Raw genomic sequence first — 55,012 nt, forward strand, 5'->3', positions numbered from 1 at the left:
TGATGTTGTAATTCAGATCCTGCGACAGATTCTCGTAAAGTTTCAGCGCCTTGTCATAGATCGCCGCCGAAGGATCCTGCAAATAGTTGCTGCGGATGATGGTGGTGTTGCGGCCGGTATTGCCGCCGCCCAGCCAGCCCTTCTCGATGATGGCGACATCGGTGACGCCGAAATTCTTGCCCAGGTAATAGGCGGTGGCAAGGCCGTGGCCGCCGGCCCCGACGATGACCACCTGGTATTTCTTCTTCGGCGCGGGGCTGGTCCAGGCGCGTTTCCAGCCGGTATGCAGCCGCATCGCCTCTCGGGCGATGGCAAAGACCGAATAGCGGCCGGTGCTGGAACTTGCAGATGCGGGCATGGCGGAACCTCTTGCGACTCGACCCGTGCAGAGTGAAGCCGGGGCGGTTTTCGAGCAAGCCTGCTTGCGACGGCGTGATCGTCGAATTGCGTCAGAGGCGGGCGCAGATGTCCCGAACTTCCGGCCGCGCATTTGTCGCATGGCTTTGACTTTTTCACCGCGCCGAAACCGGCTATCACCGACGGCAGCCAAAAGGGGAAGCCGATGTTCTGGATGATCTGCGCCGCACTGGCGGGGGTGGTGGCCATCGCCATCGCCGCGCCGCTTCTGCGCCGGCAGGGCGCGGGGGCCGAGCCCGCCGCCGCCTATGACCTGCGGGTCTATCGCGACCAACTGCGCGAGGTCGGGCGCGATCTGGAACGCGGCGTGATCGACCAGGCCGATGCCGAGCGGTTGCGGATCGAGATCGGCCGCAAGGTTCTGGCCGCCGACCGGGCTCTGGAGCGCGCCGGCGGCGCCTGCCGGGCGCCGGGCGGCTGGGCGGCGCTGGTGGTGCTGGCGCTGCTGCTGGCCGGGGCCTTCCTGCTTTATCAGCGCGTCGGCCAGCCCGAACGCCCGGACGCGCCCATCGCCCGGCGTATCGCCGAGTCCCAGGCGCTTTACGAGGACCGCCCCAGCCAGGCCGAGGCCGAGGCCAAGGCGCCGAAGCCGCAACGCCCCGCGCCGGACGCCGACTATGTCGCGCTGATCGAGCGGCTGCGCGAGGCGGTGGCCAAGAACCCCGACGATCCGCGCGGCCTGGAGCTGCTGGCCGAGCACGAGGAAAAGCTGGGCAATGTCGTCGCCGCCAAGGAGGCGCAGCGCCGTCTGGTGGCGCTGAAGGGCGACACGGCCGGCGCCGAAGACCTGGCCCGGCTGGCCGGCCTGACCATCGAAGCCGCCGGCGGCCTCATCACCAGCGAGGCCGAGCAGGCGGTGGCCGGCGCGCTGCAGCGCGACCCGCACAATCCGCAGGCGCGGTTCATGGCCGGGCTGCTACACCTGCAGAACGGCCGGCCCGACCGGGCCTTCCCGATCTGGGCCGGGTTGCTGGCCGAGGGGCCGGAAAGCGCGCCCTGGATCGCGCCGATCCGCGCCGCCATCCCCGATCTGGCCTGGTTCGCCGGCCGGCCGGACTATACCCCGCCCGAACCGGCAAGCGCCGCGCCGGCGTTGCCCGGACCCGATGCCGACGCCATGGCCGCAGCCGGGGACATGACGCCCGAGCAGCGCCAGCAGATGATCGAGGGCATGGTGAAGGGGCTGGAAACCCGGCTGGCCGCCCAGGGCGGCACGCCCGAGGAATGGGCGCGGCTGATTTCCTCGCTGGTGGTGATCGGACAGAAAGACCATGCTGCCGACATCCTGGACGAGGCGCGGCAGCGTTTCTCGGCCGACCCGACCGCCCGTGCGGCGATCGAGGCGGCGGCGCAAAAGGCGGGGCTGGAATGATCTGCAACGACATCGAGGCCTTCGCCGCCGCCCTGCCCCGCACCGGCGCCCTGGCCGGGCTGGATCTGGGGACCAAGACCATCGGCGTCGCGGTCAGCGACGGGCTGCGCGGCGTCGCCTCGCCCCTGACGGTGATCCGGCGCGAGAAGTTCACCCTAGACGCGCAGGCGCTGCTGAAGATCGCCGCCGACCGGGCGCTGGTCGGGTTGGTTCTGGGCCTGCCGCGCAACATGGACGGCAGCGAGGGGCCGCGGGCGCAATCCACCCGCGCCTTCGCCCGCAACCTGGAACGGCTGACGCCGCTGCCCATCGCCTTCTGGGACGAGCGGCTGTCCACGGTCGCCGCCGAACGGGCGCTGCTGGAAGGCGACACCTCGCGCAAGCGCCGGGCCGAGGTCATCGACCAGGTGGCGGCCGGCTATATCCTGCAGGGCGCGCTGGACCGGCTGCGGCATCTGGGGTCATGACCGTCTCGACCCCCTGCATCAAGATCTGCCGCATCGACGCGGAAAGCCGGCTCTGCACCGGCTGCTGGCGCTTTCTGGACGAGATCGCGGCCTGGGGCGGGATGACGGAGGCGGAAAGGCTGGCCGTCATGGCCAGCCTGCCCGAGCGCAAGGCGCGCTTCACTTCGCCGCCGTCTGCGTCCCCAGCGTGAAGGACCACAGGAAGGTCTCGCCCGAGGCATCGTCCACGCCATCATTGTCGGTCACGGTCCAGACCGTGCCGTCCGGCGCGATCGCCATGCCCTCGACCTTGTCCTGCACATAGCCGTTCCACTGCTGCAGGTCGGGGATCAGGTCGCGCTCGACCCGCTTCTCGACCAGCGGCAGCGCACCGCCAAGCGGCGCGGGCTTCAGGCCCTGCAGCGCCACCGAAGTCACCTGCTTCAGCTTCGCCGCCGGGCCGATCAGGTTGTCGCGCTCGATCAGGTAGAGGCGCTCGTCATGGATCGCCAGTTCCGACAAGCCGACCCAGCCCTCGCCCGATTCCAGCGGATAGCGGACGCCGGACCACTCGCCGGTGGCGGGGTCGAAAGACAGCAGCTTGGTCTGGCCCTTGGGATCGTCCTTCCATTCGCGCTGCACCGCCATCCACAGCATGCCATCGCCGGCCATGGCGATGCCTTCTAGCCCGAACCGGGTCGAGCCGGCGGTCAGATCCTCGGGCAGCGCCACCTGTTGCTGCACGGCACCCTTGCCGTCGACATGCAGGATCTGGTGCGGGATCTCTTTCTCGGGATTGCCTTCCGAGGCCAGCCAGAACCCGCCCTTGCCGTCCGCGGCAATGCCTTCCAGGTCGATTGTCTCGGCCGGTTTTCCGTCCTTGCTGATCACGATCTTGTCGGTGATCGTCGCCGGGCTGCCGGCCTGGATGCGATAGATCGCCGGCTGGTTCTTGTAGGCGCTGTCGCTGACCGCGAACAGCACCGAGGAATCGGCCGGATCGAGCGTCAGACCCGACAGCGCGCCCCAGCCCAGCAGATCCTGCGACGCGATGGTCGGATAGGCCGGGGTGCCCTCGGCCCGCTCATAGATCATCACATGGGCGCGGGCGCCGCCATCCTCGCCCAGGTCGGTCTCGTTGGCGCTGGCGAACAGGTTGCGGCCGGGGATCGCCACCAGCCCCTCGGGACCGATGCCCGAGGGCAGGATCTGCCGCAGCACCGGGGCGGACGGGTCGGCCACGTCATAGACGCCGATGGCGCTGCCGCGCTCGGAACCGACGAACAGCAGCCGCGCGCCGTCGAATTCGGCATATTTCACCGCCTCGGGTTCGGCGCCCTTCTTGCCGGAACGCCCCTCGGGATAATGGCCGATGCGGACCAGCGCATGTTCGAAGGCCGGGCCGGATTCGTGGACCACCGAACCGTCGCGGTTCCAAATGGTGAAGCCGCGCGAGCCGCCCTGCCAGTCGCCCTCGTTCGCGGTGGCGAAATGGTCATTGTCCAGCCAGGCGACGGTGTCCGGCTCGCGCGGAACCGCCTTCAGGCTGCCGGTAAAGTCCAGCTTGCCGTCCTTGTCGGTGTCGATGCCGTCCAGGTCGACGCTGCCGGCGCTGAAATGCGACGCAACGGCGCCATCGGCGCCGATCACCACGATGTGGTTGTTTTCCTGCATGGTGACGACCAGGTCGCCCTGGGCGTTGAAATCGACATATTCCGGCTCGGGATCATCGGGCGCGATGCCGGCCAGGCCGGTCAGTTCGATGACCTGCTTTCCGGCGCAATCGACCTGGCCGTCCTTGACCGGCAGGCGCAGCACGAAGCCGGCGGGCAGCTGCGGGATGGCGCCGTCATTCACCTCCTCGTCGCGCTCGTTCTCGATGGCGACGGCGATCATGTCCCCCTTCGGCGACAGCGCGACCGAATCGGGCTGGCCGCCCAGGTCGCAATTCGCCACCACCTGCCCGCCGGCCAGATCGACCGAGCGCAGCACGCCCGAGGGCTTGGCATAGCTTTCCGAGGTGTTCACGCCCACAAAGGCGGTGTCACCCAGTACCACCGTGGTCGTCGGCTCGCCGTCCATGGCGATGTTGCCCAGCGGCTTCGGCGCGCGCGGGTCGGCAATGTCGATCAGGCCGATCGCACCCAGCGGGCTGTCGGAATAGATCAGCCGCTTGCCATCGGGCGTCGCGGTCATGATCTCGGCCGAGGTGGCGCGCGTCCGGTCCTCGTCCCCGGCCATGTTGTCCAGGGTGGCGAAGCTGGCGATACGGTTGAAGACCGGCTCGGCCAGGGCGGGCGAGGCCGCGGCCAGCGCGATCAACGAACAGAAGGTCAGGCGGAATGTCATGGTTCCCTCGGGGGTTGGCTTCCCCGGGGATTTGGCGGCCTTGCGTGACAGGGCCTTGTCAGGCCGGTGACGATTTGGTGACGATCAATCCCGCGTCACCACCCGCACCTCGCGGATCGCGGCCTTGAGCCGCACCCGCGTCTCGACCGGCTCGCGCGCCACGGCGTCCAGCATCGCCCGCATGTCGCCACGCAGCCCGTGCAGCTGGTCGACCAGCGACAGCACCATGGCCAACGCTTCCTCGTCCAGGTGATAGCCCTCGGCCAGGTCCACCACCAGGTTCAGCCGCGCCAGGTCCAGTTCGCGAAACAGCGGCCCGTGCTCGGACTGCACCGGGATCACCACGCCGGCGCGGATGTAGCGGTCGAGCTGTTCGGCGCTCAGCTCGCCGACCGCCTGCAGCGCCTCGGCCAGGGTGTAATGGCGCTGGGTCATTTGCCCCTCCTCGGATCATAGGCGTGGCTCTGGCGCCATTGCTCCATGAAATGCGCCAGCTCGTCATCGACCTTGGGCGGCATGACGATCTTCAGCGCGACATGCTGATCGCCGCGCCGGCCGTCGGCGCCCTTGATGCCGCGCCCCTTCAGCCGCAGCTTCTGGCCGGAACTGGCGCCACGCGGAACGGTCAGCATGACCGGACCGTCGATGGTCTGCGCCTCGACCTTGCCGCCCAGAACCGCCTGGTCGATGGTGATCGGCAGCGTGGTTTCGACATCGTCGCCGTCGCGCTTCCAGTCGGGGTCCTCGGCGACGATCAGGGTCAGCAGCGCATCGCCGGGCTCGCCCTCGCCCATGCCGGGGCCGCCCTTGCCGCGCAGGCGGATGACCTGGCCGTCATGCGCGCCCTCGGGGATCCTGACCTCCAGCACGCTGCCGTCGGGCATGGTGATCCGGGTCGAGCCGCCGCGGGCGGCGGTCATGAAGTCGATCTCCAGCGTGAAGCGCTGGTCGGGGCCGCGCATGTCGAAACTCCTCGCGCCGCCGCCGCCGCGCCGGGCCTGCGCGCGCTGGCCGAACAGGTCCGAGAACACGTCCGAGAAATCCTCGAACCCGTGGCTCTGGCGATAGGGATTGTCGCCCTGCTCGGCATATTCGCGGTAGTAATGCCGCTGCGGCCGCTCCTGCCCCGAGGCGTCGATCTCGCCCCGGTCGAAACGGGCGCGCTGCTCGGGCTCCTTGAGCAGGTCATAGGCCGAGGACGCCGCCTTGAAGCGCTCATGTGCCGCCGGGTCGGGGTTCAGGTCCGGGTGGTCGGTCTTGGCGATCCGGCGATAGGCCTTCTTGATCTCGTCCTGGCTGGCATTCCTGTTCAGCCCCAGCGCCTTGTATGGATCGTCGGCCATGGCCGCGGCTTCCTTTCTTCACCTGTCGTCCCGGAAACGCGCGGACGCGTCCGGGGTTTCCTGCCCGTTCCGTCCCGGTCGCGGGGCGGTGAAACTGCCGCCCGGCATGAAACCGGCGCTGAGCGGCAGCGCCGCCGCCCCCAGCGTGCGGGCCCGGCGGCCCAGGGTTCCGGCGCGCACCTCGGGCAAGGTGACGCCGTGATGGCGCATCGCCGCCAGCCCGGCGGCCGTCGCCTGCACCAGCGCCTCGCGCAGCGCCGCCGGCATGGCGCCGTCGATCACCACCAGCGGCAGGTCCAGCACCGCGACCGCCCCCAGCGCCGCATGGGACAGCACCCGCGCCGATTCGTCCAGCCATTGCCGGGCGATGGCCGGCGGCAGCCGCCAGTCGGCATCGTCCAGCGGCAGGTCGCATCCCAGCGCCGTCTCCAACACCGAGACCGAGGCCAGGTCCAGCACCTGCCGGCCGCCCGGCACCGGATATGAGCCCATCGCCCCGGCATTGCGCGACGGCCCCAGCCGCAGCCTGCCGTCCAGCACCACGCCGCCGCCGGCGAAATGCGCCAGGTAGAAATACAGGAAATCCTCGGGCAATTCGTCGGTGCCGAACATCATCTCGGCCCCGCAGGCGCAGGAGCCGTCGTTTTCCAGCCAGACCGGCAGGTCCAGCGCCTGCGCCAGTTCGGCGCGCAGGTCGCGGCCGCGCCAGGGCGCCATCTCCTCGGCCCAGTCCCACAGGTAGAAGGGGCTGGCGATGCCCATGCCCGACAGCCGCGCCCGCTGCGTCTCGGTCAGCTCGGCCAGGATCGCGGCGGTGCCGGCGACGGCGAAATCCCGGATCGCGTCGGGATGCGGATAGGCATGGGGCAGCACCCGGATCTGCCGGGTCCGGCCGGCGAAATCGACCAGCACCAGTTCGGCCACCCGCCGCCCGACCTTGAGGCCCAGGAACAGCGCCCCGTCCGGCGCCAGCGCCAGCGGCAGCAGCGGCTGGCCGACCTTGCCGCGCCGCCGCTCGCCCCCGGCATCCAGCAGGCCGGCGGCGATCAGCTCGCGGGTGATGTTGGTCACGGCCTGCGCCGACAGGCCGGTGGCCTGCGCCAGCGCGGCGCGCGGCATCGGCCCGTTGCGGCGAATCAGCCACAGGATCAGGCGCTCGTTCTGGCTGCGGACCCCCTGCGGCGTCACCGCCGCCGGCATGGTGTTCGACATGGCTGCATCCTCCCTCCTCCTATAAATCAACGAAATTGATTTATTGACAAGCCCCCATTTCTTCGGCAGCCTTTTGGCGGAGGCGGCGGTCAGACCCGCCCAGAGGAGGAAGGACATCATGACCAAGACGACACTGCTGCGCACAGCGCTGGCGGGCACGGCCCTGACCCTGATCGCCGGCATGGCGCAGGCCGACAGCGCCTGTCTGATCACCAAGACCGACACCAACCCCTTCTTCGTGAAGATGAAGGAAGGCGCCGAGGCCAAGGCCGCCGAGCTGGGGCTGGAGCTGAAATCCTATGCCGGCCGCATCGACGGCGACCACGAAAGCCAGGTCTCGGCCATCGAGGCCTGCATCGCCGACGGCGCCAAGGGCATCCTGATCACCGCCTCGGACACCAAGGCCATCGTCGATTCCGTCCAGGCGGCGCGGGACGCCGGGCTGCTGGTCATCGCGCTGGACACGCCGCTGGACCCGATCGACGCGGCGGACGCGACCTTCGCCACCGACAATTTCAAGGCCGGCGAGCTGATCGGCCAATGGGCCAAGGCCACCATGGGCGACAAGGCGGCCGAGGCCAAGATCGCGCTGCTGGACCTGGCGATCTCGCAGCCCTCGGTGGACGTGCTGCGCGACCAGGGCTTCCTGCAGGGCTTCGGCGTCGAGCTGGGCGATCCGCAGAAATGGGGCGACGAGACCGACCCGCGCATCGTCGGCCACGAAGTCACCTCGGGCAACGAGGAAGGCGGGCTGAAAGCCATGGAGACGCTGCTGGCCCAGGATCCCGACATCAACCTGGTCTACACGATCAACGAGCCCGCCGCCGCCGGCGCCTATGAGGCGCTGAAGGCCGTCGGACGCGAAAAGGACGTGCTGATCGTCTCGGTCGATGGCGGCTGCCCGGGCGTGCAGAACGTCAAGGACGGCGTGATCGGCGCCACCTCGCAGCAATATCCGCTGGACATGGCGTCGAAAGGCATCGAGGCCATCGCCGCCTTCGCCAAGGACGGCACCAAGCCCGCCGCGACCGAGGGCAAGGACTTTACCGATACCGGCGTGCAACTGGTCACCGACAAGCCGGTCGAGGGCGTCGAATCCATCGACAGCGCCAAGGGCGCCGAGCTTTGCTGGGGCTGAGCCGCGACTGAACCGCGGGGCGGGGCTGCGGCCTCGCCCTGGCCACAGGCAGCGACGCCCGGAAGCGGCGTCGTGCAAAAGGGGGGAGACCGTCCATGTCATCCGACACCAAGACGGCCGCCGGCTACGAGGAGGGCCTGCAGGGCGCCTCGGACAAGGTGGCCGAGTTCCAGGAACAGAAAACCGCCCTGAAGCGCCTGCAGCACTGGCTGCACATGACGCCCTCGGCGGTGCCGATGATCGTGCTGGTCGCGGCGATCATCGTCTTCGGCCTGCTGTCGCCGAACTTCTTCAAGGCGGTGACGCTGTCCACCATCCTGCAGCAGATCGCCATCGTCGGCATCCTGGGCTGCGCGCAGTCGCTGGTGGTGCTGACCGCGGGGATCGACCTGTCAGTCGGAGCCATCGCGGTGTTCTCCTCGGTGCTGATGGGGCAGTTCACCTTCCGCTATGGCATCCCGGCGCCGCTTTCCATCGCGCTGGGGCTGGCGGCGGGCACGGCCATGGGCTTTGCCAATGGCTGGCTGGTCGCGCGCATCAGGCTGCCGCCGTTCATCGTGACGCTGGGCACCTGGCAGATCATCCTGGCCGCGAACTACATCTATTCCGCGAATGAGACCATCCGTTCCTCGGCCATCGGGGAAAGCGCCCCCGCGCTGCAGTTCTGGGGCAATTCCATCCAGCCCGGCGGGGTCAAGGTGCTTTACGCGGTGTTCCTGCTGATCGCGCTGGTCGCGCTTCTGGCCTATGTGCTGCGCCATACCGCCTGGGGCCGGCATGTCTATGCCGTGGGCGACGACCCGGAGGCGGCGGAACTGGCCGGCGTGCGCACCAGGCGGGTGCTGATCCAGGTCTATGCCCTGGCGGGCCTGTTCTGCGCCGTGGCCGGCTGGGTGATGATCGGCCGCTTCGGCTCGGTCTCGCCCTCGGCCTCGACCGGGCAACTGGGCAATATCCAGTCCATCACGGCGGTGGTGATCGGCGGGATCAGCCTGTTCGGCGGCCGGGGCTCGATCGTCGGCATGTTCTTCGGGGCGCTGATCGTCGGCGTGTTCGAAATGGGGCTGAAAATGGTCGGCACCGATCCGCAATGGACCTTCTTCCTCATCGGCCTGCTCATCATCCTCGCCGTGGCGGTGGACCAATGGATCAGAAAGGCATCGGCATGAACGCCAACATTTCCGCAGAACCGCTTCTGAAGGCGCGCGGTCTGGTCAAGCGCTATGGCAAGGTCACGGCGCTGGACCATTGCGACTTCGAGCTGATGCCGGGCGAGATCCTGGCGGTCATCGGCGACAACGGCGCGGGCAAGTCCTCGCTGATCAAGGCGCTGTCCGGCGCGGTCCAGCCCGACGAGGGCGAGATCACGCTGGAGGGCAAGCCGGTGAACTTCGCCAGCCCGCTGGACGCGCGCGGCTGTGGCATCGAATGCGTCTATCAGACGCTGGCCATGTCGCCGGCGCTGTCGATCGCCGACAACATGTTCATGGGCCGCGAGCTGCGCAAGCCCGGCATCATGGGCAGCCTGTTCCGCCAGCTCGACCGCCCGGCGATGGAGAAATTCGCCCGCGAGAAGCTGACCGAGCTGGGGCTGATGACGATCCAGAACATCAATCAGGCGGTCGAGACGCTGTCGGGCGGCCAGCGCCAGGGCGTGGCCGTGGCGCGCGCCGCCGCCTTCGGCTCGAAGGTGGTGATCCTGGACGAGCCGACGGCGGCGCTTGGCGTCAAGGAAAGCCGCCGGGTGCTGGAGCTGATCCGCGACGTGCGCTCGCGAGGCATCCCGATCATCCTGATTTCCCACAATATGCCGCATGTCTTCGAGGTGGCGGACCGCATCCATATCCATCGGCTGGGCCGGCGGCTTTGCGTGATCCGGCCGCAGGACTATTCCATGTCGGACGCGGTGGCCTTCATGACCGGGGCCAAGCTGCCGGACGAGGCGGCGACGGCGGCTTGAACCGCAGCCCCCGCCGCCGCTATTCTTCCCTCGGGATGGTCTGCATGGATGAGATACTGGACCGGATTGCGCGGCTGGGGCCCGGACGGCGGATCGTCGCCATCGTCGGGGCGCCGGGATCGGGAAAATCCACCCTGGCCGCACGGCTGGTGGCCGGGCTGGAGGATGCGGTTCTGGTGCCGATGGACGGGTTCCACCTGGACAACCGGCTGCTGGAGGCGGACGGGCTGCGCGGCTGCAAGGGCGCGCCGCAGACCTTCGACGCCGCCGGTTTCGTGGCGCTGATGCAGCGGCTGAAGGCCGGCGGCGAGTTGGTCTATCCGATCTTCGACCGCGCGCTGGACCTCTCTGTCGCCGGCGCCGGCCGGGTCGAGGCCGGCCACCGGCTGGTGGTGGTCGAGGGCAATTACCTGCTGCTGGATCGGACGCCCTGGCGCAAACTGGCCGGACTCTGGGACTTGTCGATCATGCTGGATGTGCCGATGGAGGAGCTGCACCGCCGCCTGACCGCGCGCTGGCAGGGCCTCGGCCGCTCGCCGGCCGAGGTGATGGCGCATCTGGAGAACGATCTCGGCAATGCCGAACTGGTGCTGCGCGAATCGCTGCCGGCCGATCTTCTGGTTCGGCCCGCGCCTACGGCTTCGGCCGGAACGCCTTGATGCGGGCGGGGTCGGTTTCCACATAGGCCGCGCCGATCAGGTCGAGGCAATAGGGCACCGCCGCAAAGACCGCATCGAGGCAGGTGGCGATGGCCGAGGGCTTGCCGGGGATGGTGATCATCAGCGTGGCGCCGCGGATGCCCGCACTTTGCCGCGACAGGATGGCGGTCGGCACCTCGCGCAGGCTGGCGCGGCGCATTTCCTCGCCAAAACCCGGCAGTTCCTTTTCGATCACATCCGCCATGGCCTCGGGCGTCTGGTCGCGCGGCGCCGGCCCGGTGCCGCCGGTGATCAGGATCAGGTCGGCGCCCTGGTCGTCGGCCAGGTCGCGCAGACAATCCGCGACCATCTCGCGCCCGTCCGGGATGATGCGGCGGGTGATGTCCATGGGCGAGGTGATGGTGGCGCGCAGCCAGTCCTCGGCCCCCGGCCCGCCCTTGTCCTGATATTCGCCGCGGGCGGCGCGGTCCGAGACGGTGACGATGGCGATATGGGCGGGGCGGTCGGGGTTCTGGGTCATGCCCGCATCCTGCCGCAGGCGGCGCGGGAAGGGAAGCGCGGCTCAGCCGCGCCGCGCCGCCTCGATGGCCGCAACGTCGATCCTGGTCATCTGCATCATCGCCTCGAAAGCGCGTTGCGCCTCGTCGCCGCCGGCGGCCAGCGCATCGGTCAGCACGCGCGGCGTGATCTGCCAGGAAATCCCCCACCTGTCCTTGCACCAGCCGCAGGCGCTTTCTTGGCCGCCATTGCCGACGATCGCATCCCAGTAGCGGTCGGTTTCCTTCTGGTCGTCGGTGGCGATCTGGAACGAGAAGGCCTCGTTGTGCCGAAAGGTCGGGCCGCCGTTCAGGCCGACGCAGGGAATGCCCGCGACGGTGAATTCGACCAGCAGCACATCGCCCGCCTTGCCCGACGGAAAGTCGCTGGGCGCGTGGCGCACCGCAGTGACCGCGCTGTCGGGAAAGGTCTCGGCATAGAAACGGGCGGCCGCCTCGGCATCCTTGTCGTACCAGAGGCAGATGGTGTTCTTGGCCATGGTCATTTCCGGTTCCTCCCTGGGCCGTTGCCTGCGGGCGAACGCGCCATGGCGGCCACGGTTCCCCGGTTCCGCCGAACGGGGGGTATTTGGAAAACGGTGAATGAGAGGCGCCGGGCCGCCTCCGGCGAGAGCATTTGCGGAAACGAAGGAAGCCGGGCCGGCGCGTCGATTGCGCGCGCGAGCCGGTGCGGCCAGAAAAAAGGCCGCGGAACCTGTCCGCGGCCTTTGGCCTGCGCTGCCGGTGCGGTTACTTGAACCGGGCGTTGCGGTTCGCCACCAGCTTCAGCCGCAGCGCGTTCAGGCGGATGAAGCCCGCCGCGTCCTTCTGGTCATAGGCGCCGGCATCGTCCTCGAAGGTGACGTGCTTTTCGCTGTAGAGCGAATGGTCCGACCAGCGGCCGACCGTATGGGCGCTGCCCTTGTAGAGCTTCAGCCGCACGGTGCCGGTCACATGCTCCTGGCTCTTGTCGATCAGGGCCTGCAGCATCTCGCGCTCGGGCGAATACCAGAAGCCGTTATAGATCAGCTCGGCATAGCGCGGCATGATCGAATCCTTGAGATGGCCGGCGCCGCTGTCGAGCGTGATCTGCTCGATGCCGCGATGCGCCTCCAGCAGGATGGTGCCGCCGGGGGTCTCGTAGATGCCGCGCGACTTCATGCCGACGAAGCGGTTTTCCACGAAGTCCAGCCGGCCGATGCCGTGCTTGCGGCCGTATTCGTTCAGCCGGGTCAGGATGGTGGCGGGCGACAGCGCCTCGCCGTTGATCGACACCGCATCGCCGCGCTCGAAGCCGATCTCGAGATATTCGGGCTGGTCGGGCGCCTCTTCGGGGCTGACGGTGCGCTGATAGACGTAGTCGGGCGCTTCCTCGGCCGGGTTTTCCAGCGCCTTGCCCTCGCTGCTGGTGTGCAGCAGGTTGGCATCGACCGAGAACGGCGCCTCGCCGCGCTTGTCCTTGGCGATCGGGATCTGGTTCTGTTCGGCGAATTCGATCAGCCGGGTACGCGAGGTCAGATCCCATTCCCGCCAGGGCGCGATCACCCTGATCGACGGATCGAGCGCATAGGCCGACAGCTCGAAGCGGACCTGGTCGTTGCCCTTGCCGGTCGCGCCATGGGCCACGGCATCGGCGCCGTGCTGATGCGCGATCTCGACCAGGTGCTTGGAGATCAGCGGCCGGGCGATCGAGGTGCCGAGCAGATAGAGCCCCTCGTAGAGCGCGTTGGCGCGGAACATCGGAAACACGAAATCGCGCACGAATTCCTCGCGCACATCGACGATATGGATGTTTTCCGGCGTGATGCCGAGCAGCTCGGCCTTCTGGCGCGCCGGCTCCAGCTCCTCACCCTGGCCGAGGTCGGCGGTGAAGGTGATGACCTCGCAGCCGTATTCGGTCTGCAGCCATTTCAGGATGATCGAGGTGTCGAGCCCGCCCGAATAGGCAAGGACGACTTTCTTCGGCGCGTCGGACATGCGGATGACCCCCAGTGAAATTTCGGCAGGGAATAGGCGCATTCGCCGCGCGTCACAAGGGGCTGGTCCATCATCGCCCAGCGGCCCGGGCTGGCCAATGTCCCGCGGGACTGGCAAAACCCCGCATATCGCCGCAATCGCAGCAAGAGAGGCACCGTGTTCGCCAAGGCCACCGCTATCCTTCGCCATTCCTGGCGCCAGGTCACCGGCAATCTGGCCGCAAGCGCGCGGATCGCCCTGCCGCGCCTGCTGGTGTCGGCGCTGGCGATCCTGTGCTCGGCCATCGCCATGGTCGCCCGGCCGGACGCCTTTCCGCTGGGTTTCCTGGGCATGGTTCTGGCCATCGCCCTGCTCCTCTCGGTCGCTGTCAGCTGGCACCGCTACGTGCTGCTGAACGAGACCGGGCCGGAGCGGCTATGGGACCGGGTCGCCGCCTATTTCGGCTGGTGGGTGGCGATCTCCTTCCTGGGAGGGCTGGCGGCCCTTCCCCTGCAGCTGATGCTGCTGGGTTTGCCTGCGGCGCATGAAGGCTGGATCGGGCTTCTGGCCGGCATCCTTGCCCTTTGGGTCGGCTTGCGCCTGTCGCCCAAGCTGGTCGCCGCGGCGCTTGGCCGGCAGCTTGACCTGCGCGCGGCCTGGCGCGCGACGGGACAAGAGAAAGGCGTCGTCGAGGTGGTGACCGCAATGATCGGCGGGCTTTTCGTCATCCTGGGCGGGCTCGCCGCCGCGGCGGGCGGCTTGCGGGCCGAGGGCGTGCTGCAATATGCCGTGCCGGCCGCCCTGGTCCTGGCCAATCTGATGCTGGCGCTGTTCAACCTGTCGATCATCACGACCCTTTACGGCCATTACATCGAAGGCCGCCCCCTGCGCTGAGAGCGTGAAAACCCTTGCGAATCCGCCCGTTTCGCGCCATGGCCGGGGCATGGAAAACTTTGCCGCCTCTGTCCGCCAGGCAGAGATCGCGCTGCGCGACCTCTTCGAGCCGACGCCCCTGCAGAAGAACGACCACCTCTCGGCGAAATACGGCGCCGAGATCTGGCTGAAACGCGAAGACCTGACGCCGGTGCGCAGCTACAAGCTGCGCGGCGCCTTCAATGCCATGCGCAAGATCGGCGCCGGCTCGCTGGGACATTTCGTCTGCGCCAGCGCCGGCAACCACGCCCAGGGCATGGCCTTCGCCTGCCGGCATTTCGGCACCAAGGGCACGATCTTCATGCCGGTCACCACGCCGCGGCAGAAGATCGACAAGACCCGCATCTTCGGCAATGGCGCCATCGAGATCGTGCTGACCGGCGACTATTTCGACCAGACCCTGGCGGCGGCGCAGGAATTCGCCAAGGCGCAGGGCGCGACCTTCCTGTCGCCCTTCGACGACCCGGACATCATCGAGGGCCAGGCCACGGTCGGGCTGGAACTGCTCGACCAGCTGGGCGGGGCGCCGGACGTGGTGGTGCTGCCGGTCGGCGGCGGCGGTCTGGCCGCCGGCGTCACCCGGCTGCTTTCCGAACTGGCCCCCGGCACACGCGCCGAATTCGCCGAGCCCGAGGGCGGCGCCAGCCTGCGCGAGGCGCTGCTGGCGGGCGCGCCGGTGACGCTGCCGGCGGTGGACAATTTCGTCGATGGCGCCGCGGTGGCGCGGATCGGCGACCTGCCGTTTCGCGCGCTGGCCGGCTTCGGCGCCGACCGGGTCCATACCGCGCCCGAAGACCGCATCTGCGCCACCATGCTGGAGATGCTGAACATCGAGGGCATCGTGCTGGAACCCGCCGGAGCGCTGGCGGTGGACGTGCTGCGCGACATGACCGACCTGGCCGGCAAACGCGTGGTCTGCATCTGTTCGGGCGGCAATTTCGACTTCGAGCGCCTGCCCGAGGTCAAGGAGCGCGCCCAGCGCTTCTCGGGCCTCAAGCGCTATTTCATCCTGCGCCTTCCGCAACGGCCCGGCGCCCTGCGCGATTTCCTGCAACTTCTCGGCCCCGAAGACGATATCGCCCGCTTCGAATACCTGAAGAAATCGGCGCGCAATTTCGGTTCGGTCCTGATCGGCATCGAGACCACCACCCCCGGCAACCTGGAACGGATCTGCGAAAGGCTGGAAGCGGCGGGGATGGGCTATCGCGACATCACCCGCGACCCGGTTCTGGCCGAGTTCCTGATCTGACGGCCCATGATCCGTCGGCCAAGGGCGATCCGGCTCAGGCACGGCGCGCGGACCGGGGCGGATGCAGCTCTGCTTCCAGGCGGTGCATCAATGCCTGTTTCGATTCGGAATAGGCCCGCAGCAACCGCTCGACGCAGACATCGCGCGGCTTGCCGGCCGAGGCATGCCGCTCTCCCTCGTCGCAGAGATGGCCGAAATCCGCAAAACCCAGGTTCCAGGCACAGCCCTTGAGGAAATGCAGGTCGGTTTCCAGCCGCAGCGCATCCTGGCGCGACAGGCGCATCATCACCCCTTCGACCTCGTCCAGGAACAGTTCCAGAATGGTCTGGAACTCGTCGTCGCCGACTTCGCCGCGCAGTTCGTTGATCCGGTTCCAATCCAGCATGGACAACCCTTGGGAGAATCACGCCCTGACGATAGCAGGAAATTCATCTACCGCGTGTTAATCGCGAAAATTGTCATGATTAACGGAGTTTTCAGACCCGACGGTTTAGATGCTCGGCATGATGATCCTCGACAGCCAGGCCGTGAGTTCGATCCCGCACAGTTCGCGGCTGGTGCTGCTTGTCGACGACAGCCGGGCGCAGCGGCGCACGCTTGCCGTGCAGCTGATCCGCGCCGGCTATCACGTGGTCGAGGCCTCGGGCGGCGAGGAGGCGATGCGCATCTGCCTGGAGCGCCGGCCGGACATCGTGATCTCGGACTGGATGATGCCGGGCCAGAGCGGGCTGGAATTCTGCCGGCGGTTCCGCGACATGCAGTCGGACCGCTACGGCTATTTCATCCTGCTGACCACCCGCAACGACAAGAAGGACATCGCCGAAGGGCTGCGGGCCGGCGCCGACGAATTCATGACCAAGCCGGTCTCAGGGGCGGAACTGCTGGCGCGGCTGTCCGCCAGCGAGCGCATCCTGCGGATGGAGGAGAACCTGCGCAGCGCCAATGCGCAACTCAGCACCACCCTGGCCCGCCTGCGCGAAACCCAGGCCGCGATCGACCGCGACCTGCGCGAGGCGCAACGCCTGCAGCAGGGGCTGGTGCGCGAGCGTCACGGGCGATTCGGCGATTTCGACCTGTCGCTGCTGATGCGGCCGGCAGGCCATATGGGCGGCGACCTGGTGGGCTTCTTCCCGATCAACGGCCGGCGGATCGGGCTTTTCGCGCTGGACGTGGCCGGCCATGGCGTGGCGGCGGCGCTGCTCAGCGCCCGGCTGGCGGCGCTGCTGTCCAGTGCCGCCGACCACAATATCGCGCTGCGCATCACCGAGCTGGGCCTTTACGATTCCCGCCCGCCGGCCGAGGTGCTGCGCCACCTCAACATCCTGATGCTCGAGGAATTGCGGACCGATTCCTATTTCACCATGGTCTATGCCGACCTGGATTTTCTCAGCGGCCGGCTGCGACTGGTGCAGGCGGGCCATCCCCACCCGGTTCTGCAGCGCGCCGATGGCCGGATCGAGCGGATCGGACGCGGCGGCCTGCCGGTCGGGGTGTTTCCGCGCGCCGATTACGAGGAAGTGCAGCTTGTTCTGAAGCCGGGCGACCGGCTGTTCATCACCTCGGACGGCCTGACGGAAAGCGAGAATGCCCGCGGCGAGCCTCTGGGCGAGGAGGGGCTGCAGGCCATCCTGCGCACCAATGCCCTGCTGCGCGGCGACGCGCTGCTGGAATCGATCTGCTGGTCGGCGGCGCATTATGCCGGCGGACAGCGCAACGACGACATCTCGGCCGTACTGATCGAGCGCAGAAAGGAGGCCGATCCGCCCTGGGACTAGCCTGGCCGCGACGACCGCCCTATTCCGCCAGCCGGCGCAGCGCGGCGCGGACGAAGGCGCGCGAGCCGGGGTCGGGCAGCAGCGCCTCGACCCGCGGCAACGGCAGCCAATGCGCCTCGTGCCCCGGCTCGCCGGGCAGCCCCAGCCGGGCGATCGGCCGGGCGATCCAGACCGAACACAGTTTCTCGGCCCAGAATTCATAGTCCGGCATATAGCAGAACCGCCGATAGGCCCCGAGCCGTCGCGCCGAGCCGATGGTCCAGCCGGTTTCCTCGCGCACCTCGCGATGCAGGGCGGCCAGGGCCGATTCGCCGGGATCGATGCCGCCGCCCGGCAGCTGGAACTCGGGTTCGGGGGCCTGTTGGAAGGTCAGCAGCGCCGATCCGTCGCGGATCAGCAGCGCATAGGCGCCCGGGCGCAGGCGATAGGCCCGCCGCCCCGGCGGCGGTCCGAAACGCGGTATCATCCAGCCCCCTTCCCTTCCTTGCCCGATGCCGCCCACGCCGCGGCGCAGGCGTCCTGCCGCTGCCCCGGCATCAAGGCCGGCGATTTCGTGGTTTCGCCAATATCCAGACGGCCGCGCCACCGGCGGCCCGTCCGGCCGAGGATGCAAAAGCCGCGCAAACCCAAGGGCTTGCGCGGCTTTTGTCTTATGGTGCCCAGGAGAGGACTCGAACCTCCACGCCTTGCGGCACACGGACCTGAACCGTGCGCGTCTACCAATTCCGCCACCTGGGCAGGTCGCGTGAGCCGGGTGATTAAGGCCAGTCGCGGGGGGTGTCAACGGGGGATCTGCAAAAAACCTTCACAGGCCGCAAAACTTTTCCCGGCGTCCTGAGAACCGCCCCGCGCCGGCACGCCGGCGGCCGGAAATCGCCCTGCGCCGCCGCGCCCGGAATTGCCTTGTCCTTTGATTCAGCTTGCCGTGCGAAGCCGCGCGGGACTAGAACATTTCGTCGACCAGTGTCTTTGTCATCAGTTCAAAACCAGACGGATCCTCCATGGATGACCTCAGAACCCGCGAATGGGATGCCATCGTGATCGGAACGGGTATCGGCGGGGGCACCGCAGGGCGGCGTCTGGCCGAAGCGGGCCTTTCGGTCCTCTACCTGGAGAAGGGCCGGGATCTGGGCGACGCGGACCTGCCCGCGCTGGGCCTGGACAGCCGCGACCCCGAGACCCGGCTTGCCAATGGCGCCTGGCCGCGGCTGCTGGAAGCACAGCTCGACGGGGCGTGGTGCGAACTCGACGGCATGATCGGCGCCGGGGTCGGCGGAACCTCGGCCTTCTATGCCGCCACGCTGGAACGGCCCGAGCGCCACGATCTGGAATCGGTCGAGGGGCATCCGCATCCGACCGGCGGCTGGCCGATCTCCTATGACGGGATGCGGCCCTGGTTCCAGTTGGCCGAGAATTATTTCTACATCAACGGCGAGGTCGATCCGCTGGCCCCGAACGGCGCGCAGCTGTTGCCGCCGGTCCTGCCGCTGCCCGCCTCGGATGCGGCGTTGATATCCGCGCTGCAGCGCACCGGGATGCACCCCTATCGCACGCATATCGCAGCGCGCTTCCTGCCGGGTTGCGAAAGCTGCTTCGGGCGGCGCTGCCCGCGGCGCTGCAAGATGGACGGCCGCTCGGCCGGGGTGCTGCCGGCACTGGAGACCGGCCGCGCGGCCCTGATCGACCGCTGCCCGGTGACGCGGATCGAGGCCGACGGCGCCCGCGTCACCGGCGTGACCTGCCGCCGCGACGGGCAGGAATTCACCCTGCGCGCCAAGCGTTACGTGCTGGCGGCGGGCGGGCTGGCCTCGCCTTCGCTGCTGCTGCAGTCGCGCAGCGAGACCTGGCCCGACGGGCTGGGCAACGGCAACGACCTGGTCGGCCGCAACCTGATGTTCCACCTGAGCGAGATCATCGCGATCTGGGCCGGCCGGAGCCGGGGCGAGACCGGCGCCTCGCGCTCGATCAGCATGCGCGATCTGTATTTCATGGACGGGCAGCGCTTCGGCACCGTGCAATCCATGGGCCTTTCCGCCGGATTCGGCGAGATCCTGCACGCGCTGAACGGCCGGTTCGAGCGCTCGCCGCTGCGCCGGCTGCGGCCGCTGCGGCACGGGTTGCGCATCCCGGCCATGGTCGCGGCGCGGCTGCTGGGCAATGCCAAGCTGTTCGTGGGCGTGCTCGAGGATCTGCCCTATGCCGACAACCGCGTGCTGTCCGACCCGACCGACCCGGACCGGCTGCGCTTCCATTACGACATCTCGGACGAACTGCGCAGCCGCCGCGCCGCCTTCCGCAAGGCAATGCGCCAGGCCTTCCGGCCGCATCGCGCCATGTTCATGGGCGCAGCGCCGCAGCTGAACTTCGCCCATCCCTGCGGCACGCTGCGCTTTGGCGACGACCCGACCGACAGCGTCTTGGACCGCGATTGCCGGATGCACGGGCTGGACAATCTCTATGTGGCGGATTCCTCGTTCATGCCGACCTCGAACGGGGTCAATCCCAGCCTGACCATCGCCGCCAATGCGCTGCGGGTGGCGGACGCGATCGTCGCAGGCTTGCGGCCACGGCTTGCCGCTGGCGGAAGCCTTGGCTATTGAGCAGACAAGCAAGCCACGAAGGGAGCGCCGCATGTCCGCAGCCAAGCTTGTCACCATATATGGCGGGTCTGGATTCCTGGGCCGGCAGATCGCCCGGATCATGGCGGCCGAGGGCTGGCGCGTGCGCGTCGCCGTCCGCCGCCCGAACCAGGCCGGCGTCGTGCGCACCTATGGCGCGCCGGGCCAGGTCGAGCCGGTGCCCTGCAACGTCCGCGACGACCTGTCCGTGACCGCCTGCATGGCCGATGCGGATGCGGTGATCAACTGCGTCGGCATCCTGGTGCACGAGGGCAAGAACACCTTCGACGCCGTGCATGAGGAAGCCGCCGGCCGTGTCGCCCGCATCGCCGCCGAACGCGGCGTGGCGCATGTCGTGCATGTTTCGGCGCTGGGGGCCGACCCGGCCTCGCCCAGCCGCTACGCCGCCTCGAAGGGCCGGGGCGAGGCCGCGGTGCTGACGCATCGCCCCGATGCGGTGATCCTGCGGCCCTCGATCATCTTCGGCTCGGACGACCGCTTCTACAACCGCATCGCGGCGATGACGCGGCTGGGGCCGATCCTGCTGGTGCCGGGCGCGAACTGTCCGGTGCAGCCGGTCTATGTCGAGGACGTGGCCCATGCCGCCGCCATGGCCGCCGCCGGCAAGGCCGAGCCGGGCATCTATGAACTGGGCGGCCCGGACGTGCTGACCATGCGCGATGTGGCGCGGCAGGTGCTGGTCGCGACCGACCGCCGGCGCGCCATCATCGGCCTGCCGCACTGGCTGGCCGGGGTGATGGGCTCGGTTCTGGATGCCGGCCAGGTGGTGGTCGGCGGGCTGCTGACCAACCGCATCCTGACCCGCGACCAGGCCCGCACGCTGCGGTTGCCGAACAAGGTGGGCGAAGGCGCGAAAACCTTTGCCGATCTGGGCATCGAGCCGACCGCCGCCCCCGCCGTCATCGCGGAATACCTGTGGCGCTTCCGGCCCTCGGGGCAATATGAGGCGATCACCGCCTCGGCGAAGAACCTGCGCAACAACTGATGGATCACAACACCATCGTGGCTGCCGCGCTCGGTCTGCTGGAAGGGCTGACCGAGTTCATTCCCGTATCCTCGACCGGCCATGTGCTGCTGGCGGGGCATTTCCTGGGCTTCGATTCGCCCGGCCGCGTCTTCGAGGTACTGATCCAGTTCGGCGCCATCCTCGCCATCCTGGGGGTCTATTCCGGCAAGCTGTGGCGGATCTTTTCCAGCGCGCCGCATGACCCGCGCGCGCGGCGCTTCATCGCCGCCGTGGCCCTGGCCTTTCTGCCCGCGGTGGTGATCGGCGTGCTGGCGCACCGGATCATCAAGGAAATCCTGTTCGAGACCCCGGCGCTGATCGCCGTGATGCTGATCCTGGGCGGCATCGTGCTGCTGTTCGTGGACCGGATGGTCAAGCATCCGCGCTATCACGCCGCCGAGGACATCCCGATCGGCACCGCCATCGCCATCGGCTTCATCCAGTGCCTGGCGATGATTCCGGGCGTCTCGCGCTCGGGGGCGACCATCGTCGGTGCGCTGCTTCTGGGCGCCGACAAGCGTTCTGCCGCAGAATTCAGCTTTTTCCTGTCCATGCCCACGATGCTGGGCGCTTTCGTCTATGACCTCTACAAGAACCGCGACATCCTGGATGCGGCGGCGGCCGGGAACATCCTTGTCGGCTTCGTCTGCGCCTTCGTCGCGGCGGTCGTCGTCGTGCGCTGGCTGCTCAATTACGTCTCGGTGCATGGCTATGCGCTGTTCGCCTGGTGGCGAATCGTGGTCGGCGCCGTGGTTTTGCTGGCTTTGCAGGCAAGTTGGTAATACATGCTGACCTATTTCCCATGCTGCGCATGCAGAAAATCGAGGGCGCGCGCAGAAAAACGGTAAATAGGTCAGCTTAGTTGACTTTTATTTGGCTGCGGCCTGACTTATCAGGCTGTGAAGACACTCCTCATCGAAGGACGCGCAGCCATGGCCACGCAGAAGATGCTCAAATTCGTCACCATCGGGCGCGAGATGCCCGAGAAACGCGACGCGGCATCGCGCTCGGAAGATTTCCACGAGATCTATCGCGAGTATGCCGACGCCAAGGCCAAGGAACAGGCCAGCCGCTGCAGCCAATGCGGCGTGCCCTATTGCCAGAGCCATTGCCCGCTGCATAACAACATTCCCGACTGGTTGCGCCTGACCGCCGAGGGCCGCACGCAGGAAGCCTATTTCCGCAGCCAGGAAACCAACACCTTCCCCGAGATCTGCGGCCGCATCTGCCCCCAGGACCGGCTGTGCGAGGGCAATTGCGTCATCGAGCAATCCGGCCACGGCACCGTCACCATCGGCGCCATCGAGAAATACATCACCGACACCGCCTGGGAGGAAGGCTGGGTCAAGCCCGCCGCCCCCGCCCAGGAACGCCCGGAATCCATCGGCATCATCGGCGCCGGGCCGGGGGGCCTCGCCGCCGCCGACCGGCTGCGCCGCATGGGCTTCCAGGTCACGGTCTATGACCGCCACGACCGCGCCGGCGGGCTGCTGATCTATGGCATTCCCGGCTTCAAGCTGGAAAAATCCGTGGTTGAGCGCCGCAGCCAGCTTTTGCGCGACGGGGGCGTCGAGTTCGTGCTGAACGCCAATGTCGGCGAGGATATCAGCTTCGACGCCATCCGCGGCAAGCATGACGCGGTGCTGATCGCGACCGGCGTCTACAAGACCCGCGACCTGGACGTGGACAATGCCGAGGCCAAGGGCGTGGTGCGGGCGCTGGACTATCTGACCGCCTCGAACCGGGTCGATCTGGGCGACGAGATCCCGGATTACGAGGATGGCGAGCTGAACGCCCGCGGCAAGCGCGTCGTGGTCGTCGGCGGCGGCGACACCGCCATGGACTGCGTGCGCACCGCCATCCGCCAGGGCGCGCAATCGGTGAAATGCCTGTATCGCCGCGACCGGGCCAACATGCCGGGCAGCCAGCGCGAGGTGCAGAATGCCGAGGAGGAGGGCGTGGAATTCGTGTGGCTTTCCGCCCCCGGCGCCTTTGTCGGCCATGTCCCCGGCGAGGCGCGGCTGGCGCAAGAGGTCGATGTGGACGGCGAGCCGGTCGCGATCAGCGCCGTGCGGGTGCAGAAGATGCGGCTGGGCGCGCCCGATGTCAGCGGCCGGCAGTCGCCCGAGCTGATCGAGGGCGCCGATTACGACGAGCCGGCCGACCTGGTGATCAAGGCCCTGGGCTTCGAACCCGAGGAGCTGCCGCGGCTTTGGGGCGTCGCGGGGCTGGAGGTGACGCGCTGGGGCACGATCAAGGCCGATTACCAGACGCATCAGACCAGCCTGCCCGGCGTCTTCGCCGTGGGCGACATCGTGCGCGGCGCCAGCCTGGTGGTCTGGGCGATCCGCGACGGCCGCGAGGCCGCCGACAGCATTGCCGGCTTCCTGGCCGACAGCGCCCGCGTCGCCGCCGAATAAGGGGGGTGGGACCATGATGCACAACACAGGCACAGGGCGTACACCGGGCGTACACCGGCTGCGCGCGTTGCCGGCCCGGTGCCGCGCAACGCTGGCGGCAGGTGCGGCAGCCATACTGACCCTTTCGGCGCTGCCGCCTTTCGCGCTTCCGGCCATGGCGGCGAATTTCACCCCGCCCGAGGGCTGCCGGCTGGAGATCACGGTGCAGAATCGCGGCTGCACCGTCGCGCAGCATTACCGCTGTTCGGGCGACGCGCCCGGCGACCAATGGGTGACCTATTTCACCCGCGAGGGCGCCACCTACCAGTCGCGCATCGACCGCGAGACGCGCTGGATGGAAAGCACCGACCTGCGCAGCGGCCTGGTCGACGTGCTGGAGGAGCAGGCGGCCGACCATGCCTCGTTCAGCACGCTGACCCGGACCGGGCGGGACGATTTCGATTTCTGGACCCGCTCGAACAGCGGCGAGCGGCTGCGCCATGTCGGCCATGACGCGCTGACCGGCGAGACGGTGCAGATCGACGGCGTGACGCTGGAGGTCACGCGCTTCGATCTGACCACCTATAGCGAATCGGGCGAGGTGCTGATCACCCGCAAGGGCCAGCAATTCATCAGCCGCGCCCAGGGCCGGTTCTATGGCGGGGTCGAGACCTCGGAGGACTGGACCGGCGCGCGGCAAGAAACCAACGACAACCCGGTGAGCTTTTCGTTCCCCGGACAGCCCGGCTTCGGCTCGACCACGCCGGAATATGATTGCGACCTGCAGATGGTGCGCGGCCAGGGCGCCGGCATCCTCGGGCAGCTTATGAAGGAGGCACGGACGTGAAGGACTGCGAACGGATGAGCTGGGAACAGCAGGAGCAGGCCCGCCGCGACTGGATGGCGGAACATTCGCTCTACCGTGCCGAGGACGAGCATTCGTCCTGCGGCGTCGGCCTGGTGGTGAACCTGGACGGCAAGGCCAGCCGCAAGGTGGTCGAGGCCGGCATCAACGCCCTGAAGGCGATCTGGCATCGCGGCGCGGTGGATGCGGACGGCAAGACCGGCGACGGCGCCGGCATCCATGTGCAGATCCCGGTGCCCTTCTTCTACGACCAGGTGCGCCGCACCGGGCACGAGCCGGACCAGAAGAAGCTGATCGCCGTCGGCCAGTGCTTCCTGCCGCGCACCAATTTCGCCCAGCAGGAGGCCTGCCGGACCATCGTCGAGTCCGAAGTGCTGCGCATGGGCCATTACATCTATGGCTGGCGGCATGTGCCGGTGAACACCAGCGTGCTGGGCGAGAAGGCCAATGCCACCCGCCCCGAGATCGAGCAGATCCTGATCCGCTGCGAAAAGGACATCGACCAGGAGCAGTTCGAGCGCGAGCTGTACATCATCCGCCGCCGCATCGAGAAGGCGGCGCTGGCGGCGCAGATCAGCAGCCTTTACCTGTGCACGCTGTCCTGCCGGTCGATCATCTACAAGGGCATGATGCTGGCCGAGCAGGTGGCCGAGTTCTATCCCGACCTGAAGGACGAGCGGTTTGAATCGGCCTTCGCCATCTATCACCAGCGCTATTCCACCAACACCTTCCCGCAATGGTGGCTGGCGCAGCCCTTCCGCATGCTGGCCCATAACGGCGAGATCAACACGCTGAAGGGCAACACCAACTGGATGCGCAGCCACGAGATCCGCATGGCCAGCCGCGCCTTCGGCGAGATGGCCGAGGATATCAAGCCGATCATCCCCGGCGGCAGCTCGGATTCGGCGGCGCTGGACGCGGTGTTCGAGGTCATGGTGCGTTCCGGCCGCTCGGCGCCGATGACCAAGACCATGCTGGTGCCGGAAGCCTGGTCCAAGGCCACCACCGACATGCCGCAGGCCTGGGCCGACATGTATGCCTATTGCAACGCGGTGATGGAGCCCTGGGACGGGCCGGCAGCGCTGGCGATGACCGACGGCCGCTGGGTCTGCGGCGGCCTGGACCGCAACGGGCTGCGGCCGCTGCGCTTTGTGGTGACCGGCGACAACCTGCTGATCGCCGGCTCGGAAGCCGGCATGGTGCCGGTGAACGAGACCACGGTGCGCGAAAAGGGCGCGCTGGGTCCGGGCCAGATGATCGCCGTCGACATGGCCGAGGGCAAGCTCTACCACGACCGCGAGATCAAGGACCATCTGGCCTCGGCCCAGCCCTTCGGCGAGTGGATCGAGAAGGTGGTGCAGCTTTCGGAAGTGATGCGCGACCTGCCCGAGGAGCTGGTCTTTACCGGCGAGGCCCTGCGCCGCCGCCAGATCGCCGCCGGCTACACGGTCGAGGAAATCGAGACCATGCTGGCGCCGATGGCCGAGGACGGCAAGGAGGCCCTGGCCTCGATGGGCGACGACACCCCGCCGGCCGTGCTGTCGGGGCAATATCGGCCGCTGTCGCATTTCTTCCGGCAGAACTTCAGCCAGGTGACCAACCCGCCCATCGACAGCCTGCGCGAGACGCGGGTGATGTCGCTGAAGACCCGTTTCGGCAACCTCAAGAACGTACTGGACGAATCCAGCGCGCAGACCGAGATCCTGCTGCTGGAAAGCCCCTTCGTCGCCAATGGCGAATTCGCCGAGATGATGAAGATGTTCGGCGAGGCGGTGACGCAGATCGACTGCACCTTCGACGATGGCGCCGGCCCCGAGGCCATGGCCGAGGCGCTGGCCCGCATCCGCGCCGAGGCCGAGGATGCCGTGCGTTCCGGCGCCGGCCATCTGGTGCTGACCGACGAGAAGATCGGCCCCGACCGCATCGGCCTGCCGATGATCCTGGCGACCAGCGCCATCCATTCCGGGCTGACGCGCAAGGGGCTGCGCACCTTCTGCTCGCTCAACGTGCGTTCGGCGGAATGCATCGACCCGCATTATTTCGCGGTGCTGATCGGCTGCGGCGCGACCACGGTGAACCCCTATCTGGCGCAGGACACCATCGCCGAGCGGATCGAGCGCGGGCTGCTCTCGGGCTCGCTGATCGAGAACATGCGCAACTATCGCGACGCCATCGACGCCGGGCTGCTGAAGATCATGGCCAAGATGGGGATCTCGGTGCTCAGCTCCTATCGCGGCGGGCTGAACTTCGAGGCGGTGGGGCTGTCGCGCGCCATGGTGGCGGAATATTTCCCCGGCATGCAGTCGCGGATTTCCGGCATCGGCCTGCACGGCTTGCAGGCCAAGCTGGAGGATATCCACGCCAAGGGCTTCCACAGCCCGGTGACCGACCTGCTGCCGGTGGGCGGCTTCTACAAGGCGCGCCGCTCGGGCGAGAAACACGCCTGGGAAGCCAACACCATGAAGCTGTTGCAGGTGGCTTGCGACAAGGCCAGCTATGACGTCTGGAAACAGTTCACCACCACCATGCGGGCCAATCCGCCGATCCACCTGCGCGACCTTCTGGACATCAAGCCGCTGGGCAAGCCGGTGCCGCTGGAGGAGGTGGAATCGATCACCTCGATCCGCAAGCGCTTCGTGACGCCGGGCATGTCGCTGGGGGCGCTGTCGCCCGAGGCGCATATGACGCTGAACATCGCCATGAACCGCATCGGCGCGAAATCCGACAGCGGCGAGGGCGGCGAGGACCCGGCGCACAGCCACCCGCTGCCGAACGGCGACAACCCCTGCGCCAAGATCAAGCAGGTCGCCTCGGGCCGGTTCGGCGTCACCGCGGAATACCTGAACGCCTGCGAGGAGCTGGAGATCAAGGTCGCGCAGGGTGCGAAACCCGGCGAGGGCGGCCAGCTTCCGGGCATGAAGGTCACCGACCTGATCGCGCGGCTGCGGCATTCGACCAAGGGCGTGACGCTGATTTCGCCGCCGCCGCACCACGACATCTATTCGATCGAGGATCTGGCGCAGCTGATCTATGACCTGAAGCAGATCAACCCGCGCGCCAAGATCACCGTGAAGCTGGTGGCGTCCAGCGGCGTCGGCACCATCGCGGCGGGCGTGGCCAAGGCCAAGGCCGACGTGATCCTGATCTCGGGGCACAATGGCGGCACCGGGGCGAGCCCGGCGACCTCGATCAAGTTCGCCGGCCTGCCCTGGGAGATGGGGCTGACCGAGGCGCATCAGGTACTGGCGATGAACCGGCTGCGCGACCGGGTGACGCTGCGCACCGACGGCGGCCTGCGCACCGGGCGCGACGTGGTCATGGCGGCGATGATGGGGGCCGAGGAATACGGCATCGGCACCGCGGCGCTGATCGCCATGGGCTGCATCATGGTGCGGCAATGCCAGTCGAACACCTGCCCGGTGGGCGTCTGCACCCAGGACGAGAAACTGCGGGCGATGTTCACCGGCTCGGCCGACAAGGTGGTGAACCTGATCACCTTCTATGCCACCGAAGTGCGGGAGATCCTGGCCAGCATCGGCGCGCGCTCGCTGGACGAGATCATCGGCCGCGCCGACCTGCTGACCCAGGTCAGCCGGGGCGACAAGTCGCTGGACGATCTGGACCTGAACCCGCTGCTGATCACCGTCGATGGCAGCGAGAAGATCGTCTACGACCGCAGCAAGCCGCGCAACGCGGTGCCGGACACGCTGGATGCCGAGATCATCCGCGACGCCAGCCGCTTCTTCTCGGACGGCGAGAAGATGCAGCTGAGCTATGCGGTGCGGAACACCCAGCGCACGGTCGGCACCCGGACCAGCTCGATGATCGTGCAGACCTTCGGGATGCGCAACAGCCTGCAGCCCGACCACCTGACGGTGCGGCTGACCGGCAGCGCCGGGCAGTCGCTGGGCGCCTTTGCCGCGCCGGGGCTGAAGATCGAGGTCTCGGGCGATGCCAACGACTATGTCGGCAAGGGGCTCTCGGGCGGCACCATCGTGGTGCGGCCGCCGATGGCCAGCCCGCTGGTCGCGGCCGACAACACCATCATCGGCAACACCGTGCTGTATGGCGCGACCGACGGCCACCTGTTCGCGGCCGGCCGGGCGGGCGAGCGCTTCGCGGTCCGGAACTCGGGCGCCAAGGTGGTGATCGAGGGCTGCGGCAGCAACGGCTGCGAATACATGACCGGCGGCGTCGCGGTGATCCTGGGCCGCATCGGCGCGAATTTCGGCGCCGGCATGACCGGGGGCATGGCCTATCTTTACGACCCCGAGGGGCTGGCGCGCGACTATATCAATGCCGAGACGCTGGTGCTGTGCCCGGTCACGCAGCCGCATTGGGAGGAGCAGCTGAAAGGGCTGGTCGAACGCCACGCGCGCGAGACCCGCTCGCGCCGGGCCGAGGAGATGCTGCAGAACTGGGAGGAGGAAAAGCTGAACTTCCTGCAGGTCTGCCCCAAGGAGATGCTGCCGCATCTGAAGCATCCCATCGCGGATGTCGAGGATCTGGCGGCGATCCCCGCCCAATGATCCGAAAAGGGCCCCCGCGGGGGCCCTTTGCCTGTCGGGCGCGGCGAAGGCCGGGCCCTGCCGCGGCCCTGCCCTGGCGCCGGATGGCCGCGGGCTGGCAGGCCGGGGCTTGCCGGATGACGGGCGCGGGGCTTGCGCCGAAGGTTTCCGCATGGGACCACGGGACACGTTCCTTGCTGCTTTCAGGACGCGTTTCATGACCAGAAAATCCTTGCTGATCTTTGCCCCGCTGCTGGCCCTGGCCGGGCTGGCCGGTTGCCGCGACGAACGGGGCGAAGGCCCGATGACGCCCGGCATCTATTCGGTGGTGACCGTCGACGGCAGCCAGAACCGCACGATCTTCAAGGAGGACGGCACCTTCGTCGACATGGAGGACAACAACCCCAAGCCGGTCGCCGAGGGCAAATGGTGGCGCAAGGACGGCAAGCTATGCGTGCAGCCAACCGATGCCGCAGAGCCGCTCTGCGCCGAGGAAAAGCCGCTGGGCGACGACGGCGGCTTCTTGCTGACGGCGAATGGCGTCACGCTGGAATTCAAGGCGCTGGTGCAATGACCGGCGGCATGGCCGCGGTTTTCGTGCTGCTGGTGACGCTGTTCGCCGGACCGGCCTTCGCGCTGATGTTCAAGACCCGGATGGCGCGGACCACCTTCGAGAAGCGCCGCGCGCGCTTTGCCGAGGGCCGGCTGAAGAAGGATCCGCAGACCGACCCGATCGGCCCGCACCGGCCGTTCTGGCAGAACTGGCTGCTGGCCTCGCTGATCTTCGGGACCGTGACGGCGGCGGTGCTGGCGGGGCTGGCGCGGCTGGGCGTCTGAGGCCGGAAAGGCGGTTGGCGGGACCGGCATGGGGCGTTAGAGAACCCCCGGCGCGGGACCAGAAGGGGAATCGGCATGTCCGCCACCGAGAAGATCGCCTTTGGCAGCATCGTCGTCGGCCTGGTGGTGCTGGCGCTGAAGGCGCTGGCCTGGTGGCTGACCGGCTCGGTCGCGCTGCTTTCGGACGCGCTGGAAAGCACGGTGAACGTGGCGACGGCGGTGGCGGCGCTGATCGCCATCCGCGTCGCCGCCAAGCCCGCCGACAAGGACCACCCCTATGGCCACCACAAGGCCGAGTTCTTCAGCGCCGTGCTGGAGGGGGTGATGATCATCGTCGCCGCGCTGCTGATCCTGCGCGAGGCCTGGCACGGCTTCCAGAACCCGCGCATGCTGGATGCGCCCTGGCAGGGGCTGTTGGTGAACGGCCTGGCCAGCGTGCTGAACGGGCTGTGGTGCTGGGTGCTGATCGGCCGCGGCCGCCGGCTGCGCTCGCCGGCGCTGGTCGCGGACGGGCATCACCTGCTGTCGGACGTGATCTCCTCGGCCGGGGTGGCGGCGGGCGTGGCGCTGGCGGTGCTGACCGGCTGGGCGGTGCTCGACCCGGCGCTGGCGGCGCTGGTGGCGCTGAACATCCTGTGGTCGGGCTGGAAGGTCATGACCAGCTCGCTTTCCGGGCTGATGGACGAGGCGGTGGCCGAGGAGACGCTGGAGGATATCCGCGCCACCATCTCGGACGCCGCCACCGGCGCCATCGAGGCGCATGACCTGCGCACCCGCCATGCCGGGCCGCGCACCTTCATCGACTTCCATCTGGTGGTGGACGGCCAGACCACGGTCGATGCCGCGCATGACATCTGCGACCGCGTCGAGCGGGCGCTGAAACAGAAGCTGCCCGGGGCGCTGATCACCATCCATGTCGAGCCCGAGCACAAGGCCAAGCATTCCGGGGTGCTGGTGATCTAGCCGCCGGGCTGCGGCAGGCGCAGCACGGTCACGTCGCAGGGCGCCTCGGCCACCACCCGCGACGAGACCGAGCCGAGATAGCGCCGGGTCGAGGAACTGGCCCGCGCCCCCATCATGATATGGTCGGCCATGATGCGCCGGGCATGGTCCAGGATCTCGCCGGCCGGGTCGGTGCCCTCGAGCACGGTGAAGGTCACGCGGTCCTCGGGCAGGCCCAGGCGTTGGCCCCAGGCCTGCAGCGCCACCAGCCGGCTGACATGCAGGTGCCGCCCCTCGTCATCGGTGCCGGTGTCGATGCCGATGCGATGGGTGCGGATGACGTTGACGCAGGCCACCCGCGCCTGCGGCCGCACCGACAGCAGATCGCGCATGCCGTTCAGGATGCGCTCGGACAGCCGCTCCATGTCCGGGGCCAGGTCCACGGCGGCGATCAGCACCGGCGATTCCATGATCTGCGCCGCGGTGCCGCCGGGCGGGCGGGCGAAGCTGCGCAGCCGGCCCATCCGGCGCCGCCGGCGCCAGACCGCCCAGAAGCCGTCGCGGGTCATGCGGGTGGCGCGGGCGGTCAGCGCCACCTTCTCGGGCTGTTCCAGATCGAACAGCAGCTGCGCGGCCGAGGCGGTGCGCTCGGCCGGGTCGACGGCCAGGGCGCGCAGGATCACCTCTTGCAGCCAGGGCGGGATGGTCGGGTCGATGGCGCGCGGCGGCAAGGGGTCGCGCCACAGCCGCCGGCGGGCGCCGCGCAGCCCCGGCGGGTCGCCGAAGGGCAGCCGCCCGGTGACGAGCTGATAGAGCATCGCCCCCAGCGCGAAGACATCGCTGCGCAGGTCGTCGCGCCGGCCGAGGATCTGCTCGGGCGCGATATAGGGGAAGCTGCCCATCGGGCTGGCGAATTCCTCGGCCAGCAGGTCGGGCAGCAGGTCGCTATGCGCCAGGCCGAAATCGATGCAGACGATGGTGCCGTCCGGCCGGGTCATCATGTTGCCGGGCTTCAGGTCCAGGTGGATCACCTGCTGGCGGTGCAGGTCGTGCACCGCCGCCGCCATGCGCCGCGCCAGGTCCAGCGCCCGGTCCAGGGCCAGCGGCGCGGTGTTGAACAGCGGCTGCAGGCTGGTGCCGGGAATGGCCTCGGTCACCAGATAGGGCATCGGGTCGAAGCCGCCGCTGGCGATCACCCGCGGCACATGCGGGCCCGAGAGCCGCGGCAGGATCATCTGCTCGACCTCGAAGCCGACGATGGTCGGGCCGTCGAACCCGTCCAGGATGGTCGGCACCTTCATCACCATCGGCAGGGCGTGGTCAGGATGCGTGACCGGCCAGATGGTGGCGAAACCGCCCTTGTGCAGGCGCGGGCCCAGGGTGAAGCCGTCGATCCGCATCCCCTCGGCCGGCCGCATCAGCGTCCCTCCAGCAGGCGCTGCGCCAGCGCCTCGGGCAGGCCCTCGGCGCGCAGCCGCGCGGCCACCGCCGCCGCGTCATAGGCAACCCGGCGCAGGGTCAGCTCGTTGCGGTCGGTATCCAGCAGCGCATAGCCGGCCTGCGGCACGCCGTCGCGCGGCTGGCCGACCGCGCCCAGCACCGCCAGCCAGCGCCGCGAGCCGAGCAGCGGAAAACCTTCGCCGATGCGGGGCGGATGGTCGCGCACCGTGCCGCGCAGGTCGCAGCTGTAAAGCTGCGGCACATGCACATGGCCGCACAGGATCAGCCGGGCGTCGCAGGCGCGAAAGCTGGGCGCGGCCGAGCCGGGGCCGGTGACATAGACCCAGTCCCGCGGCGCCTGCGCCCCGGCATGGACCAGCAGCACCTCGCCCCGCCGCTCGGTCAGCGGCAGGGCGGCCAGGAAGCCGCGCTGCGCGTCCGACAGCCGCGGCCGCGTCCAGTCGATCACCGCGCGGGCCTGCGCGTTCAGGCTTTCGGCCGCGTCGATGGCGCTGTCGTGATTGCCCCGCAGGCAAAGCGCGCCCTCGGCCACCAGCCGCATGGCGCGGTCCACGCACCATTCCGGGTCCGGCCCATAGCCGACGATATCGCCCAGGATGGCGAAGCCGGTCGCGCCGCGGGCCCGCGCATCCTCGAGCACGGCGGCGAAGGCCTCGCGATTGGCGTGGATGTCGCTGAGCACAGCAAGCCGCACCGGCCGCCCCCTCCCCTTGCCTGCCTGGAAAAAACAGTAGGAGCGGCCCGGCCGGCGCGCAAGCGCGCTGCGACAAAAGGCGTCAGCGCAGCCGCCTGCCCTGGGCGTCGAAATGGAAGGCGCGGTTCGGCTCGAAACCCAGCCCCATCACCTCGTCCACGGCATAATCCTGTTCGCCGAACAGCCGCACGGTCAACAGGCCGTGGTCCTGTGAGGACAGATAGACCAGCGTCTCGCCGCCCAGCTTCTCGACATGGCTGACGCGGCCGCTGATCTGCCCGCCGCCGGGCGTCAGATGCTCGGGGCGGATGCCCAGACTGGCCGAGCGCAGGCCCAGCTTGCCGGCATCCAGGAAATTCATCTGCGGGCTGCCGATGAAGCCGGCGACGAAGGTGTTGTTGGGGTCGTTGTACAGGTCCATCGGCCGGCCGACCTGCTCGACCACGCCGCCGCGCAGCACGACGATCTTGTCGGCCAGCGTCATCGCCTCGACCTGGTCATGGGTGACATAGATCATCGTCGCGCCCAGCTCGCGATGCAGCCGGGCGATCTCGATCCGGGTCTGCACGCGCAGCGCGGCATCGAGGTTCGACAGCGGCTCGTCGAACAGGAACAGCTTCGGGCGCCGCACGATGGCGCGGCCGATGGCGACGCGCTGGCGCTGGCCGCCCGACAGTTCGGCCGGGCGCCGATCCAGCAGATGCGCCAGCGCCAGCATCTCGGCCGCCTTCCCGGTCGCCGCCTCGATCTGCGCGCGGGGGGTTCCGGCCTGTTTCAGCGCCAGCCCCATATTGTCGCGCACGGTCAGATGCGGGTAAAGCGCATAGCTCTGGAACACCATGGCGATCTCGCGCCGGGCCGGGGCCAGGTCGTTCACGCGCCCGCCGTCGATGGCCACGTCGCCCGAGGTCACGTCCTCCAGCCCGGCGATCATGCGCAAGAGCGTGGACTTGCCGCAGCCCGAGGGGCCGACGAAGACGCAGAACTCGCCATCCTCGACCGCCAGGTCCACGCCCTTGATGACCTGGGTGGCGCCGAAGGACTTGGTGACTTGGGTAAGGGTCAGGGCTCCCATCGGGGTCTCCTTGCTGCGGGACGGATCATTTGACGGCGCCGGCGGTGATGCCGCGGATCAACTGGCGCGAGAACACCAGGTAGAGCACCAGCACCGGCAGGATGGCGAGGCTCAGCGCCGCCAGCACCGCGTTCCAGTTGGTGACGAATTGGCCGATGAACACCTGGCTGCCCAGGGTGATGGTCTTGGTCGCCTCGCTGGGCGCCAGGATCAGCGGGAACCACAGGTCGTTCCAGATCGGGATCATGGTGAAGACGGCGACGGTGGCCATGGCCGGCCGCACCAGGGGCAGCACCAGCCGGAAGAAGATGGTGTATTCCGACAGCCCGTCGATGCGGCCGGCATTCTTCAGATCGTCCGAGACGCCGCGCATGAATTCGGACAGGATGAACACCGCCAGCGGCAAGCCTTGCGCGGTATAGACCAGTACCAGCGCCGTCAGCGTGTTGACCAGCCCCGAGGCCACCATCATCTGCAGGATGGCGACGGTGCCCAGCCGGATCGGGATCATGATCCCCAAGGCCAGGTAAAGCCCCATCAGCATGTTGCCGCGAAAGCGGTATTCCGACAGCGCGAAGGCCGCCATGGCGCCGAACAGCAGGACGAAGAACAGGCTCGCCACGGTCACGATCAGCGAGTTCTGGAAATACAGGACGAAATCCCCCTGCGCCAGCACCGTGCGATAGCCGATCAGGTCGAAGCTCTCCGGCCCCGGCACCGAGAGCGGATCGGCAAAGATCGCCCGGCGGTTCTTGAAGCTGTTCACGACCACGACGAAGACCGGGAACAGCGCGATCACCGTATAGAGGATCAGCACGGCATGGGCGGCCAGGCTGCGGGCGGTGGAATGGCGGGCTTGGCTCATGGCTTTCCCCTCAGAACTGATAGCGGCGCAGCCGGCGCTGGATGGCGAACAGGTAGAAGCCGACGCCCAGCAGGATGATGCCGAACATGGCGGTGGCGATGGTCGCGCCCATATGCGGATCGCCGATCTGCAGCTGGAAGCCGAAGAAGGTGCGGTACAGGAACGTCCCCAGGATGTCGGTCGAGAAATTCGGCCCGGCCAGCGCGCCCTGCGTGACGTAGATCAGGTCGAAGGCGTTGAAATTGCCGACGAAGGTCAGGATCGAGATGATGCCGATCGAGGGCAGGATCAAGGGCAGCTTGATCTTCCAGAACTGCGACCAGCCGGTGACGCCGTCGATCTCGGCCGCCTCGATCACCTCGTCGGGGATCGACAGCAGCGCGGCATAGATCAGCATCATCGGGATGCCGACGAATTGCCAGACCGAGATCAGCGCCAGCGTGGTCAGCGCCGTGCCCTCGCGGCCCAGCCAGGGCGCGAACAGCGATTTCAGCCCGACGGCGTCCAGCATGCCGGGCGCGATGCCCCAGATCGGCGACAGGATCAGCTTCCAGACGAAGCCGACGATGACGAAGCTCAGGATGGTCGGGATGAAGATCGCGGTGCGATACAAGGCCGCGCCGCGCAGCCGCGGCGAGGACAGCAGCGCCGCCAGCGCCACGCCGACCGGGTTCTGCACCAGCATGTGCACCAGGAAGAACCAGGCGTTGTTGCCCAGCGCGTTCCAGAAGCTCGCCGACCAGCGCGGATCGCCGAACAGCGTGGCGAAGTTCCGCAGCCCGACGAAGACCCGTCCCTCCTCGCCGGTGTTGAACAGCGACAGGTTCAGCGTCCCGAACAGCGGCACGATCATGATGGCGGTATAGACCAGCACCGCGGGCGCAAGAAACACCGCGATATGCCAGCGAAACGCTTTCCGCTGCGCCATGACGCCCTCCTTCTCTGTTGAAAAATACCCTCGGGGGGTGCGGGGGGCGGAAAGCCCCCCGCCGCCGCCGGGCCATCAGGCCCGGCCCAGATTTCGTCTCGGGCCATCAGGCCCGGCCCAGATTTCGCCTCGGGCCGTCAGGCCCGGCAAGCCGTCACTTCTGCTGCGGCGCGTACCAGCTCGCCAGGCCCTGCTGCAGCCGCTCGGCCGCGGCCTCGGGCGTCTCGGCGCCGGTGATGACATTGGCCGAGGCGGTCCAGGTCTCGTTCTCCAGGTTCGGCGTGCCGCGCGACAGGATCTGGTAGGTCGAGCGGATGGTCGGCTCGCAGGTCTGGCGCCAGGACACGAATTCCTTCGCCAGCGGGTCCTCCATCTCGACCGGGGCCGCGTTCAGCGAGAAGAAGCCCGGCAGCGCATTGGCGTAAAGCGCGGCGAATTCCGACGAGCCCACCCATTCCAGGAATTTCCGCGTCTCCTCGGGATGCTTGGTCGCGGCGTTCATGCCCAGCGCGATGTCGGTATGGTCGCTGATATAGCATTTGTCGCCCTCGGCCGGGACCGGCGGCGGGAAGGCGCCCATCTCGAAGGCGCCGCCGATCTGCGGCCCGAACACGCCGATCTCCCAGGATCCGGCCGGATAGATCGCGGCGCGGCCCAGCGTGAACAGGTTCTGGCTGTCGGGATAGGTCTGGGCCTCGAACCCGTCGCCCAGGTAATCCTTCCATTTCGCCAGCTGGCGGAAGGGCGCGACCCAGGGCTCATCCGTCAGCTTCTGGGTGCCCTCCATCAGCGCCTTGCGGCCCGCCTCGCCCTGCCAGTAGTTCGGGCCGATGTTCTGGTAGCCCATGGTCGCGGCTTCCCACTGGTCGGCGGTGCCCATGGCCATCGGGATATAGGTGCCGTCCTGCTTGATCTTGTCGAGCAGGGCGAAGAACTCGGCCTCGGTCTTCGGCGGGGTCAGGCCCAGTTCCTCGAAGGCGGTCTTGTTGTAGATGAAGCCGTGGATCACCGAGGCCATCGGCACGCAGAAGGTCTGCTTGCCGTCATCGGTCTGCCAGGCCGATTTCGCCACGTCCGAGAAATTCGCCATCGCCGCCAGGTCGCTCAGATCGGCCAGCTTGCCCTTCTTGAACAGCTCCAGCGAGGCGTCGAAGGGCCGGCAGGTGATCAGGTCGCCGGCCGAGCCGGCATCCAGCTTGGAATTCAGCACCGCGTTGTATTCCGGCGGCGCCGAGGGCGCGAAATTGATCTTGATGCCGGGATTGGCCGCCTCGAAGGCCGGGATGATCTTTTCCTGCCAGATGGCAAGGTCGTCGTTGCGCCAGCTTTCGATGGTCAGCGTGACGTCCTGGGCCCAGGCGGCGCTGCCCAGCAAGGTGCTGGCCAGCAGCGCCAGGCGGATGGTCTTGGTCATGGTCTTTCTCCCTTCGGCATCGGGTCTCTCGCGGACCCTCTGGTTGCAATCAGATCAGCGGGGCCAGCAGGCCCCCGGTTTCGGCCAGCCGCGCCCGGGCCGCGTCGGGGGCCATGCCGCGCGCGACCAGGATGGCGGGCTTCACCGCGCCGCCGGTACGCGACAGCGCCGCCTCGGCCGCGTCGCGCCCGACCCCGGCCACGGCGGCGACGATGCGGGCGGCGCGGTCCACCAGCTTGATGTTGTCGGCCACCAGGTTGACCATATAGCCGTCATGGACATGGCCCAGCCGGATCGCCACCAGCACCGACAGCATGTTCAGCGCCACCTTCTGCGCCGTGGCCGCCCCCATGCGGGTCGAACCCGAAACCACCTCGGCCCCGGTCTCGATCAGCACCGGGATGTCGGCGCGCTCCAGCAGGGCCGAGCCCGCGACATTGGCAAGCCCGACCACGGTCACCCCCCGCTCCTGCGCCGCCGCGCAGATCGCCAGCGCATAGGGCGTCCGCCCCGAGGCCGAGAGGCACAAGAGCACGTCCCCCGCCGTCAGCCCGGCGCGGTCCAGATCGGCCAGGGCAAGCGCCGGGTCGTCCTCGACGCTGCCTTGCAGATGCAGAAGCGCCTCGGCGCCGCCAGCGAACATCATCGGCGTGCGCTCGGGCGCGATGCCGAAGGTGCCGGCCAGCTCCAGGCAATCGGCCAGCGCCATCAGCCCCGAGGAACCGGCCCCGGCATAGCCGAGCTTGCCGCCCCGGCGCAGCGCCTCTGCCGCGGCCCCGGCCGCGCGTTCCAGCGCCGGCAAGGCGGGCTGCAACGCGCCCAGCGCCGCGACCTGCGCATCAAGCAGCACGCGCAGCACCTCGCCCCCCGGACGGGCGTGAAGCCCTGCGGATGCCGGATGCCTTGCCTCGGTGCCGGATGCGGTCATGTGATTCCCCCTGTTCCGTTGATAATGCCAAAACAATACCACTTGTAAAGACCCTTCTTCATATTCGATCAAAATCGGCGTTTCATGGCGATTCCGAAAATAGCCCTTCCCTTTTGGTATTGTTTTGGTATCGTGCAATCCAAAGGGAGTCGCCATGTCATATTTCCTGGGCATAGACGGAGGAGGCACCGGCTGCCGCGCCGCCGTCGCGGACGGCTCGGGCCGGATCATCGGCCGGGGCGCGGCCGGACCGGCCAATATCTCGGTCGAGACCGAGGGGGCCTGCGCCAATATTCTTGCCGCCACCCGCGCCGCGCTTCAGGAAGCCGGACAGGGCCATCTGGACGAACTGAGCGCGGTGCTGGGCCTGGCCGGCGCCAATGTCACCGCCGCCGCCCGCAGCCTTCGGGCCATGCTGCCCTTTCGCCGCACGCGCATCGTCACCGACGCGGAGACCGCCGCCACCGGCGCGCTGGGAGGCGGGGACGGCATCGTCGCGGCCATCGGCACCGGCTCGGTCTTCGCGGTCCAGATCGGCGGCGAGATGCGGCAATATGGCGGGCGCGGCTTCGTCTTGGGCGACGAGGGCAGCGGCGCGGTGCTGGGCCGGGCGCTTCTGGCCGAAGCCCTGCGCGCCGAGGACGGTTTCGCGCCGATGAGCCCGTTGCTGCAGGCCGTTCTGGACGAACTGGGCGGGATCGAGGGGGTGATCTCTTTCGGCTTCCGCGCCCGGCCGGCCGAGTTCGCGCAATTCGCGCCGCGCATCACCGCCGGCACCGACCCGGTGGGCGAGCGCATCTTCGCCGCCGCCGTGGCCGAGATCCGCGCCATGATCGACACCCTGCAGGCCGGCCGCGACCTGCCGGTGGTGTTCCTGGGCGGGCTGGGCACCCATTACGCCGCCCGGTTGCAGGGATTGTGGCGGGTCCAGCCGCCCATGGGCTCGGGCGTGGACGGGGCGCTGCACCTGGCCCGGCAGGAGGCGTGATGGGCGAGCTGTTCACCCCCGCAGCCTTCGGGGAAACCGGCGGCGGGCCGCTTTACCTGCAATTGCACCGGCTGATTGCCGAGGCCATCGCCTCGGGCCGGCTGCAACCGGGCGACAGCCTGCCCTCGGAACGCGAGCTGGCAGCGATGACCGGCCTGTCGCGGGTCACGGTGCGCAAGGGGGTGGCGGAACTGGTTGCCTCGGGGCAGCTGGTGCAGAAGCGCGGCTCGGGCACCTTCGTCGCGCCGCGCGTCGAGAAGCTGGAGCAGGCGCTGTCGCTGCTGACCTCGTTCACCGAGGACATGGCCCGGCGCGGCCGCAGCGTCGAAAGCCGCTGGATCGCGCGCGGCCTGCACGCCCCGGCGCCCGAGGAGGTGATGGCGCTCGGCCTCGGCGTCGGCGAGAAGGTGGCGCGGCTGGAACGGGTGCGCAGCTCGGACGGGGTGCCGCTGGCCATCGAGCGCGCCTCGCTGTCGCAGGCGATCCTTCCCGATCCCGAAGGCGTCGATGCCTCGCTTTACGCGGTGCTGGAAGCGCGCGGCATGCGGCCGGTGCGGGCGGTGCAGCGCATCTCGGCCGCGAACCTGAACGCCAAGGACGCCGATCTGCTGGGCGTCAGTCCCGGCGTGGCCGGGCTGCGGATCGAACGCATCTCCTACCTGCCCTCGGGCAAGGTGGTCGAGTTCACCCGCTCGCTCTATCGCGGCGATGCCTATGACTTCGCCGTGGAACTGAAACTTGCCCCGGAAGGCGAAAGGAACCCGTGATGAGCCAGACGCATATGGCGCGCGAAGTGGCCGAGATCCCCGAAGCCGCAGCCCGATTCCTCGAACGCTCGCGCGATGCGGTCGCGGACGCCGCCAGCGCCCTGCGCCGCAAGGATCCCGACCTGGTGGTGACGGTGGCGCGCGGGTCTTCGGACCATGCCGCGACCTATCTGAAATACGCCATCGAGCTGGAGGCCGGGGTGCCGGTCGCCTCGGTCGGGCCGTCCATCGCCTCGATCTATCGCCGGCCCCTGCGGCTGGGCAAGGCGGCCTGCATCGGCATCTCGCAATCCGGCCGCAGCCCGGACGGGGTCGAGATGATGCGCGCCTCGGGGCAAGGGGGGGCGCTGTCCATCGCCATCACCAATGTCGAGGACAGCCCGATGGCGCAGGTCTCGGCCCATTGCCTGCCCCTGCAGGCGGGCGAGGAGAAAAGCGTCGCCGCCACCAAAACCTTCGTCTGCTCGGTGCTGGCCGGCCTGTCGCTTTTGGCGGAATGGCGCGAGGATCACGCCCTGCGCGATGCCGTCGCCGCCCTGCCCGAGGCGTTCGGCCAGGCCGTGGAACTGGACTGGTCGCCCTTGTCGGCGCGGCTGGCGCGGGCCAGCTCGGCCTTCGTGCTGGGCCGCGGCCCCAGCTTCGCCATCGCCTGCGAATCGGCGCTGAAGTTCAAGGAGACCTCGGGCATCCATGCCGAGGCCTATTCGGCCGCCGAGGTGCTGCACGGCCCGGCCGCCATCGTGCAGGCCGGCTTCCCGGTGCTGGCGCTGGGGATCGAGGACGCCGCCCTGCCGCAGCTCAAGGCCACGGCCGAGCGGCTGGTGGCGCAGGGCGCGGATGTGTTCGTGACCGGCACCGAGGTCGGCGGCGCCGTCACCCTGCCCTCGGTCCCCGGACTGCATCCGCTGGTGGCGCCGCTGGTGACCATCGCCGGCTTCTATGCCTTTATCGAGGCGCTGGCGCGGCGGCGCGGCTTCGACCCCGACACCCCGCCGCATCTGCGCAAGGTGACGGAGACGGTGTGATGGCGCGCGAGGTTCTGGCCGGCGCGCGGATCTTCGACGGCGCGCGTTTCCTCGACGGCCATGCGCTGGTGATCGAGGCGGGCAAGATCGCCGCCATCCTGCCCGAGCCCGAAGCCCCGGCCGAGGGGCGGCGGGCGGTCACGGGCATCCTGGCCCCCGCCTTTCTCGACCTGCAGGTGAATGGCGGCGGCGGGGTGATGCTGGACGGCGCAACCGATCTGGACGGCTTGCGCCGCATCTGCGCCGCGCATCGCGCGCTTGGCACGGCGGGGGTGCTGCCGACGCTGATCACCGACACGCCCGAGGCCACCGCCCATGTCATCGCGCTGGGGATCGCCGCCGCCGAGGCCGGGGTGCCGGGCTTTCTGGGCCTGCATCTGGAGGGGCCGCATCTGGATCCGCGCCGCAAGGGCGCGCATGACCCGGCGCTGATCCGGCCGATGGGCGACGAGGATCTGGCCCGGATCTGCGAGGCCGCGCGCCGGCTGCCGGCGCTGATGGTGACGCTGGCGCCCGAGGCGGCGAGCCCGCAGCAGATCGCGGCACTGGCCGGGGCCGGGGTGGTGGTCAGCCTGGGCCACAGCGATTGCAGCCATGACGCGGCCCGGGCCGCCTTTGCCGCCGGCGCCCGTTGCGCCACGCATCTGTTCAACGCCATGAGCCAGATCGGCAACCGCGCGCCGGGGCTGGCCGGAACGGTGCTGGCCGGCGATGCCGGCGCCGGGCTGATCGCCGACGGCATCCATGTGCATCCGGCGGTGATGCGGCTGGCGCTGGCGGCGCGGCCCGAGGGCATCTTCCTGGTCACCGATTGCATGGCCTTTGCCGGCACCGACCTGACCGAGATGGAGCTGGGCGGCCGCAGGGTGCTGCGCCGTGACGGGCGGCTGAGGCTGGCGGACGGCACGCTGGCCGGGGCCGACCTGACGCTGCCGCAGGCCATCGGCATGCTGGTCCGGCAGGTCGGCACCGCGCCGGAACGGGCGCTGCGCATGGCCTCGGCCATCCCGGCGGCGCTGCTGGGCCTGCAGGACCGTTACGGCGCCCTGGCCCCCGGCCGCGCGGCCGATCTGGTGCTGCTGGCCGAGGATTTCGGCCTGCGCGAGCATTGGCTCTAGCCGCGCAGCATCAGCACCAGCCCGCTGACGATGGCAAAGACCAGCACCGCCAGCCGCAGCGACGGGCCGTTGATGCGGGAATGCACCACGCGCGACAGGGCGCTGCCCAGCAGCACCGCCGGGGTCAGCCACAGCGCAGCCAGCACCTGGTCCAGGTGCAGCCGCCCGGCCACGGCCAGCATCACCAGCGAGATCAGCTCTCCGATCAGGAAGCAGGTGGCGACGGTCGAGCGCAACACCGGCCCCGAGCTGTGCTGGTAGAGCAGTGCCAGCGGCGGGCCGCCGATGCCGGTCGCGGTCTCGGTGACGCCGGTGAACAGGCCCACCCCCAGCGCCGGGCCGGGGCGCGGCGCAAAGGGGCGCGCAACCAGCGCGATCACCGCCGCCAGGATGGTGAACAGCCCCACCGCCAGCTCGAGCTGCCGCACCGACAGCGCGATCAGCACCCACATGCCCAGGAAGGTGCCGAAGAACCGGCCCAGCGTGATCCAGCTGGCGCCGCGCCGGTCGATCGAGGCGCGCTCGCGCCAGGCGACGTGGAAGTTCAGCGGCAGCATCAGCAGCAGCAGCGTGACCGGCAGGTAGCTGGCATCGACCAGACCGAAGACCGGGGCGATGATCAGCGCGAAGCCGATGCCCACCGCGCCCTGCACGAAGGCCGCGGCCAGGGTGACGCCCGACAGCAGCAGAAAGGTCGCCAGAGTCACGACGCCCTCGCCGCAAGCTGGCTGTCGGCGGTCGGATGGATGCGTTGGATCGGCGCCCCGGCGATGGCGGGGACGGCAAGGGCGCGAACCTCCTCCAGCAGCGCGCGGGCGTCCCAGTCGACCGGCCAGCCATGCAGCAGCCGCAGCCGGCCATTGGTGAAGACCGCGTCGATCTGGTCGCGATTGCCATAGCGCACCAGCTCCCAACTAAGATCATGCGATGGGGTGAATTCCGGCCGGTCCAGATCGACCAGCAGGAAATCGGCAGCCAGCCCCTCGGCGATGCGGCCGGTGACGGCGCCCAGCCCCGCCGCATCCGCCGCCATCGCGGTCGCGGCCTGCAGCCAAAGCCAGCCCGCGCCGCAGGAACTGTCGCCCGAGGCGAGGCCATAGCCGGCGCGCTGCAGCGCCTCGGCCGCGTCCATCAGCCGGAAGCCGTCGGCGCGGGTGCCGTCTGTGCCCAGCCCGAAGCGCACCCCCAGCGCCGCCATCTGCAGCGCCGGCGCGATGGCATTGCCCTTCCAGACCGAGGCCACGGGATTGTAGGCGACGGCGGTGCCGGTGTCGCGCAGGATGTTCAGCTCTTGCGGGGTGACCAGCGTCGAATGCGCGATCAGCACCTGCGGCCCCAGCGCGCCCAGATGCGCCAGATGCTCCAGCGGCCGGCGACCATGCGCGACCAGCGAGCGTTCGACCGCGACCAGATGCTCGTTCACATGGGTCTGGAAGATCGCCCCCGCCGCGGCCGCCATGGCCGAGATGCGGCGCAGCATGGCGTCGCTGGCCGCCTCGGGGATCGAGATGGCCAGCGACGGATGCACCAGCGCGTCGCCCTGCCAGCGCGCCAGATGCGCCTCGGCGGTGCGGATGATCTGCTCGGGCTCGGGGACCTGCGCGGCGCCGCCCAGGTCGTTGCAGATCTGGCCGACGACCAGCCGCAGCCCGGTTTCATGCGCGGCCTCGGTCAGCCGGCCGATATGCCCGGCCGAGCGGGTGCCGGCATCGACGGCGGTGGTGAAGCCGCCGCGCAGGCATTCCAGCGCCGCCAGCCGCGACGACAGATGCACCATATGCTCGTCCAGGCTGCCCTCGAGCGGCACCCAGATGCGGCGGAAGATCTCGGAGGGCTCGCCGAAGACCAGCGACTTGCCCAGCGATTGGGTCAGATGCGTATGGCTGTCGATGAAGCCCGGCATCAGCAGGTGCCGGGGCAGGTCGGCGACCGCCAGGCCGGGATGCCGGGCGCATAGCGCCCCGGCCTCGTCGATCTCGGCAAAGCGCCCGTGGCGCAGCAGCACCGCCATGCCTTCGCGCGGGCCGGTCTGCAGCAGCAGGCGGCCGGGTTTCACGATCACCTCGCCGGCCTGTGCAAAAGCCTTGAGGTCGAAGGACGGGCGAAGGTCCTGCATCATGCGTTCTCCTTGACGGGTTCGGGGGCGCCGCGCGGGGCGTTGAGCTGGAACAGGGCGTTGACGACGGCGGCGGTGATCGTGCCCATGGCAAGGCCGTTGCCCAGGACCATCTGCGACCATTGCGGGAACTGGCTGTAGAGGCCGGGCACCAGGATCGGCATCAGCCCCATCGCCAGCCCCGAGGCCAGCGTGAACATCGCGCCATGCCCGCGCAGGTCGACGCGGCCCAGCAGGTCGATGCCGATCACGCCGATGATCGAGAAGACGATGACGGCGGTGCCGCCGACCACCGGCCCCGGCAGGGCGCTGGCCAGCCGCGAGACCGGCGCGATCAGCGCGATCACCACCAGGATCACCCCGGCCATGGCGGTGACATAGCGCGACTTCACCCCGGTCGCCCGGACGATGCCGACATTCTCGCCCGAGGTGATGATCAGCGAGGTGCCGAACAGCCCGCCGGCCAGCGAGGCCAGGGCATCGCCGCGAATGGTGCGCGGCACGATGGCATGGGCGTCGCCCTTGCGGCCGGCGATCTCGGCGGTGGCGATGGTCTGGCCGGTCGCCTCGGCCATCGAGATCACCGAGAAGACGATCAGCGGCAGCGAGGCGATCAGGTCGAATTTCGGCATGCCGAAAGGAAACGGCTGCGGCACCGCCACCAGCGGCCCCTGCATCACCCCGGCAAGTTCGATCCGGCCCAGCGCGGCGGCCAGCAGCGTGCCGGCGATCAGCCCCAGCATGACCGAGATGCGCTGCAGCGTGCCGGTGAAGATGCGCGAGAACAGCACCGTCAGACCGATGGTCGCCAGCGCCAGCCCGACATTGACCGGGTCGGCGAAATTCGCCTCGCCCGAGCGGCCGGTGATGGTGCCGCCATAGATCTTGACCAGGTTCACCGCCACCAGCAGCAGCATGGTGCCGACCACGATGGGCGGGAAGAAGCGCAGCAGCCGGCGAAACACCGGCAGTGCCAGGAAATAGAAGACCGAGGTCATCAGCACCGCGCCCACGGCGGTCTGGATGTTGGTCTGCACGGCGATGGCCAGGAAGATGGCGATGGGTGCGCCGCCGGGCACCATGATGAAGGGCAGCCGGGCGCCGAATCCGCCCGGCCCGAAACTTTGCAGGATCGAGCCGAGCCCGCAGATCAGAAAGGTCGCGCTGATGATCGCGACGGTCAGCGCCGTGTCGAAGCCCAGCGTCTGCGCGACCAGGAACACCGCCGTGATCGGCGAGGCCGCCATCACCAGCACATGCTGCAGGCCGAACAGCACCAGGTTTTTCAGCGGCAGCTTCTCGTCGGCGGGCTCCGCCTTGGGCGGGCTGGCTCCGCAGGCCGGGTTCTCCCCAGATATCATGTCATCTCCTCCCCTATGTGAAGCAACCGGCGCATGGCGGGCGACGGCCTCCAGATCCGATCCAGCCGTCATACAAATCGGTTTGCTATCTCAAGGCATAGCATGATCGGCGATTCTTGCAAATCGTTTTGTATCAGCTTGCCCGGCCGGGACGGCTGTGCTTCCCTGCAACGGGGGCATTCTGCCCCAGCGAGAGCGCATTGGGCAAACCGACCATTTCCGATCTGGCCCGCGCGGCGGGCGTCTCGCCCACCACGGTCTCGCATGCCTTCAGCGGTCGCCGCCATGTGGATCCCGAGACGCGCGAGCGCATCCACGCGCTGGCGCGCGAGATGGGCTATCATCCGAACAGCGCCGCGCAGCGCCTGCGCAGCGGCCGCACCGGGATCATCGCGCTGGCCTCCTCGATGCCCTTCGCCATCGCGGCCGGGCCGTCGCGGCTGGGCTTTCTGATGGAGATCGCGGCCTCGGCCGCCATCTCGGCGCTGACCCGCGACATCGCGCTGTGCCTGATCCCGCCGCAGCCGCCGGAAAAGAACCTGGACATGCTGGGCTTCGACGGGGTGATCCTGGTCGAGCCGGCCCGCGACGACCCGCTGGTCGAGCATTTCGAAAGCCGGCGCACGCCGGTGGTCTCGATCGGTAAGGTGCCGGGGCGCGGGGACATCCCGGCCATCGACCTGCAATCCCACGATACCGCCCGGCTGCTGCTGGACCACCTGCACCAGCAGGGCTGCCGCCGCATCGCGCTGGTGACGGGAACCAGCCCGCGCGCCAGCCAGATCGAGACCCGCGCCGCCTATCGCGACTTCGCCGCCGCGCAGGCCATGCCGCCCGAGGTGCTGGAACTGGACGAGACCGGCGGTGAGGACCTGGCGCGGGCCAAGGTGGGGGACCTGCTGCGGACCCGGCCAGAGCTCGACGGGCTGATGGTGCCGGTCGATGCCTTCGCCAGCGGCGCGCTGGCCGCCGCGCATGAGCTGGGCCGCGCCGTGCCGGGCGACCTGCGCATGGTCACCCGCTATGACGGCCTGCGCGCCAAGCTGGCCGAGCCGCCGCTGACCGCCGTGGATCTGCATCTGGCGCAGATCGCCGGCATGGCGGTCGAATTGCTGCTGGACCGCATCGACGGCAAGCCGCGGCAGATGCAGGCGCCCCGGCCCGAACTGGTGGTGCGCCGCTCCTCGGCCGCCGAAGATAACCGCAAGTTATGAGCGTGATTGATAAATATAAATTCTAATAATCCCCAGAGTTGCTAAAACCGTCTGGCAAGGCGTGCCGATTCTATCGGGAGAGCCATCGGTCGCGGCCCGGCAAGGCGCCGCAATCCGCACTCGGTCAACCGGCGCCGCAGCAGCGGCGCGGCCCAGCAAAGGAGAGCCAGCATGGACGGAAATGACATCAAGACGGCCGGGAAATGCCCGGTCATGCATGGTGGGAACACCGCCATGGGCAGCTCGGTCACCTCGTGGTGGCCGAATGCGCTGAATCTCGATATCCTGCACCAGCATGACCGCAAGACCAACCCGCTGGGCCAGGACTTCAACTATCGCGACGAGCTGAACAAGCTGGATGTCGGGGCGCTGAAAGCCGACCTGCGCGCGCTGATGACCGACAGCCAGGACTGGTGGCCGGCCGATTACGGCAGCTATGTCGGCATGTTCGTCCGCACCGCCTGGCACGCCGCGGGATCCTATCGCACCTCGGACGGCCGCGGCGGCGCCAATACCGGCAACCAGCGCTTCGCGCCGCTGAACAGCTGGCCCGACAACGTCAACACCGACAAGGGCCGCCGCCTGCTGTGGCCGATCAAGAAGAAATACGGCAACAAGATCTCCTGGGCGGACCTGATCGTGCTGGCCGGCACCGTGGCCTATGAGGCCGCCGGCCTCAGGACCTTCGGCTTCGCCTTCGGCCGCAAGGACATCTGGGCGCCCGAAAAGGACACCTATTGGGGCGAGGAAAAGGAATGGCTCGCGCCCAGCGACAGCCGCTATGGCGACCTGGGCGACGCGAAAAGCCTGGTGAACCCGCTGGCCGCGGTGCAGATGGGCCTGATCTACGTGAACCCCGAGGGGGTGAACGGTAAGTCCGACCCGCAGGCCACCGCCAACATGATGCGCGAGACCTTCGCGCGCATGGGCATGAACGACGAGGAAACCGTGGCGCTGACCGCCGGCGGCCATACCGTCGGCAAATGCCACGGCAATGGCAGCGCCGCCGACCTGAGCCCGGACCCGGAAACCGCCGGTCCCGAATTCCAGGGCCTGGGCTGGCTGAACACCAAGGGCCGCGGCATCGGCCGCAACACCATGGTTTCCGGCCTGGAAGGCGCCTGGACCACCAACCCGACGCAATGGGACAACGGCTTCTTCCAGATGCTGTTCAAGCATGAATGGACGCTGACCCACAGCCCGGCCGGCGCCTCACAATGGCAGCCGATCAGCATCGCCGAAGAGGACATGCCGGTCGATGTCGAGGATCCCTCGATCCGCCGCATGCCGATGATGACCGATGCCGACATGGCGCTGAAGGTCGACCCGATCTATCGCGAGATCTCGCTGCGCTTCATGAACGATTTCGAGGCCTTCAGCGACGCCTTCGCCCGCGGCTGGTTCAAGCTGACCCATCGCGACATGGGGCCGAAATCGCGCTATCTCGGGCCCGACGTCCCGGCCGAGGACCTGATCTGGCAGGACCCGGTTCCCGCCGGCCGCAGCGATTACGACGTGGCGGCGGTCAAGGCCCGCATCGCCGCCTCGGGGCTGACCGTGCAGGACCTGGTCGCCACCGCCTGGGACAGCGCCCGGACCTATCGCGGCTCGGACCATCGCGGCGGCGCCAATGGCGCACGCATCCGCCTGGCGCCGCAAAAAGACTGGCAGGGCAACGAGCCCGAGCGCCTGGCACGGGTTCTGGCGGTGTTGGCGCCCATCGCCGCCGAGACCGGGGCGAGCCTTGCGGACGTGATCGTGCTGGGCGGCAATCTGGGCGTCGAGCAGGCGGCGCGGGCCGCCGGGCATGACGTCAGCGTGCCCTTCGCCCCGGGTCGCGGCGACGCGACGGCCGAACAGACCGATGCCGAATCCTTCGATGTGCTGGAACCGCTGGCCGACGGTTTCCGCAACTGGCAGAAGCAGGATTACGTCGTCTCGCCCGAGGAAATGCTGCTGGACCGCGCCCAGCTTCTGGGTCTGACCGCGCCCGAGATGACGGCGCTGGTCGGCGGGATGCGCGTCATCGGCGCCAACCATGGCGGCAGCAAGCATGGCGTCTTCACCGACCGGATCGGCGCGCTGACCAACGACTTCTTCGTCACCCTGACCGACATGGGCAATACCTGGGTGCCGGCCGGCAAGGATCACTACGAGATCCGCGACCGCAAGACCGGCGCGAGCCGCTACACCGCGACCCGCGTGGACCTGGTCTTTGGCTCGAACTCGATCCTGCGCGCCTATGCCGAGGTCTATGCCCAGGACGACAATGCCGGAAAATTCGTGCGCGATTTCGTGGCGGCCTGGACCAAGGTGATGAATGCCGACCGCTTCGACCTGGCGGCCTGATCCCTTCCGACGCTTCCGCCGCGCCCCGGCGCGGCGGTAAGGTGGGTTAACGAGTTAAAGGGGCCGGATTCCGGCCCCTGATTCATTTCCGGGCCGGCGCCGCACCGCCCTGCCCGCGCAGCGCCCGCTCGTGAAAGACGAAGCCCAGGAGGTTCAGCAGCACCTGCGCCGCCAGGATCGCCGTGCCGCCGGTCGGATCGTAATCCGGCGCCACCTCGACCAGGTCGATGCCCACCACCTCATGCCGCCGCGCCAGCGCCTGCAGCATCTCCAGCACCTCGTAATACAGGAAGCCGCCATGGCTGGGCGTGCCCGTCCCCGGCGCGATCGAGGGGCAGAAGCCGTCGATGTCCAGCGTCACATAGACCCGGGCGCCCGGCGGGATGCGGTCGATCACCCCCTGCGGCCCCAGCACCCGGGCCTGCCGCACCGACAGGATGTCCGAACCCATGGCGCGCGCCGCCTGGTAGCCGTCGCGCGCCGTCGACGAGACGTTGCGGATGCCGACCTGCGTCAACCCGCTGACCCAGGGCTTCTCGGCGGCGCGGCGCATCGGGTTGCCATGGCCGTTGCGGACGCCGTGCCGCTCGTCCACGAAATCCAGATGCGCGTCGATCTGCAGGATGTGGATCGGCCCCTGCCCCTCGAAGGCGTCGATGCAGGGGATGTTGACCGAATGGTCGCCGCCGATCACCACCGGCAGGGCGCCGGCCGCCAGGGCCGCCTCGACCCCGGCGCGGATATTGGCGTGGCTTTTCACCGTGTCGGTATGGACGATATCGGCATCGCCCAGATCGACGATGCGCACCTCGGGGCCCAGATAGGTGCAGTCGTCCTCGTGATCGTAGGCGCCGGCATGGCCGAAGCTGAACAGCGTCGAGGCCTCGCGCACCGCGCGCGGCCCGAAGCGGGCGCCGGCGCGGAACTGCGTGCCGAAGTCGAAGGGCGCGCCCAGCACCGCCACATCGGCGTCGATGCGCGACCAGTCCTGGACATAGGGCCGCTTGCCGAAGGTCGAAATGCCCACGAAGGGCAGGTTCAGGCGGCCGGTTTCATAGGCGGGACGGGTCTCGGTCATGGGCTTTCCCCCTGCATGGATCATGCCGGGACTATGCCGCGCCGGTATTTGCGATAAACAGGAAGTCACCGATCCTTACTTTGGCGTTTTTGAAGCAATGCGGATCAGCGACTATACCCTGCGCAACCTGCGCAGCTTCTGCGCCGTGGTCGAGCATGGCGGCCCCAGCGGCGCGCAGGCGGTGCTGGGCGCCAGCCTGTCGGTGATCTCGACGCATCTGAAGGATCTGGAACTGTCGCTGGGCTTCACGCTTTGCCAGCGCGGGCGCGGCGGCTTCGCGCTGACCCACAAGGGCGCCGCGGTCTATCGCGAGGCCAAGCGCATGCTCGGTTCGGTCGAACTGGCCGAGGCCAATCTGGGCGCGCTGCGCCGGGTGCTGGCCGGCCATCTGCGCGTCGGGCTGGTGGACAGCGAGGCCGACAATCCCGACCTGCCGGTGCATCGCGCCATCCGCCGCTTTTTCCGGCGCGAACAGGAGGTGCGGCTGAGCCTGGAGATCGGCACCACCGAAGCGCTGAGCAAGGGGCTGCAGACCGGCGACATCCATGTCGCCATCGGCCCCTTTCCCAGCCGCCAGCCGAATGTGGATTACCGCCCGGTCTGGGCCGAGGAGCACGCGCTTTATTGCGGCCGCAGCCACCCCTTGTTCGGGCGGGAACAGGTGGGCATCGAGGATCTGTCGCCCCATGCCGTCACCGCCCGCCCCTATCTGCAACGCGCCGAGCTGGCGACGCTGCGCGAGCCCAGGGTGCGGGCCTCGGTCTCGAACATGGAGGCGCAGGCGGTGCTGATCCGCAGCGGCTGCTTCCTGGGCTTCCTGCCGCTGCATTTCGCCGAAACCTGGGTGCGGCGCGGCGAGATGCGGCGCATCGGTGGGCTGGGGCTGGAATGGTTGTCGCAGTTCTACGTCGCCCTGCGCATCCAGCCCGAACCGCCCGAGATCGCCCGCATCTTCGCCGCCGACCTGGCACGGGAACTGGCGCCGGCCCCGGCGGTCTAGCGCCGGCCCATCAGCCGGGCCATGTCCAGCATCCGGTTGGAAAAGCCCCATTCGTTGTCATACCAGCCGAAGACCCGGGTCAGCCCACCCGCCACCGAGGTCTCGGGCCCCGCGAGAACGATGGATTCCGGCCGCGCCCGCAGGTCGCTGGAGACCAGCGGTTTTTCCGTCCAGCCGAAGACCGGAGAGCCCTGGGCCGCCGCCTGCAGCACCGCGTTCACCCCGGCCGCATCGGTCGGGCGGGCGCTGGCGAAGGTCAGGTCGATGCAAGAGACGCTGGCCGTCGGCACCCGGATCGCCCGCGCCGCCACCCGCCCGGCCAGATGCGGCAGCACCGTGCCGATCAGCCGCCCGGCGCTGGTCGTGGTCGGCACCATGGACAGCGCCGCCGCCCGCGACCGCGCCGGATCGCCGCGCGGCTTGTCCACCGTGGGCTGGCTGCCGGTATAGCAATGCACCGTGGTCATCTGCCCCGAGACCACGCCGAAAGCCTCGTCCAGCACCCGCAGCAAGGGCGCCAGCGCATTGGTCGTGCAAGAGGCGTTCGAGACGATGCGCTGGCCGTCCAGCTGGTCCTCGTTGGCACCGATCACCACGGTCACGTCGGCCTGGTCCGAGGGGCCCGAGATCAGCACCGCGCCCGCCCCGGCCTCGATCCCGCGCTCGACCACCGCGCGCGAGCCGGTCATGCCGGTGCATTCCAGCACGACATCGACGCCCGACAGGTCCAGCCGGCGCAGGTCCGGCGCGGAATGGAAGGGGATCGCCCGGCCATCGACGACCAGCGCGCCATCGGCCACCGCGACCTGCCCGCGCCAGGGGCCGAAGACGCTGTCATATTCGAACAGATAGGCACAATTCGCGAGCGGCTCGATATCGTTGATCAGCACGAGGTCCAGATCCTCGTAACCGCCCTGTGCCCAGATGCGCAGGATCGAGCGGCCGATGCGCCCGAAGCCGTTCAACGCCAGCCTGATCCTTCTTTCCGCCACGAGCTCCTCCTCCTCGGCGCAAGCCGGGGCGGGCCGGCTGCCCCGCAAGGGGTCGGCCTCACCCGTCTCGGTCCAAAGTTGCGAACCCGCCGGCTTGCGGCGCGTCCCCCTCTGTCCTTTTGCCTGAGAGCGTCACCGCATGGCGGCTTCTTCCTTCGGCGGATGCGCGGGGCATCTCTCTCCAGAGTGTCGGTCCGGCAGTCTGCTTGCCTGAGAGATTCCGGGGCGTTGCTCCGTCGGCGCGGGACTGAACCCGACTCTCCTGTCCGAACCGGGGCGGAGGCTGGCACAGTCCCGCCGGTTTGGAAAGGCCCCGAATCCGCCATGCTCCGCCGCCGTCCGGCCCGGCCAGCCCAGCCGCCGCGGCGACAAATGGCGATGCGGTCGACGCAGGCTGGCCAGGCACCCCGGACTGAAACGGAAAACGGCGCCCCTGCCATGCTGGGACGCCGTTGGTCGGGATGGTCGAAGCGCCGGGAAAGCCCCGGCGCGGCCTGTTCCGCGCGCGCCGTCGGGGCGCGCGGGCCTCAAGCCGTCAATGCCGCGACATCGGGATGCCGCCCCGTTCGGGCGTGCTGATTTCCGACTGCTTGACCATGTACATGATCGCCAGGCGGCGCTTGTTCTGCTGTTTCTGGACAGTTTTCCTGCGGATCGTTTTTCTTGCCATGTTTTTCGTCGTTCCTGTTGAGCGGCGGCCATGCGCCCCTCGCGTCCCCCTTGCGGAAGACCCGGGCGCGGTTGTCGCCGCGGCCCGCTCGCCTGCCTGCCGTGACCGGCCTGCGAACGCGGTTATTTCGTGGGCTTGCGCTTGGCGGGGGCTTCGGTCGGCCCGGCCGCGTCGCGGGCCAAGCGCTGCGCCCGAAGGCTGGCAGTCAGCTCGGCGCGCCGTTGCTTCTGTTCTTCGATGATCAGCCGTGCTTCGGAAGTGGTCCGGTCCATCGCGGTCATCGGCGCGGGATCGCGAAACAGGCCTTTGGCTTTGTCCTTGGGTGCCATGCGGGCCTCCAGAGGGTGTGGTCCGGCCATGATCGGCCGGACCGGGTGCCGTTCAGCGCAAGGGCTCAGGCGAGCACGAGGTTGCGCGCCGACTGGCGGCCGTCGCGACCCGATTCGATCTCGAACGTCACGGCCTGGCCGTCGTTCAGATGATGGATGCCGGCGCGCTCAAGCGCGCTGATGTGCACGAACACGTCCTTGCCGCCATCTTCCGGGGCGATGAAGCCGAAGCCTTTGGTGGCGTTGAACCATTTCACGGTGCCATTGGCCATCGTGATATCTCCTTCATGTCTGTCGCCCGCGACATGCGGCGACCCGGCTCAGTCAGTTCGAAACGCAGACTGAAGCCGAAAGGAGACAGGTGCAGAGAGAAATAACGTTGCCGGGCCAAAATGGGCCCACGGCCATCATAAATCAAGAGGCTCGGGCCGCCGGGGCGGCTTCGGCAGGCCCATCCTACAGGCAAGTAACTGAATAAACCTCATAAATTCCTTATTTCGGACTTTCGGGGTCGCGCCGAGCCCGCTGCCGGACAGGGAAAAATGCCGGCAAACGCCTGCTTGTCACGCGCTGCAACGCAGCGGTAATATTGCGTGATCCGAAAGCAGCGGTTACAAAACTGTGAGGATATCCGGCGTAAGCTGGAGCCGAACCGCGCCGGCGGATGCAACCGGCGCCACCCAATTCGTCCGCATTGGCTACCGCCCGCGCAGCGGGTCGTGGCGCTGGATGATCAACGAAAACTGAAGAAAGGACCTCGTATGTGGACTCGCGTTCCGACGACTGTCGATGGAAAGGCCATTTCTGGGGACTGGACGATAACCCTCAACGATCGGCCTGTCGGCCGCATCTCGCATGATTCGCAGGGGCCGGGCGTCGGCGCCTGGACCTGGATGATGCTGGATCGCGGCGATGCGGGCGGCCGCGCCTGGACCGAAGAGGCGGCGCTGTCGGCCATCAAGGAGACGGTCGGCAATTCTTCTGCCGAGGTTGCCTGACCTAGGGACGGGGCGCCGGCAAGGGCGCCCTGCCATACTTTCCGGCCCCGCCGGGCCGAACCCCCGGCCGTGCCATGCTTGGCCATCTGACCAGCGCGGCCAAGGCCGCCTCGCGGCAAGAATTTCCGGCAGGTAGGGGAAGGGGTGGTAGGCCCGGAGGGACTCGAACCCCCAACCAAGGCGTTATGAGCGCCCTGCTCTGACCATTGAGCTACAGGCCCCGAACGCCGCCACCTTTGATCAAGCCCAAGGCATTCGTCAAGGATCAGATCGCCGCTTTCCCCCAATCGCCGCGCCCGCAGTCCGGCGGCATCGCAGACTTGATCCCGCAGGCCCTCTGTGGGCTGATGGCGGGCGAAGCCGCCCGTTGCCGGTCGCGGCCCCAAACCGGAGATCAGACCATGCCCAGATCCGCACTGCTTTCCCCGCTTGCCCCCGCCGCCGCTGTCGCCGCCCTCGCCGCCGCCGTTGCCGCCTCGCCCGCGCTGGCGCAGGATCCGGCCAGCTGCGGCGCGGTCCGCTTCTCGGACCCCGGCTGGACCGACATCACCGCCACCAACGGCGTCGCCACGGCGGTGTTGCAGGGCCTGGGCTACACGCCGCAGATCAGCACGCTGTCGGTGCCGGTCGGCTACGAGGCGCTGAAGAACGCCGATACCGATGTCTTCCTGGGCAACTGGATGCCGGCACAGCAGAAGTTCCGCGACGATCTCGACGCCTCGGGCAAGGTCGAGGAGCTGGTGCAGAATCTGGAAGGCGCCAAGTTCACGCTGGCGGTGACCGATGCCGCAACCGGTCTGGCCGTCGCGGATTTCGCCGGCCTCGACGCGCATCGGGACGCCTTCCAGGGCAAGATCTACGGCATCGAGCCCGGGGCGCCGGCAAACCAGATCATCCAGAAGATGATCGAGGCGGACAAGTTCGGCCTCGGCGACTGGGAGCTGGTCGAATCGAGCGAACAGGGCATGCTGGCGCAGGTGCAGCGCAACGACGCCGCCGGAACGCCCTCGGTCTTTCTGGCCTGGGCACCGCATCCGATGAACGTGACGCTGAAGATCACCTATCTGGCTGGCGGGGACGCGGAGTTCGGCCCGGATTTCG

General features: G+C 68.6%; 53 protein-coding genes, 2 tRNA genes and 1 riboswitch (2 of these 56 only partly in view). Of the genes, 28 read left to right on the forward strand and 27 right to left on the reverse strand.

What is annotated here, in order from left to right:
* A protein-coding gene (locus ACFOMP_RS13035; RefSeq protein WP_379031229.1) for a sarcosine oxidase subunit beta family protein crosses the window boundary here: on the reverse strand, window positions 1–358 show its 5' portion. 914 nt of this gene lie to the left of the window's left edge; 358 of the gene's 1,272 nt are visible here — the first part of the coding sequence; its start codon is at window positions 356–358; its stop codon lies off the left edge, out of view.
* Between the two features lie 204 nt (window positions 359–562).
* Between ACFOMP_RS13035 and ccmI the strand changes: the two genes are divergently transcribed.
* From ccmI to ACFOMP_RS13050, 3 genes are read left to right on the forward strand one after another with little or no spacing between them, the layout of a single operon-like run.
* The gene (gene ccmI, locus ACFOMP_RS13040) at window positions 563–1,789 is read left to right on the forward strand and encodes a c-type cytochrome biogenesis protein CcmI (protein WP_379031232.1); all 1,227 of its coding nucleotides are present in this window, start codon (window positions 563–565) and stop codon (window positions 1,787–1,789) included.
* On the forward strand, window positions 1,786–2,256 hold the full coding sequence (gene ruvX / locus ACFOMP_RS13045; RefSeq protein ID WP_379031235.1) for a Holliday junction resolvase RuvX: 471 nt from the start codon (window positions 1,786–1,788) through the stop codon (window positions 2,254–2,256). Before ccmI ends, ruvX begins: the two co-directional genes overlap by 4 nt.
* Complete coding sequence (locus ACFOMP_RS13050; protein WP_289893112.1) at window positions 2,253–2,447, forward strand: DUF1289 domain-containing protein; 195 nt, start codon at window positions 2,253–2,255, stop codon at window positions 2,445–2,447. The genes ruvX and ACFOMP_RS13050 overlap by 4 nt, the downstream gene beginning before the upstream one ends.
* Here ACFOMP_RS13050 and ACFOMP_RS13055 read toward each other — a convergent pair.
* From ACFOMP_RS13055 to ACFOMP_RS13070, 4 genes are all read right to left on the reverse strand, one after another.
* Complete coding sequence (locus ACFOMP_RS13055; protein ID WP_379031239.1) at window positions 2,416–4,584, reverse strand: esterase-like activity of phytase family protein; 2,169 nt, start codon at window positions 4,582–4,584, stop codon at window positions 2,416–2,418. The genes ACFOMP_RS13050 and ACFOMP_RS13055 overlap by 32 nt on opposite strands.
* Before the next feature lie 84 nt (window positions 4,585–4,668).
* Window positions 4,669–5,019: a hypothetical protein gene (locus ACFOMP_RS13060; RefSeq protein ID WP_289893110.1), complete on the reverse strand. Its 351-nt coding sequence runs from the start codon at window positions 5,017–5,019 to the stop codon at window positions 4,669–4,671.
* Window positions 5,016–5,927: a DnaJ C-terminal domain-containing protein gene (locus ACFOMP_RS13065; RefSeq protein WP_379031242.1), complete on the reverse strand. Its 912-nt coding sequence runs from the start codon at window positions 5,925–5,927 to the stop codon at window positions 5,016–5,018. The genes ACFOMP_RS13060 and ACFOMP_RS13065 overlap by 4 nt, the downstream gene beginning before the upstream one ends.
* 18 nt (window positions 5,928–5,945) lie before the next feature.
* Complete coding sequence (locus ACFOMP_RS13070; RefSeq protein ID WP_379031245.1) at window positions 5,946–7,139, reverse strand: ROK family transcriptional regulator; 1,194 nt, start codon at window positions 7,137–7,139, stop codon at window positions 5,946–5,948.
* A 118-nt stretch (window positions 7,140–7,257) separates the two neighbouring features.
* On the opposite strand from ACFOMP_RS13070, the gene ACFOMP_RS13075 reads away from it, so the two are divergent.
* The 4 genes from ACFOMP_RS13075 (at window position 7,258) to ACFOMP_RS13090 (ending at window position 10,896) form a co-directional block, all read left to right on the forward strand.
* Window positions 7,258–8,277: a sugar ABC transporter substrate-binding protein gene (locus ACFOMP_RS13075; protein WP_379031248.1), complete on the forward strand. Its 1,020-nt coding sequence runs from the start codon at window positions 7,258–7,260 to the stop codon at window positions 8,275–8,277.
* A gap of 95 nt (window positions 8,278–8,372) precedes the next feature.
* A complete protein-coding gene (locus ACFOMP_RS13080) occupies window positions 8,373–9,446 on the forward strand; it encodes an ABC transporter permease (protein WP_289893106.1) in 1,074 nt (357 codons plus the stop codon).
* The gene (locus ACFOMP_RS13085; RefSeq protein ID WP_289893105.1) at window positions 9,443–10,237 is read left to right on the forward strand and encodes an ATP-binding cassette domain-containing protein; all 795 of its coding nucleotides are present in this window, start codon (window positions 9,443–9,445) and stop codon (window positions 10,235–10,237) included. Before ACFOMP_RS13080 ends, ACFOMP_RS13085 begins: the two co-directional genes overlap by 4 nt.
* A 44-nt stretch (window positions 10,238–10,281) precedes the next feature.
* Complete coding sequence (locus ACFOMP_RS13090) at window positions 10,282–10,896, forward strand: nucleoside/nucleotide kinase family protein (protein ID WP_289893104.1); 615 nt, start codon at window positions 10,282–10,284, stop codon at window positions 10,894–10,896.
* On the opposite strand, the gene mog is transcribed toward ACFOMP_RS13090, so the two are convergent.
* The 3 genes from mog to ACFOMP_RS13105 all read right to left on the reverse strand — a co-directional run bounded on the left by mog (window position 10,871) and on the right by ACFOMP_RS13105 (window position 13,409).
* Entirely contained in the window at window positions 10,871–11,416 is a 546-nt protein-coding gene (mog, locus tag ACFOMP_RS13095; RefSeq protein WP_289893103.1) for a molybdopterin adenylyltransferase, read from the reverse strand. The genes ACFOMP_RS13090 and mog overlap by 26 nt on opposite strands.
* Before the next feature lie 42 nt (window positions 11,417–11,458).
* Window positions 11,459–11,938, reverse strand: a complete 480-nt coding sequence (locus tag ACFOMP_RS13100; protein WP_379031253.1) for a VOC family protein — start codon at window positions 11,936–11,938, stop codon at window positions 11,459–11,461.
* 244 nt (window positions 11,939–12,182) lie between these two features.
* Window positions 12,183–13,409 (reverse strand): argininosuccinate synthase, encoded by a 1,227-nt coding sequence (locus ACFOMP_RS13105; RefSeq protein WP_019352033.1) that lies wholly within the window; start codon window positions 13,407–13,409, stop codon window positions 12,183–12,185.
* A gap of 156 nt (window positions 13,410–13,565) precedes the next feature.
* Between ACFOMP_RS13105 and ACFOMP_RS13110 the strand changes: the two genes are divergently transcribed.
* Entirely contained in the window at window positions 13,566–14,282 is a 717-nt protein-coding gene (locus ACFOMP_RS13110) for a hypothetical protein (RefSeq protein ID WP_379031257.1), read from the forward strand.
* 49 nt (window positions 14,283–14,331) lie between these two features.
* Window positions 14,332–15,570: a threonine ammonia-lyase IlvA gene (gene ilvA, locus ACFOMP_RS13115; protein ID WP_379031260.1), complete on the forward strand. Its 1,239-nt coding sequence runs from the start codon at window positions 14,332–14,334 to the stop codon at window positions 15,568–15,570.
* 34 nt (window positions 15,571–15,604) lie between these two features.
* Here ilvA and ACFOMP_RS13120 read toward each other — a convergent pair whose 3' ends face one another.
* On the reverse strand, window positions 15,605–15,955 hold the full coding sequence (locus ACFOMP_RS13120; protein ID WP_019351957.1) for an Hpt domain-containing protein: 351 nt from the start codon (window positions 15,953–15,955) through the stop codon (window positions 15,605–15,607).
* A gap of 118 nt (window positions 15,956–16,073) precedes the next feature.
* Here ACFOMP_RS13120 and ACFOMP_RS13125 point away from each other — a divergent pair, with 118 nt between their 5' ends.
* Complete coding sequence (locus ACFOMP_RS13125; protein WP_379031263.1) at window positions 16,074–17,345, forward strand: PP2C family protein-serine/threonine phosphatase; 1,272 nt, start codon at window positions 16,074–16,076, stop codon at window positions 17,343–17,345.
* A 19-nt stretch (window positions 17,346–17,364) separates the two neighbouring features.
* Here ACFOMP_RS13125 and ACFOMP_RS13130 read toward each other — a convergent pair whose 3' ends face one another.
* The gene (locus tag ACFOMP_RS13130; RefSeq protein ID WP_289893098.1) at window positions 17,365–17,811 is read right to left on the reverse strand and encodes an NUDIX hydrolase; all 447 of its coding nucleotides are present in this window, start codon (window positions 17,809–17,811) and stop codon (window positions 17,365–17,367) included.
* Window positions 17,812–17,998: 187 nt separating this feature from the next.
* A tRNA-Leu gene (locus ACFOMP_RS13135) sits at window positions 17,999–18,083 on the reverse strand.
* Between the two features lie 263 nt (window positions 18,084–18,346).
* Here ACFOMP_RS13135 and ACFOMP_RS13140 point away from each other — a divergent pair.
* The 9 genes from ACFOMP_RS13140 (at window position 18,347) to ACFOMP_RS13180 (ending at window position 30,562) form a co-directional block, all read left to right on the forward strand.
* Window positions 18,347–19,945, forward strand: coding sequence for a GMC oxidoreductase (locus ACFOMP_RS13140; protein ID WP_379031266.1), 1,599 nt, complete (start codon window positions 18,347–18,349; stop codon window positions 19,943–19,945).
* 31 nt (window positions 19,946–19,976) lie between these two features.
* The gene (locus ACFOMP_RS13145; RefSeq protein ID WP_289893096.1) at window positions 19,977–20,969 is read left to right on the forward strand and encodes a complex I NDUFA9 subunit family protein; all 993 of its coding nucleotides are present in this window, start codon (window positions 19,977–19,979) and stop codon (window positions 20,967–20,969) included.
* Window positions 20,969–21,772: an undecaprenyl-diphosphate phosphatase gene (locus ACFOMP_RS13150; protein WP_379031269.1), complete on the forward strand. Its 804-nt coding sequence runs from the start codon at window positions 20,969–20,971 to the stop codon at window positions 21,770–21,772. Before ACFOMP_RS13145 ends, ACFOMP_RS13150 begins: the two co-directional genes overlap by 1 nt.
* 150 nt (window positions 21,773–21,922) lie before the next feature.
* On the forward strand, window positions 21,923–23,410 hold the full coding sequence (locus ACFOMP_RS13155; protein WP_379031272.1) for an NAD(P)-dependent oxidoreductase: 1,488 nt from the start codon (window positions 21,923–21,925) through the stop codon (window positions 23,408–23,410).
* Window positions 23,411–23,564: 154 nt separating this feature from the next.
* Entirely contained in the window at window positions 23,565–24,236 is a 672-nt protein-coding gene (locus ACFOMP_RS13160; RefSeq protein ID WP_379031275.1) for a hypothetical protein, read from the forward strand.
* Between the two features lie 14 nt (window positions 24,237–24,250).
* Complete coding sequence (gene gltB / locus ACFOMP_RS13165) at window positions 24,251–28,783, forward strand: glutamate synthase large subunit (RefSeq protein WP_289894849.1); 4,533 nt, start codon at window positions 24,251–24,253, stop codon at window positions 28,781–28,783.
* A 196-nt stretch (window positions 28,784–28,979) separates the two neighbouring features.
* Complete coding sequence (locus ACFOMP_RS13170; protein ID WP_379031278.1) at window positions 28,980–29,336, forward strand: hypothetical protein; 357 nt, start codon at window positions 28,980–28,982, stop codon at window positions 29,334–29,336.
* 8 nt (window positions 29,337–29,344) lie between these two features.
* Complete coding sequence (locus tag ACFOMP_RS13175) at window positions 29,345–29,599, forward strand: hypothetical protein (protein WP_379031281.1); 255 nt, start codon at window positions 29,345–29,347, stop codon at window positions 29,597–29,599.
* A 75-nt stretch (window positions 29,600–29,674) separates the two neighbouring features.
* Entirely contained in the window at window positions 29,675–30,562 is an 888-nt protein-coding gene (locus ACFOMP_RS13180; protein WP_289893091.1) for a cation diffusion facilitator family transporter, read from the forward strand.
* On the opposite strand, the gene ACFOMP_RS13185 is transcribed toward ACFOMP_RS13180, so the two are convergent.
* The 7 genes from ACFOMP_RS13185 to ACFOMP_RS13215 all read right to left on the reverse strand — a co-directional run bounded on the left by ACFOMP_RS13185 (window position 30,559) and on the right by ACFOMP_RS13215 (window position 37,906).
* Entirely contained in the window at window positions 30,559–31,959 is a 1,401-nt protein-coding gene (locus tag ACFOMP_RS13185; protein ID WP_289893090.1) for a bifunctional serine/threonine-protein kinase/universal stress protein, read from the reverse strand. The genes ACFOMP_RS13180 and ACFOMP_RS13185 overlap by 4 nt on opposite strands.
* A complete protein-coding gene (locus ACFOMP_RS13190; RefSeq protein WP_289893089.1) occupies window positions 31,959–32,696 on the reverse strand; it encodes a metallophosphoesterase family protein in 738 nt (245 codons plus the stop codon). Before ACFOMP_RS13190 ends, ACFOMP_RS13185 begins: the two co-directional genes overlap by 1 nt.
* A gap of 82 nt (window positions 32,697–32,778) precedes the next feature.
* Window positions 32,779–33,771, reverse strand: a complete 993-nt coding sequence (locus ACFOMP_RS13195) for an ABC transporter ATP-binding protein (protein ID WP_379031285.1) — start codon at window positions 33,769–33,771, stop codon at window positions 32,779–32,781.
* A gap of 25 nt (window positions 33,772–33,796) precedes the next feature.
* A complete protein-coding gene (locus ACFOMP_RS13200) occupies window positions 33,797–34,636 on the reverse strand; it encodes a carbohydrate ABC transporter permease (protein ID WP_289893087.1) in 840 nt (279 codons plus the stop codon).
* Between the two features lie 10 nt (window positions 34,637–34,646).
* Window positions 34,647–35,564 (reverse strand): carbohydrate ABC transporter permease, encoded by a 918-nt coding sequence (locus ACFOMP_RS13205; RefSeq protein WP_379031288.1) that lies wholly within the window; start codon window positions 35,562–35,564, stop codon window positions 34,647–34,649.
* A gap of 154 nt (window positions 35,565–35,718) precedes the next feature.
* Window positions 35,719–36,978: an ABC transporter substrate-binding protein gene (locus tag ACFOMP_RS13210; protein WP_289893085.1), complete on the reverse strand. Its 1,260-nt coding sequence runs from the start codon at window positions 36,976–36,978 to the stop codon at window positions 35,719–35,721.
* 49 nt (window positions 36,979–37,027) lie between these two features.
* On the reverse strand, window positions 37,028–37,906 hold the full coding sequence (locus ACFOMP_RS13215) for an N-acetylmuramic acid 6-phosphate etherase (protein ID WP_379031291.1): 879 nt from the start codon (window positions 37,904–37,906) through the stop codon (window positions 37,028–37,030).
* A gap of 154 nt (window positions 37,907–38,060) precedes the next feature.
* Here ACFOMP_RS13215 and ACFOMP_RS13220 point away from each other — a divergent pair, with 154 nt between their 5' ends.
* Genes ACFOMP_RS13220 through nagA form a run of 4 tightly spaced genes read left to right on the forward strand, consistent with a single transcriptional unit; the run spans window position 38,061 to window position 41,804 of the window.
* On the forward strand, window positions 38,061–38,894 hold the full coding sequence (locus ACFOMP_RS13220; RefSeq protein WP_379031294.1) for a BadF/BadG/BcrA/BcrD ATPase family protein: 834 nt from the start codon (window positions 38,061–38,063) through the stop codon (window positions 38,892–38,894).
* Window positions 38,894–39,661, forward strand: a complete 768-nt coding sequence (locus tag ACFOMP_RS13225) for a GntR family transcriptional regulator (protein WP_289893082.1) — start codon at window positions 38,894–38,896, stop codon at window positions 39,659–39,661. The genes ACFOMP_RS13220 and ACFOMP_RS13225 overlap by 1 nt, the downstream gene beginning before the upstream one ends.
* Window positions 39,661–40,686, forward strand: coding sequence for an SIS domain-containing protein (locus tag ACFOMP_RS13230; RefSeq protein WP_289893081.1), 1,026 nt, complete (start codon window positions 39,661–39,663; stop codon window positions 40,684–40,686). Before ACFOMP_RS13225 ends, ACFOMP_RS13230 begins: the two co-directional genes overlap by 1 nt.
* Window positions 40,686–41,804 (forward strand): N-acetylglucosamine-6-phosphate deacetylase, encoded by a 1,119-nt coding sequence (gene nagA, locus ACFOMP_RS13235; protein ID WP_379031298.1) that lies wholly within the window; start codon window positions 40,686–40,688, stop codon window positions 41,802–41,804. Before ACFOMP_RS13230 ends, nagA begins: the two co-directional genes overlap by 1 nt.
* Here nagA and ACFOMP_RS13240 read toward each other — a convergent pair.
* From ACFOMP_RS13240 to ACFOMP_RS13250, 3 genes are read right to left on the reverse strand one after another with little or no spacing between them, the layout of a single operon-like run.
* Window positions 41,801–42,511 carry a sulfite exporter TauE/SafE family protein gene (locus ACFOMP_RS13240; protein ID WP_379031301.1) on the reverse strand — a complete coding sequence of 237 codons (711 nt, stop codon included), beginning with the start codon at window positions 42,509–42,511 and terminating at the stop codon, window positions 41,801–41,803. The two genes, nagA and ACFOMP_RS13240, sit on opposite strands and share 4 nt — an antisense overlap.
* On the reverse strand, window positions 42,508–43,923 hold the full coding sequence (locus ACFOMP_RS13245) for an amidohydrolase family protein (protein WP_379031304.1): 1,416 nt from the start codon (window positions 43,921–43,923) through the stop codon (window positions 42,508–42,510). The genes ACFOMP_RS13240 and ACFOMP_RS13245 overlap by 4 nt, the downstream gene beginning before the upstream one ends.
* Window positions 43,920–45,281 carry a uracil-xanthine permease family protein gene (locus ACFOMP_RS13250; RefSeq protein ID WP_379031307.1) on the reverse strand — a complete coding sequence of 454 codons (1,362 nt, stop codon included), beginning with the start codon at window positions 45,279–45,281 and terminating at the stop codon, window positions 43,920–43,922. The genes ACFOMP_RS13245 and ACFOMP_RS13250 overlap by 4 nt, the downstream gene beginning before the upstream one ends.
* Before the next feature lie 200 nt (window positions 45,282–45,481).
* Between ACFOMP_RS13250 and ACFOMP_RS13255 the strand changes: the two genes are divergently transcribed.
* A complete protein-coding gene (locus ACFOMP_RS13255; RefSeq protein WP_379031310.1) occupies window positions 45,482–46,495 on the forward strand; it encodes a LacI family DNA-binding transcriptional regulator in 1,014 nt (337 codons plus the stop codon).
* Window positions 46,496–46,666: 171 nt separating this feature from the next.
* Window positions 46,667–48,844 carry a catalase/peroxidase HPI gene (gene katG / locus ACFOMP_RS13260; RefSeq protein ID WP_289893075.1) on the forward strand — a complete coding sequence of 726 codons (2,178 nt, stop codon included), beginning with the start codon at window positions 46,667–46,669 and terminating at the stop codon, window positions 48,842–48,844.
* An 82-nt stretch (window positions 48,845–48,926) separates the two neighbouring features.
* On the opposite strand, the gene ACFOMP_RS13265 is transcribed toward katG, so the two are convergent.
* On the reverse strand, window positions 48,927–49,922 hold the full coding sequence (locus ACFOMP_RS13265) for an agmatinase (protein WP_289893074.1): 996 nt from the start codon (window positions 49,920–49,922) through the stop codon (window positions 48,927–48,929).
* A gap of 97 nt (window positions 49,923–50,019) precedes the next feature.
* On the opposite strand from ACFOMP_RS13265, the gene ACFOMP_RS13270 reads away from it, so the two are divergent.
* On the forward strand, window positions 50,020–50,922 hold the full coding sequence (locus tag ACFOMP_RS13270; protein ID WP_379031314.1) for a LysR family transcriptional regulator: 903 nt from the start codon (window positions 50,020–50,022) through the stop codon (window positions 50,920–50,922).
* Here ACFOMP_RS13270 and ACFOMP_RS13275 read toward each other — a convergent pair.
* The 4 genes from ACFOMP_RS13275 to ACFOMP_RS13290 form a co-directional block, all read right to left on the reverse strand.
* Window positions 50,919–51,914 carry a type I glyceraldehyde-3-phosphate dehydrogenase gene (locus tag ACFOMP_RS13275; protein ID WP_289893072.1) on the reverse strand — a complete coding sequence of 332 codons (996 nt, stop codon included), beginning with the start codon at window positions 51,912–51,914 and terminating at the stop codon, window positions 50,919–50,921. The genes ACFOMP_RS13270 and ACFOMP_RS13275 overlap by 4 nt on opposite strands.
* A 188-nt stretch (window positions 51,915–52,102) precedes the next feature.
* Window positions 52,103–52,189: riboswitch (glycine riboswitch) on the reverse strand.
* A 260-nt stretch (window positions 52,190–52,449) separates the two neighbouring features.
* Window positions 52,450–52,584, reverse strand: coding sequence for a hypothetical protein (locus ACFOMP_RS13280; protein WP_379031317.1), 135 nt, complete (start codon window positions 52,582–52,584; stop codon window positions 52,450–52,452).
* Between the two features lie 122 nt (window positions 52,585–52,706).
* A complete protein-coding gene (locus tag ACFOMP_RS13285) occupies window positions 52,707–52,913 on the reverse strand; it encodes a hypothetical protein (protein WP_289893071.1) in 207 nt (68 codons plus the stop codon).
* Window positions 52,914–52,978: 65 nt separating this feature from the next.
* Window positions 52,979–53,185, reverse strand: coding sequence for a cold-shock protein (locus ACFOMP_RS13290; RefSeq protein ID WP_019352186.1), 207 nt, complete (start codon window positions 53,183–53,185; stop codon window positions 52,979–52,981).
* 447 nt (window positions 53,186–53,632) lie between these two features.
* Here ACFOMP_RS13290 and ACFOMP_RS13295 point away from each other — a divergent pair, with 447 nt between their 5' ends.
* Complete coding sequence (locus ACFOMP_RS13295) at window positions 53,633–53,911, forward strand: hypothetical protein (protein ID WP_289893070.1); 279 nt, start codon at window positions 53,633–53,635, stop codon at window positions 53,909–53,911.
* A 145-nt stretch (window positions 53,912–54,056) separates the two neighbouring features.
* Here ACFOMP_RS13295 and ACFOMP_RS13300 read toward each other — a convergent pair.
* A tRNA-Ile gene (locus tag ACFOMP_RS13300) sits at window positions 54,057–54,132 on the reverse strand.
* A 180-nt stretch (window positions 54,133–54,312) separates the two neighbouring features.
* Here ACFOMP_RS13300 and choX point away from each other — a divergent pair.
* Window positions 54,313–55,012: the 5' portion of a choline ABC transporter substrate-binding protein gene (gene choX / locus ACFOMP_RS13305; RefSeq protein ID WP_379031322.1), read on the forward strand. 263 nt of this gene lie beyond the right edge of the window; only the first 700 of its 963 coding nucleotides appear in the window; the start codon lies at window positions 54,313–54,315; its stop codon lies off the right edge, out of view.

Origin of the sequence: Paracoccus simplex, assembly GCF_042648325.1 — a bacterium.
Classification (GTDB): Bacteria; Pseudomonadota; Alphaproteobacteria; order Rhodobacterales; family Rhodobacteraceae; genus Paracoccus; species Paracoccus simplex.

Bases quoted from the DNA above. Each gene is read 5' to 3' on its own strand.
- ACFOMP_RS13270 (WP_379031314.1), top strand. From the start codon at position 50,020: ATGCGGATCAGCGACTATACCCTGCGCAACCTGCGCAGCTTCTGCGCC.
- ACFOMP_RS13225 (WP_289893082.1), top strand. From the start codon at position 38,894: ATGGGCGAGCTGTTCACCCCCGCAGCCTTCGGGGAAACCGGCGGCGGG.
- ACFOMP_RS13145 (WP_289893096.1), top strand. From the start codon at position 19,977: ATGTCCGCAGCCAAGCTTGTCACCATATATGGCGGGTCTGGATTCCTG.
- ccmI (WP_379031232.1), top strand. From the start codon at position 563: ATGTTCTGGATGATCTGCGCCGCACTGGCGGGGGTGGTGGCCATCGCC.
- ACFOMP_RS13265 (WP_289893074.1), bottom strand. From the start codon at position 49,922: ATGACCGAGACCCGTCCCGCCTATGAAACCGGCCGCCTGAACCTGCCC.
- ACFOMP_RS13175 (WP_379031281.1), top strand. From the start codon at position 29,345: ATGGCCGCGGTTTTCGTGCTGCTGGTGACGCTGTTCGCCGGACCGGCC.
- ACFOMP_RS13140 (WP_379031266.1), top strand. From the start codon at position 18,347: ATGGATGACCTCAGAACCCGCGAATGGGATGCCATCGTGATCGGAACG.
- mog (WP_289893103.1), bottom strand. From the start codon at position 11,416: ATGACCCAGAACCCCGACCGCCCCGCCCATATCGCCATCGTCACCGTC.
- ACFOMP_RS13280 (WP_379031317.1), bottom strand. From the start codon at position 52,584: ATGGCAAGAAAAACGATCCGCAGGAAAACTGTCCAGAAACAGCAGAAC.
- ilvA (WP_379031260.1), top strand. From the start codon at position 14,332: ATGGAAAACTTTGCCGCCTCTGTCCGCCAGGCAGAGATCGCGCTGCGC.
- ACFOMP_RS13170 (WP_379031278.1), top strand. From the start codon at position 28,980: ATGACCAGAAAATCCTTGCTGATCTTTGCCCCGCTGCTGGCCCTGGCC.
- ACFOMP_RS13210 (WP_289893085.1), bottom strand. From the start codon at position 36,978: ATGACCAAGACCATCCGCCTGGCGCTGCTGGCCAGCACCTTGCTGGGC.
- ACFOMP_RS13290 (WP_019352186.1), bottom strand. From the start codon at position 53,185: ATGGCCAATGGCACCGTGAAATGGTTCAACGCCACCAAAGGCTTCGGC.
- ACFOMP_RS13220 (WP_379031294.1), top strand. From the start codon at position 38,061: ATGTCATATTTCCTGGGCATAGACGGAGGAGGCACCGGCTGCCGCGCC.
- ACFOMP_RS13130 (WP_289893098.1), bottom strand. From the start codon at position 17,811: ATGATACCGCGTTTCGGACCGCCGCCGGGGCGGCGGGCCTATCGCCTG.
- gltB (WP_289894849.1), top strand. From the start codon at position 24,251: ATGAGCTGGGAACAGCAGGAGCAGGCCCGCCGCGACTGGATGGCGGAA.
- ACFOMP_RS13230 (WP_289893081.1), top strand. From the start codon at position 39,661: ATGAGCCAGACGCATATGGCGCGCGAAGTGGCCGAGATCCCCGAAGCC.
- ACFOMP_RS13195 (WP_379031285.1), bottom strand. From the start codon at position 33,771: ATGGGAGCCCTGACCCTTACCCAAGTCACCAAGTCCTTCGGCGCCACC.
- ACFOMP_RS13245 (WP_379031304.1), bottom strand. From the start codon at position 43,923: ATGATGCAGGACCTTCGCCCGTCCTTCGACCTCAAGGCTTTTGCACAG.
- ACFOMP_RS13250 (WP_379031307.1), bottom strand. From the start codon at position 45,281: ATGATATCTGGGGAGAACCCGGCCTGCGGAGCCAGCCCGCCCAAGGCG.
- ACFOMP_RS13215 (WP_379031291.1), bottom strand. From the start codon at position 37,906: ATGACCGCATCCGGCACCGAGGCAAGGCATCCGGCATCCGCAGGGCTT.
- ACFOMP_RS13085 (WP_289893105.1), top strand. From the start codon at position 9,443: ATGAACGCCAACATTTCCGCAGAACCGCTTCTGAAGGCGCGCGGTCTG.
- ACFOMP_RS13050 (WP_289893112.1), top strand. From the start codon at position 2,253: ATGACCGTCTCGACCCCCTGCATCAAGATCTGCCGCATCGACGCGGAA.
- ACFOMP_RS13155 (WP_379031272.1), top strand. From the start codon at position 21,923: ATGGCCACGCAGAAGATGCTCAAATTCGTCACCATCGGGCGCGAGATG.
- ACFOMP_RS13185 (WP_289893090.1), bottom strand. From the start codon at position 31,959: ATGCGGCCGGCCGAGGGGATGCGGATCGACGGCTTCACCCTGGGCCCG.
- ACFOMP_RS13090 (WP_289893104.1), top strand. From the start codon at position 10,282: ATGGATGAGATACTGGACCGGATTGCGCGGCTGGGGCCCGGACGGCGG.
- ACFOMP_RS13055 (WP_379031239.1), bottom strand. From the start codon at position 4,584: ATGACATTCCGCCTGACCTTCTGTTCGTTGATCGCGCTGGCCGCGGCC.
- katG (WP_289893075.1), top strand. From the start codon at position 46,667: ATGGACGGAAATGACATCAAGACGGCCGGGAAATGCCCGGTCATGCAT.
- ACFOMP_RS13150 (WP_379031269.1), top strand. From the start codon at position 20,969: ATGGATCACAACACCATCGTGGCTGCCGCGCTCGGTCTGCTGGAAGGG.
- ACFOMP_RS13105 (WP_019352033.1), bottom strand. From the start codon at position 13,409: ATGTCCGACGCGCCGAAGAAAGTCGTCCTTGCCTATTCGGGCGGGCTC.
- ACFOMP_RS13200 (WP_289893087.1), bottom strand. From the start codon at position 34,636: ATGAGCCAAGCCCGCCATTCCACCGCCCGCAGCCTGGCCGCCCATGCC.
- nagA (WP_379031298.1), top strand. From the start codon at position 40,686: ATGGCGCGCGAGGTTCTGGCCGGCGCGCGGATCTTCGACGGCGCGCGT.
- ACFOMP_RS13125 (WP_379031263.1), top strand. From the start codon at position 16,074: ATGATGATCCTCGACAGCCAGGCCGTGAGTTCGATCCCGCACAGTTCG.
- ACFOMP_RS13080 (WP_289893106.1), top strand. From the start codon at position 8,373: ATGTCATCCGACACCAAGACGGCCGCCGGCTACGAGGAGGGCCTGCAG.
- ACFOMP_RS13070 (WP_379031245.1), bottom strand. From the start codon at position 7,139: ATGTCGAACACCATGCCGGCGGCGGTGACGCCGCAGGGGGTCCGCAGC.
- ACFOMP_RS13205 (WP_379031288.1), bottom strand. From the start codon at position 35,564: ATGGCGCAGCGGAAAGCGTTTCGCTGGCATATCGCGGTGTTTCTTGCG.
- ACFOMP_RS13100 (WP_379031253.1), bottom strand. From the start codon at position 11,938: ATGACCATGGCCAAGAACACCATCTGCCTCTGGTACGACAAGGATGCC.
- ruvX (WP_379031235.1), top strand. From the start codon at position 1,786: ATGATCTGCAACGACATCGAGGCCTTCGCCGCCGCCCTGCCCCGCACC.
- ACFOMP_RS13060 (WP_289893110.1), bottom strand. From the start codon at position 5,019: ATGACCCAGCGCCATTACACCCTGGCCGAGGCGCTGCAGGCGGTCGGC.
- ACFOMP_RS13180 (WP_289893091.1), top strand. From the start codon at position 29,675: ATGTCCGCCACCGAGAAGATCGCCTTTGGCAGCATCGTCGTCGGCCTG.
- ACFOMP_RS13065 (WP_379031242.1), bottom strand. From the start codon at position 5,927: ATGGCCGACGATCCATACAAGGCGCTGGGGCTGAACAGGAATGCCAGC.
- ACFOMP_RS13075 (WP_379031248.1), top strand. From the start codon at position 7,258: ATGACCAAGACGACACTGCTGCGCACAGCGCTGGCGGGCACGGCCCTG.
- ACFOMP_RS13120 (WP_019351957.1), bottom strand. From the start codon at position 15,955: ATGCTGGATTGGAACCGGATCAACGAACTGCGCGGCGAAGTCGGCGAC.
- ACFOMP_RS13160 (WP_379031275.1), top strand. From the start codon at position 23,565: ATGGCGGCGAATTTCACCCCGCCCGAGGGCTGCCGGCTGGAGATCACG.
- ACFOMP_RS13285 (WP_289893071.1), bottom strand. From the start codon at position 52,913: ATGGCACCCAAGGACAAAGCCAAAGGCCTGTTTCGCGATCCCGCGCCG.